Source organism: Micromonospora maris AB-18-032 (genome assembly GCF_000204155.1).
GTDB classification, from domain to species: Bacteria; Actinomycetota; Actinomycetes; order Mycobacteriales; family Micromonosporaceae; genus Micromonospora; species Micromonospora gifhornensis.
Genome location: NC_015434.1, coordinates 4,349,613 through 4,407,283, shown reverse-complemented (window position 1 = coordinate 4,407,283; position 57,671 = coordinate 4,349,613). Strand labels below are relative to the sequence as shown.

Here is a 57,671-nt window from a genome sequence, read left to right as displayed (position 1 = left end):
GGCGACCAGGTCGCCGGGGCGTGGGTCAGTGCCGCCGGATACACCCTGCAGCCGGTGCAGCGGTCCCAGCCGCCCGGCGTACGGGTGGACTACCAGTTCCGCATCGTCGACGGCAACCGGCAGCCGGCGACCGACTTCGCGGTCGTGCACGACAAGCCGCTGCACCTGATCGTGGTCGGTCGTGACCTCAGCGGCTACCAGCATCTGCACCCGAGCATGAGCCCGGACGGCGTCTGGACCGTACCGCTGGAGTTGCCCCGGGCCGGTGACTACCGCCTCTACGCCGACTTCTCCGTCACCACCGCCGACGGCCGGCAGCTGCCGCTGGTGCTCGGCGTCGACCACCACGTGCCCGGCGTCTACACCCCGGCGCAGCTGCCCGCACCGGAGCCGAAGGCCACCGCCGGGCCGTACGCGGTGTCGATGGAGGGCACGCCGACCATCGGACTGAGCGCCCCGATCGTGCTGCGGGTCGCCGGGGCCTCCGGGCCGGCGCAGTTGGAGCCCTACCTCGGCGCGTACGGGCACCTGGTCGTGGTGCGCGAGGGTGACCTGGGCTATGTGCACGTTCACCCCGAACCGGAGCTGGTCGACGGGGCGGTCACCTTCTGGCTGACCGTGCCGAGCGCCGGACGGTACCGTGCCTTCTTCGACTTCCAGGTCGGCGGGAAGGTGTATACCGCCGACTACACGCTTGACTTGAGCTGACCGCCTCGACGTCCACTGTGTCGGCCCTCGCGCGCCACCGCGGCGACCACACGGCTCCGCGCCCGCCTCATGGGAGGCGGGCCGTGGGAGCGCTCACATCGGACCTTCCGGGAGATGTTGCTTGAAGATTTCAAGCAAGTATCGAGCAGGGTCTTGACGATCGTTGTTAGCGCTAACACGATTAGGGTCCCCGTCACGCTCGCGTCTGGAGCTCGCTATGCAAGTGTCCGTCGCCGCTGCCTCCGACCCCCGCCCCGCGTCCGGGCCACCTCGCCCCACCACCTCGTTACGCACCGTCGCACGTGCCGCGACCCGCCTCGTGACCGCGCTGCGGCCGCGCCGCCGTGGCCTCGCGTTGGCCGCCGTCGGTGCGCTTGTCGGTGCCGGCGCGGCCGTCCCCGGCACCGCACACGCTGCCGAACCCTGGTCGCCCCGTCCGTCGTACACCTCGACGGACCGGGGTGACGGCACCTACACCGTGCCGCTGCTGCGCTCCGACGTGCCGGACATCAGCGTGGAGCGGGTGCCGGCCGCCGAGAACGACGAGGGCCGGGACATCTACTACATGATCAGCACCACCATGCACCTGAGCCCGGGTGCGCCGATCATGAAGTCCTACGACCTGGTCAACTGGGAGATCGTCAACTACGTCTTCGACCGGGCGAACATCGGCGACTCGTTCTCGCTGCGCAACGGCCAGAACTCGTACGGGCAGGGCCAGTGGGCCTCGTCGCTGCGCTACCACGACGGCATGTTCTACGTCGCCTTCAACACAAACAACCTGGGCGGCGCGTACATCTACCGCACCGACGACATCGAGAACGGCGCGTGGCAGCGTACGGCGCTCGGTCGAGGGCTGCACGACCCGTCGCTCTTCTTCGACCACGACGGCACGCCGTACATCTTCTACGGCAACGGCAACATCAGCGCCGTACGCCTCAACGCCGGGCTGACCGCCATCGTGGCCGAGTACCCGAACGTGTTCACCGCCAACGACTACGCCGGCCAGCCGTTCATCGGCGGCCTCTTCGAGGGCGCACAGTTCTACTACATCGACGGCCACTACTACGCGGTCATCATCACCTGGCCCTCCGGCCAGGGCCGCCAGGTGGTCATGCTCCGCTCACCGGAACTGCTCGGCCGGCACACCGCCCCCGGCGGGGTGAACACCTGGCAGGCGCGCGGCGTGCTCAACTCCAACGGCTTCGCCCAGGGCAGCCTGGTGCCGATCGCCCGCCCCGGCGGTGCCACCGACTGGTACGGCATGTTCTTCCGGGACACCTTCCCGATCGGGCGTATCCCGGCGCTGATCCCCGCCACCTGGTCCGACGGCTGGCCGACGTTCGGCACGGCAGGTGTGGTGCCGGTCGAGGGCGCGTTCGACAAGCCGATCCGGCTCAGCCCTGCGGAGGAACTGTTCGAGCGGCAGAAGAGCATCGTCGTCTCCGACGACTTCGCCAACGACGCGCCGCACAAGGCGTACATGGACGAGCAGTGGACGATCCCGACGCCGCCGGCCGTCGACGAGTCGCTGATCGGCGTCGAACTGCTGGACAACGCCGGCTTCGAGTCCGACGAGGTGTCGCCGTGGGCCGCGCAGTTCGGTGCGACGCTGACGCGGGACACCGCCGACCCGGCGACCGGCTCGGCGGCGCTGAAGGTCAGCAACCGTACGCTCAACGGCTCCGGCCCCCACCAGTACCTCGCCGGCAAGCTGCAGCACGGCGTCACCTACACCGTCTCCGCAAAGATCAAGTACACCTCGGGCCCGAGCAGCATCCGGTTCAACCTGGTCGCCGACTGGGGCACGGGCGTGCAGGTGATGACCTTCGGCACCGTCCCGGCGGGACAGTGGACCACCGTCACCGGCCAGTACACCCTGCCGGCCTCGGCGAACCTGAGCAACGTCAAGTTCGCCGTGGAGACGCCGTGGGCCAACCCGCAGCCGGCCACGTCCAGCGTGGAGTACCTGCTCGACGACGTGTCGATCGTCGGGCAGCGCTCCACCACCGAACACCCGACCGAGGCCGAGATCCGGCCCAACGGGTCGCGGCTGGACATGGCCTGGGAGTGGAACCACGCCCCGGACAACCGGTACTGGTCGCTCACCGACCGCGAGGGCTGGCTGCGGCTGACCACCGGCAAGGTGGTGACCGGCAACTACGTCTACACCAAGCTGTCCAACCGGGCCGAGCTGGCCTGGTTCGAGGAGGCCCGCAACACGCTGTCGCAGCGTACGTTCGGCCCCCGGCAGTCCGCCGAGACCAGGATGGACATCTCCCGGATGCGCGACGGTGACGTCGCCGGGCTGGCTGCCTACAACCGGGGCTTCTCGTACGTGGCGGTCAAGCGGGCCGGCGGGGTGAACACCCTCGGCGTGGTCAACCGGGGCCAACCCTTCGCCGTCGACCTCGACCAGTCGACGCTGGAGAACTTCCTGCCCGGCACGACCGTCGCGCTGGGCGATGCCACCGAGGTGCACGTCAAGGCCGACCTGGACTTCGCCGCGCCGACCGGGCAGCTGTGGACCACCTTCCACTACAGCCTGGACGGGTTGACCTGGACGCAGTTGGGCAACCGGGTCGGTCCGCAGGTGCTCGACGGCAGCCTCGCCCACTTCATGGGTCACCGGGTGGGCCTGTTCAACTACGCGACCCAGCAGACCGGCGGCCAGGTCGACTTCGACCACTTCCTGCTCAGTGACACCCTCACCGCGCAGAACCGGCCGTTGGACACCACCGCGCTCGACGCGGCCATCGCGTACGCCGGCACGCTCGACGAGGCGCAGTACCCGGCCGACGCCTGGGCCGCGATGCGGGCCGCGCTCGCCGCCGCGACCTCGGCACGGGCCGGCGAGTTCGGCACCCAGAACCAGATCGACGCGCCGGAACGGGCCCTGAGCTATCAGCTCGCCCGGCTCGGCGTGCTGCGCGCCGCCACCCCCGAGCTGCCGGTCACCGTCAGCGCGCAGACCCGGTGCGTCGCCGGCAAGGTCTATCTGGCGGTGCAGGCCCGCAACGACCACGACGGGCCGGTCGACGTGGTCGTGGAGACCACGTACGGCGAGCGCAGCTTCCCGGCCGTCGCGCCGGGCGCCAACGCGTACCAGCAGTTCACCACCAGGGCGACCGCCATCCCGGCCGGTACCGCGACCTTCCGGATCACCGGCACGGTCGACGGCCGGGACGTGACCACCGTCCGCACCGCGGATCACGCCGCCACCACCTGCGGCGGCTGACCCCAAGCTGCCCCGGGGCCGGACCCACGCCGGCCCCGGGGCCCCGTCCCACGCTGAAGGAGGACATTTCGTGACATCACATCTGCGAAGGGCGACCCGTCGCCGGGTCACCGCGATCGCGGCTGCCGGTCTGCTGCTGGCCGGCTTCGTGTCGGCGGCGCCGGTCCAGGCCGCCGACACGAACCTCATCGTCAACGGCGGCTTCGAGGAGGGTTTGACCGGCTGGTTCGTCAACAACGGCAACTCCACCGACGCCGCCACGCTCACCCCCACCAGCGACGCCTACTCCGGTGCGACCGCGGTGCACGTCACCAACCGGGCGACCACCGGCTCCGGACCGATGCAGGACCTCTCCGGCAAGGTCCAGGCCGGCCAGACGTACGCGCTCAGCGCCCGGATCAAGTACGACAACCCGCAGTCACCGGGGACGAAGCAGTTCTTCGCCACCATGCACTACGGCGGCGGCACCTACACCAACCTGGTCAGCGTGACCGCGACCCGGGGCCAGTGGGCGCACTTCAACGGCCAGTTCACCATCCCGGCCAGCCAGGGCGTGTCGACCGCCCGGCTGTTCTTCGAGACGCCGTGGACCAGCAACCCGGCAAGTGACCCCAACCTGCACCTGATGGACTTCACGCTCGACGACGTCTCGGTGGTCGGCGCCCCGCCGCCCCCGCCGGCGTCGAAGACCATCGAGGTGGTCGGCAAGCTGCCCGGCGAGCACAACCCGTTGATCGGCCACAAGTTCGGTGCCGACGGGTACGGCTTCGTCCACGACGGCCGGGTGTACATGTACATGACGAACGACACCCAGGGCTACGCCCCGAACCCGACCACCGGGGTCTCGCCGGGCATCAACTACGGCGACATCAACCAGATCACCGTGATCTCCACGACGGACATGGTCAACTGGACCGACCACGGTGAGGTCCAGGTCGCCGGGCCGAACGGCGTCGCGCCGTTCACCAGCAACTCCTGGGCGCCCGGCATGGCCAAGAAGGTCGTCAACGGCCAGGAGAAGTTCTTCCTCTACTACGCCAACAACGGCAGTTCGAGCAACGTGATCACGGGTGCGTCGCCGATCGGCCCGTGGACCAGCGAGCGCACCAGCACCCTGATCGACGGCCGTACCCCGGGCGCCGAGGCGGTCGCCTGGAAGTTCGACCCGGCGCCGTTCGTCGACGAGGACGGCGAGCCGTACCTCTACTTCGGTGGCGGTCCCGCGTCGACGAGCATGCCGGCGGCCGAGCGGTTCAACAACCCGAAGAACCTGCGCGCGATCAAGCTGGGCGACGACATGGTGTCGACCGAGGGCACCGCGGCCGTGGTGGACGCCCCGGTGGCCTTCGAGGCCGCGCAGGTGTTCAAGCGCGACGGCAAGTACTACCTGTCGTACTCGTCGCACTTCGGCGGCAGCGACTTCGGTGGCAACCAGACGCCGCTGCCCGGCTACCCCGGTGGCGGCCAGATCGGCTACATGATCTCCGACGACCCGATGTCGTGGCCCAAGGAGACCTACGCCGGTGTGCTGTTCCCGAACCAGTCGCAGTTCTTCGGCTCCGGCACCGGCGGCAACAACCACCAGTCGGTCTTCGAGTACGAGGGCAAGTACTACTTCACGTACCACGCGCCGACGCTGAACAAGCGGATCAACGGCAACACCACCCAGGGCTACCGCAGCCCGCACATCCAGGAACTGGCCTTCAACGCCGACGGCACCATCCAGCAGGTGGTCGGCACGTACGCGGGCGTCGAGCAGGTCCGTGACTTCGACCCGTACCGGGTGTTCGAGGCGGAGACCTTCGGCTGGAGCAAGGGCATCGCCACCGCCAAGGTCGACGGTGGCTCCGCCGAGTTCGGTGGCTCCGCGCCGAACCTGATCGTCCGCGACATCGACAACGGCGACTGGACGGCGCTGTCGTCGGTGAACTTCGGCGCCGGTGCCGGTACCGTGACCGCCAAGGTGCGCCCGCTGGCGGCCGGCGGCCAGATCCAGGTCCGGCTCGACGAGGTCGGCGGGCCGGTGGTCGCCACCATCGCGGTCGACGGGACGATCGGCGAGTGGACGGAGCTCTCCGCCCAGCTCGACGGTGTCGCCGGCGTGCACGACGTCTACTTCACCTACAGCGGCCCCGCCGGCGCCGACCTCTTCGAGCTCGACACCTGGCAGTTCACCGCCGCTGCCGCCGAGCTGCCGGTGACCGCCACCGCGCAGACCCGGTGCATCGGCGGCACCGTGTATCTGGCGGTGCAGGCCCGCAACGACCACGACGGGCCGGTCGCCATCGAGCTGGAGACCGCGTACGGTAAGCGCTCGCTGTCCGCCGTGGCGGCGGGGGCGAACGCGTTCCAGCAGTTCAACACCCGCACGGCGACGCTCGCGGCCGGAACGGCGACGGTCCGGGTCACCGGCTCGATCGACGGTCGGACCGTGACCACGACCCACACCGTGAACCACCCGGGCGCCACCTGCGGCGCCTGACACTACGGGCAGAAACGGAGCATTCAATGGACACAGGCAAACGCAAGCGGCTGCTGGCGGCCGGTGCCGCTGTCGGTCTGCTGGCCGGCGCGGTGGCGGTGGGTTCGCCTGCCTTCGCTGAGCCGGGTGACGAGGCCGGGGTGGAGGTGACCGTCGAGATCGAGGAGATTCGGGAGCCGGGTGTCCTGGCGATGACGGTGGCCGCTGATTCGGTGTTGTTGTCGGAGGACGGGTCGACGTTGCTGGTTCGCCAGTTCACGGGCACTCTGCCGACGGTGACGGTCACTGACACCCGTACGGCGGACGAGGTGCCGGCCGGTGCGGCGTGGGCGGTGTTGGGTAGTGCGACCGATTTCGTCGGTGACGCGGATCAGGCGTCGATCGGTGCCGGTCATCTGGGTTGGAAGCCGAAGCTGATCGATGGTGGGGACACCGGTCTGGTCAGTGAGGGTGAAGAGGTCGTCACGGTGTTGGACGAGCCGACGCAGCCGGGTAACAACGTGGGTCTGGTGGACCAGGAACTGCTGGTCTCGACCTTCGATTCGGGTGCGGTGACTCCTGGCGAGTACACGGTTGACGCGGATCTGTTCCTGCGGACTCCGGCGGATGTCGAGGCTGGTGCGTACACCTCGACGCTGACCCTGTCCCTGTTCGAGTGAGTCGGTGGGGGCCGCCGCCCGGCGGCCCCCATCCCGGCCGGATCCGGTCGCGGATCGGCGAAACCAACAGGGGCCCGATTACGTCAGATCGGGCATGACAACCTCACGCTACGGGCGACTGGCCGTTCTGCCCCTGCTGTTGCTGGCGTCGGCGGCCTGCGGCCAGCAGGCCGGCGCCGACGGCGCCGGGGACTCCGGCGCTCCCGAGAAGTCCTACTCCGCCGACACCGTGGTGTTCCGGATGGACCACGTCGGCGGGTTCACCACACCCGCCATGCTGGCGACCCGGCTACCCGCCGTCAGCGTCTACGGCGACGGGCGGGTGATCACCCAAGGGCCGGTCACCCTGGCCTATCCCGGCCCGGCCCTGCCCAACCTCCAGGTCGGCACCATCAGCACCGCCGAACTGGAGAACCTGATCAAGGCGGCCCGGGAGGCCGGCGTGGGCGGCGTGAGCGACCTGGGCAGCCCGCCGGTCAGCGACGTGCCCTCCACCCGGTTCACCGTCTTCGACGGCACCCGGACCGAGCAGCTGGAGGTGTACGCGCTCGAGGTGGGCGCGGACCCCGGCGCGGGTGCCGGCCAGGGTGTGACCGCCGATCAGCAGGCCGCCCGGGACAAGCTGCGCGCCTTCGCCGAATCCCTGACTGCGGAAACCGGCCCGCTGGGCAAGGCGACCACGGACACCCAGGCGTACGCGCCGACCGCTGTGGCCGCCGTCGCCGAGGACTACGTGACCAACTCCGAGGTCGGCGACCAGCCCGAGGTGGCCTGGCCGGGTCCGGCGCTGCCCGGCGCCCAGCTGAGCAAGGACCTGGGCCTGAGCTGCGTCACCGCCACCGGCGACCAGGCCAAGCAGGTGCTGGCCGCTGCCGCCACCGCCAACGCGGCCACCCCCTGGAGCTCCGAGGGCAGGCAGTGGACCGTCCACCTGCGGCCGCTGCTGCCCGACGAGACCGACTGCGGCGACCTCGCCAGCAAGCGCTGACGACCGATCGGGCGGTCGGGCGCTGACCCGACCGCCCGAGCAGACCTCGACTAGGCTGCACCGCGATGAACCCGCCCTCGCGCATCCTGGTCTACGGAGTTCACGGATCCGGCAAGTCCACCCTGGCCCACCTGCTCGCCCAGCGTCTCGGCCTGCCCTGGTACCCGGTCGACGACCTGCTCTGGGAACCGCGCTGGGTGGAGGTGCCGGTCGCCGTGCAACGCAGCCGGATCGAGGCGATCTGCCGCCGCGAGCGGTGGATCCTCGACGGCGCCTACCACGGCTGGCGGGACGTACCGCTGGCCCGCGCCGACCTGGTCATCGGCCTGGACTATCCGCGCGGGCTCTCCTTCCGGTGGCTGCTGCGGCGCACCATGAACCGGCTCTCCACCGGCGAGATCATCTGCAACGGCAACCGCGAGTCGCTGAGCAGCGTGCTGTCCTGGGACTCCGTGCTGCGCTGGCACCTCACCGAGTACGGCAAGGAACGCCGACGGATGCGGGCCTGGCATCAGGACTCCTCCGGGCCTCCCGTGCTGCTGTTCGACACCCCGCAGGCCCTGGAACGTTGGCTGGCCGGCCTGCCCCGCTGAGCCGCGCGCCGCTCACAGCCCCTGTTCCCGAGCCATGCTGATCGCCTGTGCCCGGTCGGCGACCTGGAGCTTGGCGAAGATGTTGGAGACGTGGTTGCGGACGGTCTTGGTGCTCAGCCCGAACCGCGCCGCGATCTGCGGATTGGTCAGATGCTGCGCGATAAGCGTGAGGATCTCCCGCTCCCGGGCGGTGAGTTCGGGAAAGGCCGGCTCGTTGCGGGCCAGTCCGGCGAAGTAGCCCATCAGCCGGGTGGCGATGGCCGGACCGAAGATCGCCTCACCGTCGGCCACCACCCGTACCGAGCGGACGATCTCCTGTCGACGGGCGCCCTTGAGCACGTAGCCGCGTGCCCCGGCCCGCAGCGCGGCGAAGACCGAATCGTCGTCGTCGGCCATGGACAGGATCAACACCCGCACATGCGGACTCATCCGGACCAGCCGCTCGGTCGCCGCGATGCCGCCCATGCCGGGCATGGTCAGGTCGAGCAGCACCACGTCGGGCTGGAGACGACCCGACACGGCCAGCGCCTCCTCGCCACTGGCCGCCTCACCGCACACCTCGATGTCGGCACTGGTGGCCAGCAACGCCCGCAGCCCCGCCCGGAACGGTGCGTGATCGTCAACCAGCAGTACCCGGATCTGATCCATCGGTCCCCTTCGTGCCGGTGAGCAGGGTGGCGGTCACCTCGGTACCGCCACCCGGTGTCGAGGTGACGACGCAGGAACCACCGAGTTCCTCGGCCCGTTCCCGCATCGAGTGCATGCCGACGCCGTCGGGTCGGCCCGGCCGGCGGCCGCATCCGTCGTCGCGTACCCGAAGGTGCAACATCCCGTGCTCGACCCACAGGCGCAGTTCGACCGTGTCGGCCCGGGCGTGCCGGCGGGCGTTGTTCAGCGCCTCCACCGCGATCAGGTACGCGGCGACCTCGGCGGCGGCCGACAGCGGAGGCAACGTCGCCGGCACGTCGACGAGCACCCGCGGCCCGTCGGCCGGCCCGGTCGCGACGTGTGACCGCAGCGCCGCCGCCAGATCCATGGTGTCCAGTGCGGGTGGCCGCAGGCCGTTGACCAGCCGTCGCACGTCGGCCACGGCGGTACGGGCGTCGACCACGATCTCCTCCAGCAGCCGCTGCGTCGCCGCACCGGGCCCGAGTTCCTGAGCCGCCTCGGCGCGCATGGTCAGCCCGGCCAGGGTAGGCCCGAGACCGTCGTGCAGATCCCGCCGCAACCGCCGACGTTCCTCCTCGCGGGCCAGCACCAACTGTTCGCGGGAACGTTGCAGGTCGGCGGCGAGGGACTGGGCCCGGTCGAGGGTGCGGACCGCCTGCACGGCGACGCCGATGTGTCGGGCCAGGTCACGCAGCAGCCGCAGCTCCCGAGCACCGAGCGCGCTCTCCCCGGCCCGAGGGCCGAGCAGTAGGTGACCGACCGGCTCACCGGCGGCCAGCGGCAGCCGCACCGGCTCGGCCGGTGGCACCCCCAACCGGTACGACCAGCCATCCACAGTGGCGATCTCCACGTAGGACAGTTGTAGTGCTTCGCGTACGGTTGCGGTGCTGGTGGCGAGGACGGCGGCGGCGTCCTGGGTCTGTTCCAGCCGCTGACCGAGCCGGGCCAGGACCGCGTACGGGTCGTCGCGTTCGCCGTACACCAGCAGGTTGACCCGCCGTTGCAGCCAGTGCCGCAGCGGTGCGACGAGCAGCGCGGCCGCCGCCGCCCCGACGAACGAGACCGGCAGGCTGGCCGAGGCGTCGAAACCGGCCCCGAGCAGGCCGACGACCAGCACGTACGTGCCTCCGACGGCCGTCGACAGGGCGACGAACACGGCGGTACGGCTGATCAGCAGATCGATGTCGAACAGCCGGTGCTGCCGGATGGCGATGCCGATCGCGATCGGGATCAGCGCGCCACTGATCCCGCCGGCCAGATCCCAGAACACGCTGCCGTACGGGAACAGCCCGGGACGCCCGTCGGTCGACCCGGCCACCAGTCGGGCGGCCACCACCGTGACCGCCAGCGCCACCGCGTACCCGAGCCACTTGACCTGCTGGCGGCGCACCCCGCGGGCGCGGCGGGCCTGCCAGGCGAGCGCCGCGCCCGCCGCCAGGAAGATCAGTGCGCTGGTCAGCGTGGCCGCGCCGGCGGTCAGGTCGGCGATCGGTTGCCAGCCCGCGACACCCAGCGGATTGACCGCGCCGACCGGTGCGACCTGTTCGTTGGCCCCGGGCCGCAGCGCGCCGGTGACCATCGCCGCCGCGCCGGTGACCAGTACCGCCCAGATCGCCGGCCGCCACTTCGGCGACGGCGGCCGACCGTCGGGGAAGAACACCGGGATCAGCGCCATCGCCGCGTTGCCGGGCACCCAGAGCCAGTTCTGCGGCCAGGCCAGCGCGGCGGCCAGCGGCAGCGAGCCGGGTGCCACGACGAGCCCGTGCGCCGCGTACTGGCCGCACGCCTCCTGCAAGGCGAAGCAGAACCCGCTGGTCAGGGCCAGCCAGCCGATCGGGTGCTCCGGGCGACGCGCGGCGACCGTCGCGCCGACGACCGCGTTCGTCACCACCAGGAACAGATGAGTGACGTCGTTGACCGTGGCGCGGTTGAGCACCGCCAGTCCGACGGCGGCGGCGGACAGCAGCAGCGTGGCGACGCACACCGGCCAGGCCGCCCGGCGCGCCCAGCCGAGGCGTACGTCGTGGCCCGGGTGCGTCGGCACGTCGGCCCGCTCGCTGGCCGTGCGGTGGCTGGTCATCGCGCCGCCGACATTAGCCGTCCCGTCCGGCCCGGTGGATCGGACGACCGGCCCGGCATCTCGAACGTCATGCCGAGCCGGCCGCCGTGATCCGGGCGGTTGCACGCTCAGCTCCGTCGGGGCGCCGTACGTTGACCGAACGCCAGCGCGAGCCCGGCCACGATCGTCCAGATTCCGGCGGGCACCAGCGCGATGTACTGCACCGGCGTCAGCTGGGTGGCGGCGATCAACACGGCGGTCACCGCGCTGAAGACCGCGAACCATCGGCCCACCGAGCCGTGCCGCAACCCGCCGACCGCGACCGCGCCGGCGGTCAGCCCGATGCCGCCCCAGAGCCAGGTCATGGTGGCGACGATTGTCAACTGCGGGGCGATCACGTCGGGGTCGTACTGCTCGGCCGCGCCGAGGGCGAAGAACAACTCCGTCGAGATGCCGCCGCCGACGACCAGACCGACCAGCACCAGCCCGACACCCGTCGCGGCCAGCGTCGGCACCAGGCTGTCGGCCGGCTCCTGTGCTGCCAGGTACCGCCGGAGCCCGGCGGCGAAGACCGCCAGGCAGACGATGGCGACCACGGTCACCACCTGGTGCGCCCAGACGTAGCCGGTGCGCTCGCTCAGTGCGGCGACGTAACCGGCGTTGTCGGCCTGGAACTCCTCGGCGGGCGCGGTGAGCGTGGCGGTGGCGAAGATGCCGACCAGACCGACCAGGCCGCCGACCGTGCCGAAGATCGCCCAGGCCCGTCTCGGGCGTACGGCCTGCGGTGGCACCTCGGTCGGGTCGGCTGTTGTCGTGGCGGGATGCATGGGTGGTTACCTCCTCGGTCTGCGGACACTCCGGCACCGACCCTGCCGACCACCCGTCCCGGACCACATGGGTCACCCGGTCCTGACCGCCCGGGATCTCACCCGGGACACCCGACGATCCGGCGCGCGGAGTGACCAAGTCGACGCCCGGTTCCGCCCGGAACCGGCCGTCGAGCGCCGTCCTGGCCGAGATTTCTTCTTGACTCATTCCAGAAAAGCGGCAAGACTGCACGGCATGCCGACCTCCGGGGATCTCGAACAGCTGCTGCGTGACGCGGCGCTGCGCGTGACCCGTCCCCGGGTGGCGGTGCTCAACGCGGTGTACGCGCAACCGCACGCCGACACCGAATCGATCATCACCGCGGTGCGTCGGGATCTGCCCAACGTGTCCCACCAGGCCGTCTACGACGTCCTCCGCGCGCTGACCGCGGCGGCCCTGGTACGGCGCATCGAGCCCTCCGGCTCGGTGGCCCGCTACGAGGCGCGGGTCGGTGACAACCATCACCACGCCGTCTGCCGCTCGTGTGGCCTGATCGCCGACGTGGACTGCGCCGTCGGAGCGGCACCCTGCCTCACCGCCTCCGACGACCACCGCTTCGCGATCGACGAGGCCGAGGTCATCTACTGGGGCCTGTGCCCCGACTGTTCGACCGCCCAGAGTTCCTGAACCACCCGTTTCCGCAATCCTGGAAGGATCCCCGTGGCTGAGAAGCACGACGCAGTCGTTGGAGACATGCAATCGGAGGAGAGCGAGGGTCGCTGCCCGGTCACGTCCGCGCGCGCCCCGCACCCCACCCAGGGCGGGGGAAACCGCGAATGGTGGCCCAACCGGCTCAACCTGAAGATCCTCGCGAAGAACCCCCCGGTGGCCAACCCCCTCGGTGCGGACTTCGACTACGCCGAGGCGTTCAAGAGCCTGGACCTGCCCGCCGTCAAGCGCGACATCGCCGAGGTGCTGACCACCTCGCAGGACTGGTGGCCGGCCGACTACGGCCACTACGGCCCGTTCATCATCCGGATGGCGTGGCACAGTGCGGGCACCTACCGCATCAGTGACGGCCGTGGTGGCGCCGGCGCCGGTCAGCAGCGCTTCGCCCCGCTGAACAGCTGGCCGGACAACGCCAACCTGGACAAGGCCCGCCGCCTGCTCTGGCCGGTCAAGAAGAAGTACGGCAAGAACCTCTCCTGGGCCGACCTGATGATCCTCGCCGGCAACGTGGCGCTGGAGTCGATGGGCTTCGAGACCTTCGGCTTCGCCGGTGGCCGCGCCGACGTCTGGGAGCCCGACGAGGACGTCTACTGGGGCCCCGAGTCCACCTGGCTCGGCGACGAGCGCTACACCGGTGACCGCGAGCTGGAGAACCCGCTCGCCGCGGTCCAGATGGGCCTCATCTACGTCAACCCGGAGGGCCCGCACGGAAGTGGTGACCCGCTCGCCGCGGCGCGCGACATCCGGGAGACGTTCCGCCGGATGGCGATGAACGACGAGGAGACCGTCGCGCTGATCGCCGGTGGGCACACCTTCGGCAAGACCCACGGCGCCGCCGACCCGAACAAGTACGTCGGCCCCGAGCCCGAGGGTGCGTCGCTGGAGGAGCAGGGCCTGGGCTGGCGCAACACCTTCGGCACCGGCAACGCCGGCGACACCATCACCAGCGGCCTCGAAGGCGCCTGGACGAACACCCCGATCGCCTGGGACAACAGCTTCTTCGAGATCCTCTTCGGCTACGAGTGGGAGCAGACCCGCAGCCCCGCCGGCGCCATCCAGTGGAAGCCGAAGGACGGCGCCGGCGCCGGTACCGTGCCCGACGCTCACGACCCGACGCGCAGCCACGCCCCGACGATGCTCACCACCGACCTCTCGCTGCGGGTGGACCCGGTCTACGAGCAGATCTCGCGGCGCTTCCTGGCCAACCCGCAGGAGTTCGCGGACGCCTTCGCCCGGGCCTGGTTCAAGCTGACCCACCGCGACATGGGCCCGATCCAGCGCTACCTGGGCCCGGAGGTCCCCAGCGAGACGCTGATCTGGCAGGACCCGCTGCCGCCGGTGACCCACGAACTGGTCGACGCCGAGGACATCGCCGCCCTCAAGCAGCAGATCCTCGACTCCGGGCTCTCCGTGGCCCAGCTGGTCTCCACCGCCTGGGCGTCGGCGTCGACGTTCCGGGGCAGCGACAAGCGGGGTGGCGCCAACGGTGCCCGGATCCGCTTGGAGCCGCAGAACGGCTGGGAGGTCAACAACCCCGACGAGCTGGCTCAGGTGCTGCGCACCCTGGAGGGCATCCAGGCGTCGTTCAACGCCGCCCAGACCGGTGGTAAGCAGGTCTCGCTGGCCGACCTGATCGTGCTCGCCGGCTCGGCCGCCGTCGAGCAGGCCGCCCGCAACGCCGGGGTCGACGTCGAGGTGCCGTTCACCGCCGGGCGTACGGACGCCTCGCAGGAGCAGACCGACGTGGAGTCCTTCGCCGCGATGGAGCCCACCGCCGACGGGTTCCGCAACTACCTCGGCAAGGGCAACCGGCTGCCGGCCGAGTTCCTGCTGATCGACAAGGCCAACCTGCTGACCCTCAGCGCGCCCGAGATGACGGTGCTGGTCGGTGGCCTGCGGGTGCTCGGTGCCAACCACCAGCAGTCGCAGCTGGGTGTGTTCACCGCGACCCCCGGCGTCCTGACCAACGACTTCTTCGTCAACCTGCTCGACCTGGGTACGGCGTGGAAGTCGACCTCCGAGGACGCGAACACCTTCGAGGGCCGGGACCTCGCCACCGGTGAGGTCCGCTGGACCGGCACCCGCGCCGACCTGGTCTTCGGCTCGAACTCCGAGCTGCGTGCGCTGGCCGAGGTGTACGCCAGCGACGACGCCCGGGAGAAGTTCGTGCACGACTTCGTCGCCGCCTGGGTCAAGGTGATGGAGCTGGACCGCTTCGACCTCGCCTGATCCACCCTCGACGCCCAGGTCGGCCCGTCCCCGGGCCGCCCTGGGCGTCACCCTTTCCGGACCGAGACCTACTTCGGTGCGCCGAGAACGATCGGCGTGCCCAGTTCGGGTAGCGGCTCCAACCAGGCCAGGTGACCGTCGGCGACGGCGATCCGCCGGCTCCCGGCGGCGTCGGTGGCGGTCAGCCCGATGCCGGCCCGACCGGAGGGCGCGATGCGGTGATCGTCCTCCAGCGCGAGATGCAGCATCGGCCCGTCCGCGGCGAAGGCGGCCACCGCCGCGGCGAAGGCCGGACGCCGGTCGACGGGCACATGGATCCGGGTCGCGGTGTGCACCACCAGGCGTGGCAGCCCGGCGGGAAGGGACGCCGCGACCTCGGCACCGATGTCCGCGACGTCACCGCGCAGCACCCGCGGCGGATCGTCGGCCACCACCCGCATCGCCTCGGCCAACAACGCCGCCTGATGCGCGTTCTCCGGCCACACGAGCGCGCGTAGCCAGGCCCGGTCCTCGGGGTCGGTGAGATCGGGTGGATCGAGGTCGACCCCCACGACATCGGCGACGACCGGCAGTCGGTCGAGATCGGGCAGCAGCCGGCCGTCCGGCACGTCGACCCGGATGTGCACCCGACTTCCGCCGCGAGGCGACCATCGGCCACCGGACGCATAGTCGCCCACAGTGCTGTCGCCCACGCTGAAGGCGTACCGGTCGGCGCGCAGGTTCAGACCCGCGCTGCATCCCACTTCGACGACGCAGACCGGTGCCGCCGTGGCACTGCGCAGCAGCGCCAACCCCAGCCGGGTCACCAGGGACCGCTGCACGTGGTTGGTCTGCACCAGCCGGGTGGCCAGGATCGCCGCGATCCGGTCGGCATGCGCGAGGCAGAACCGGGTGAACGCTCGCCCGGTGTCCGCGTCGACCGGCCGGGCCCGCGCACCGACGACCGACGGATAGTACGCGGCGAGCGGATCGGTCACGCCGCCCAGCAGCAACTGGTGCACGGCACCGAAGAGCGCGAACGTCGGCTGCTGACCCGGCCGGGTACGCTCCGCCAACTCGACCAACGCCGGCTCGTCCGCCACCACGGCGAGCAGATGCCGGTACAGCGGCGAACTGTCGAACCCCCGCGCCGCCCGAAACACCTCCGCCGTCCCCCCACCCCCCATTCCCCGACTCTATCCGTCCACCACCGCGGATCTTGGTACGAAACCGCCCTCAGAGGGGCGCTTTCGTACCAAGATCTATCTGCGGCGTTGGGGTGCGGGATGGGTGTCGGTGGCTAGAGGTTGCGCTTGTTGAGCAGGCGGTTGGGGGTGCCGGAGAGGCTGCCGCCGACCACGCCGGTGGTGGCGTTGTTGACGATCCAGTTGTGCACGGTGGCCTGGCTGGCGTCGCCGTACGTCGCCTTGTAGAGGGCGGCGACACCGGCGGCGTGCGGGGTGGCCATCGAGGTGCCGTTCAGGCTGGAGGTGGTGGAGGTGGGGTACGTCGAGACGATCGCCGAGCCGGGGGCGTAGATGTCGACGCACGAGCCGGTGGAGGAGTAGCTGGCGCGGGCGTCGGTGTTGGTGGTGGCGGCGACCACCAGCGTGGCGGTGAGGTTGCGGGGCAGCCGGTCGCACGAGTTGCCGCCGGTGTTGCCGGCCGAGGCGGCGAGGAAGACGCCGCTGTTCATCATGTTGGTCAGCGCGGTGGCCAGGGTGGCGCTGTAGGTGTAGTTCCAGGAGGCGTTGGCCACGGCCGGCTTGTTGGCGTTGCGGGTCACCCAGTCGACCGCGCCGACGGCGGCGGACAGGGTGCCGCCACCGCCACAGTTCAGCCACTTCACGCCGTACAGTCGGACGTTCTTGGCCACGCCGTGGTTGGTGCCGCCGATGGTGCCGGCCACGTGCGTGCCGTGGCCGTTGCAGTCGGTGTTGTTGTTGTCGATCGAGTTGTACGCGAACGTGGCCCGCCCGCCGAAGTCCGGGTGGTTGGCCTGGATGCCGCTGTCGATGACGTAGGCGTGCACCCCGCTGCCCGTGGAGTTGTAGGTGTAGCTGCGCGACAGCGGCAGGTTGGTCTGGTCGATCCGGTCCAGTCCCCAGGAGGGCGGGTTGCTCTGGGTGGCGTCGACCACGTCGTACTGGATGACGTCGCGTTCGATGCTCAGCACGTTGGCGTTGTGCGACAGTTCGGCGACCTGCGCGGCGGTGAGCTTGGCCGCGAAGCCGTTGACCGCCCGGCTGAAGTAGGCGGTGGGGGTGGTGCGCAACGCCCGGCCCGGTGCGGTCGCGTCGGTGCCCGGCTTCATGGTGACGACGTACGCCCCGGGGATGACCGCGACGTCGCCGGCCGCCTGCGGGGTGGTGATCGGCACGGCGGTGGCCCGGTAGGGGCCGCCTGCGGCCATCGCTGGCTGCGGCAGGCTGAGCAGGGCGGCGATGACGGTGCTCGCGGTGATGCCGGCGGCGGCCGCGACGCGGCGCAGGCGCAGTGGACGTGCTTGTGACACGAAGCCTCCTCGGGGCGGACCATCCGATGTGGAAGGTCGCTGACGCTGAGAGGAGGTTATATAGACGTACGCCGACATATAAGCCGACGGATGTTACGGATTGATGTCACCTCGCCGCAGGCAGGTGTCACAGCACCTTGCTCGGCACGCCCGGCTCGTCGGCGAGTCCGGACGCCTGCCGGCTGAGAACGTCGACCTGCTCGTGCAGCCGGCGTACGGCGCTCTCGTCGACCGCCCGCACCGCCGTGACCTCATCGAGCAGTCGGGTGTAGTCACTGGCCAGCCGCAGGTACGCCGGCTGTGCCTTCGTCCCCAGACGGCCCCCGAACCGCTGGTCCAGGTCGACGATCTGCTGGGCGAGTGCGGCCGTGGCCGCAGTGAGGGCCGCGCGCCCGCCAGCAGGTAGCGGGGCAGCGACGGACTGATCGTGCGCGCCCCGTCGGGTACGGTGCCGGCCCGCACCAGCAGGTCGTAGTTGAGCGTGACCACCTTCAACGCCTCCAGCGGCCGATCGACGAAGGCGTCGATGCCCCGGCTGATCGTCGTCTCCATCACGACCGCCCGACCGAAGTCCCGGTTGTCCCGCTGGGGAAAGCGGGAACAACCGTAGGTGTCCCACTCCTGCCCGGCCCGGCTGACGACCAGCACGAGGGTGCCCGACGCGGCCCGCTCGGTCTGCTTGCAGGCGGCCCGCAGATCGTCGCCGGGCGCCATCAACAGGACGACCAGCCGACGGTTGCCGATGATCCGTTCGGCGGCGGGCCGATCCAGGTCGACGCCCGGCGCGACGTAGACCGACGACGCGCGGACCGCACGGGCGATCGGACCGTCGAGGACCCCACCGGACCACAACGCCCACCCGGCCAGCACCAGGGTGACCAGCACGGCGCCGCCGAACGTACTACCGAACAGGCCACCGAGCAGGCGGCGGAGCGTGGCGGTCACGACAACCTTCCCTGGAGATAGCTGGCCGGTCGGTAACTGGCGATGCCCACCATCCGGGCGGTCTCGTCCAACTCGACCGTCGCCTCGTCGAGCAACTCCCACACGTGCCGGGCGGGCAGCCCGTCGTCCAGCGCCGCGCGGGCGGCCTGGAGCTTGCCGATGCCTCGGGTGAGAGCGGGATTGCTGCGTGCGTCGGTCAGCAGCGACACCTCGACGGCGAGCGCGGTGAGCCCGGCCAGCCGGGCCGCCCCGGCACCGTGCCGGGCCCGACCCGAAGCACCAAGCGCACCCGAGCGGCGCAGCGAGCGGGCCGACAACACCAGGAACCCGGCCACACAGCCGGTGAAGATCCAGGGCAGCGCCGGCAACGCCACCCGCAGCGGGTCCAGTGGCCGGTACGGCAGCGGCCGGTCGAACAGGCCCGAGTACCGCACGTCGGTGACCTTGCCCAGGTACGCGCCGAGCACGTTGCGTTGCGGGTAGTCGTACCGGCTGAGTCGGCTGCCGAGCTGGGCGTAGAAGCTCACCGCGGCCAGGTCGGCGAACTCGGCCGCCGCCGGACCGTGGTACTCGATCCACCCGCCGTACAGCACCACGATCGGCTGGTCCGGGGCGAGTCGGGTCAACGCCGGACCGTACGCCGGCAGCGGCTCGCCGTACGGCTGCGCGGGCAGGGCCACGTACCACGCCCCGTCCGGGAAGGCGGTCCGCGCGACCTGTTCGGGCACCCCGTCGAGGGTGGCACCCCGGCCGACGTGGTACCCGCCGGTGCGCAGGTCGGCCAGGACGGTTGCCACCTCCCGTTCGGACGGTTCGCGCCACCGCAGGTCGTCGCGCTCCGCCGGGGCCGGCGCCTTGCGCAGTCTGGCGATGAGCGCGGTCAACTGGTTTGTCACGTCGTGGGTGGCGAACTGGGCCCGCCATCCGGCCAGCGTGTCCGGGGTGGCCACCAGTCCACCGCCGCTGACCTGCGTGCCGATCACCCGTACGGTGGCGTTCTTGACCTCCCGTACCCGATCGTTCTCGGCCTCGTCGAGGCCGGGCGGCGCGACCAGGATCCGGATGTCGGCGTCGCCGATCGCCTCGCGTACCCGCTGCTCGTCCCAGTGGGCGACGGCTCCGGGAAGCCGCACCACCGAGTCGGTGGCCACCAGGGTGGTCATCTCCTGCGTCGACGGCACAGTGGCGTCGCTCAACTCACCGGCCGCGCCCTCTTCGAGGCGCACCGACGACGGCGACTGGCCGTAGCTGACCTCGATGCTCTGCCGCTGGGCCAGCACGAACACCACCAGGACGAGCACCGCGACGACGAGCAGCACCCACCGCAGCAGGTGCAGTTGTCGGGACCACCGCAGCTTCACGACTGCGACCGCCACAACCGGTCGGCCTGCCGGGCGTGCTCGGTGGCGGCCTGCGCCGCCGCCGTACCGCCGCGTTCGGCGGCGAGCAGTTCGGCGCGGGCCAGCAGCCGGTCGGCCTCGGGCAGCGGTACGGCCGCCGCGTCCCGGCTGACCGTGGCGCTGTCGATCGCCGCCCGCGCCCTCGACCAGGCGACCCGGGTTGTTCGGGTGCGGGTACGCAGGCGGGGCAGCAGGGTGGTGACGATCCCGGCGGCCAGCAGCAGCACGCCACCGACCAACCAGATCAGCAGGGATGGTGACATGTGCTCCCACCGTCCGAGGGGTTCCGGTACGGGTACCTGTCTAGCCCAACCGCGCCAGCCCGGCCACGCCAGCCCCCCGCCCGACGGAGCGGAACCCGGGGTGGCCCGACGTCGAGGCGTCGTAGAGTGCCCCCATGCCGGACATCGTCGAGTTGCTGGCCTCGCCTGCGCACCGGTTCGTGGGCCGACCCGCCGACGGTCCGGCACCCGCCCCGGCGGGGGAGTTGGTCGAGCAGGTCGCACTGCGGGCCGAACTGGGCATCGTGGGGGACCGGTACTTCGGCAAGCCCGCGCACCGCGAGGCGAGCGTGACCGTGATCGCGGCCGAGTCGCTGCCGCCGGGCACCGGCCTGGCCCAGGTCCGCCGCAACATCCTGACCAGCGGCATCGCCGTGGACGAACTGGTCGGCACGGTGCTGGTGCTGGACACGGGGCAGGGACCGGTGCGGCTGCGGGTGAACCGCCCCGCCCACCCGTGTGCCTGGATGGACGTCACCGTCGGCCCCGGCGCCTGGCGGGGACTGCGCGGCCGGGGCGGCGTACGCTGCACCCCGCTCACCGACGGCGTGCTGCGGGTGGGCCCGGTCGACGTCCAGATCGAACGCGTCTAGCTCGTCCGGGTCCCGTCGGCCGTGCGGCTCTGGCAGCATGGCCGGGTGCTGATCTACAAGATCCTGCTGCCCGGCGAGTGGGCGCAGTTCCAGGCCGCCGGCCGGTTCGACGGGTCACCGTTCGATCGGGACAGCGGTTTCATTCACTGCTCGTCGCGGGCACACCTGCCCGCCACGGCGAACCGGTTCTTCGGCGAGCAACCACAACTGGTGGTCGTGGCGCTCGACGCCGACTGGTTCGGCGACACGCTGCGCTGGGAGGAGGCGTCGGACGGCGGGGTGTTCCCGCACGTCTACGGGGTGTTGCCGGCTGACGCCGTGACCGGCGTCCACCACGTCGCGGGCGCGGCACGCATCGACGAGGACGTCCCTGCCGCATGAGCCGGACGACCACCTGCGTGAACGCCAGGTCGTTCGTCACGCCAGGGACTGTGCGACCTCGACCGCCTCGGCGAGGGTGAATTCGCCTTCGAGGCGGTAGGTGACGCCGTCCTGTTCCCAGATCAACGTGGCCGCCGCCAAGCGGGCGCTCTCTTCGCGCACCACGCCGGAGCGGTCCACGTACGACACCGGGTGCGGAGCGTCGATCCATACCGCCTGCCGCCCGTCGACGAACGTCCACTCCGCTCCCGCTCCACCGGCCTGCTTGAAGAAGACCGGATTGAGCTTCCCGTCGAAGGCGTCCAGCCGCACCGCACCGCTCCGCCAGAGCACTGTCACCACCCGGTGCGCACCGGTGTCGTCGGGGTCGGCGACCAGCACCCGCTCGGGTGGTTCCAGGGTCGCGGGCAGCCGGATCGGGAAGCGCACCGCCTGCTGGGCCTGCGTCAACTCGGCCGGGTGCTGCGCGGGCAGTGGGGACGGGGAAGCGGTCGGCAGCACCGGGTCCGGCGAGGTGCTGATGGTGATCCCGGCGAAGCGCAGCAGCCCGGTGACCGCGTCGGCGAGCGCCGCCCGCCCGGGAGGCAGCACCGCGACCAGCAGCGCCACCAACGCCGCCACCACCGCGTACCGCCAACGCCGCCGCCTCCCGACGGCCCACAGCCGCGGCACGGCGGCCCACAGCCGCGGCGTGCCGATGCGGAAACGCGGCGCGGAGGTCGCGGTGTGTTGGGCGGTCAGGCGGGCGCGGACCTGCGCGGTCACGTCCGGCGGATCGGGGGTGTCCAGCCAGGCGGACAGCTCCCGTAGCTCCCGTTCCAGGTCAGCCACGGCTGAGTTCCTCGACGTCGAGCAGGCCGCGCAGCTTCGCCAGGGCGCGCGAGGTGCGGGACTTCACGGTGCCCCGGGCCCAGCCGAGCATGGCGACCGTCTCGTCCTCGCTGAGGTCGAGGAAGTAGCGGCAGACGATCACCTCACGGTCCCGCTCGGGCAGCTGCCGCAGCGCCCGGACCAGGGTGCTGCGACGTTCCTCGGCGAGGACGGCACCGATCGCCCCGTCCTCGCCGGCCTCCGAGCCCGGTGCCACCTGGGCGGCCCGCAGCACCAGGCCGGTGCGACGCTCGCGGGAGCGGTGCAGGTTGCGGGTCTCGTTCGCGACGATGGCCAGCAGCCAGGACCGGAACGACGAGTCACCGCGATAGTGGGACAACTTTCGGTAGCCCTTCACGAACGCCTCCTGGATGACGTCTTCGGCCTCCGTGCCCGCGCCGAGCAGCACCGCCGTCCGGTACGCGGACGCGGTGTGTCGGGCGACCAGGAGTTCGTACGCCTCCAGGTCGCCGGCCTGCGCTCGGGTGACGAACTCCCTGTCGTCCAGTGCTACCTCCGATGGCATCACCCCTACTGACACCGGCCGACCCGGACAGGTTCCGCCTCTCGTCGAGGGAACCCGAACCCGCTCCGGCGGTGTCATCCGGTCATGACTGCCATGCCGATGATGTCGCGCCGCACCCTGCTGGCCGCCCTTGGTGCCGTAGGCGCCGCCACGCTGACCGGCTGCGAACCGGCCGGCGGCCGAACGGCGGCAACGCTGCCGGAACCGCTGCTTGTGGAACTCGACGGCGGGCTCGCCGTGCTGCGCGACACTGCGCCGCAGGTCCTCCCGCACGCGATCGCCACCGCCGACGCACGGTTCATCCACGCCACCGCCCCGGACGGCGAGAACACCGCGCTCTGGCGCATCGACGTCGCCACCGGCGCGACCTCCGAGCGGGTCCGGCTGCCGGGCCGGTGGGTGCCGCAGACCGTCTCCACCGACGGTACGCAGGTGGCGTTGACCACCGAGGAGGTGAGCGTCACCACGCAACGCCCCGCCGGCCGTACGGAGACGCCGGTGCTGATCGCCGACGCCGGTGGCGTACGGCGGCGGTTGCTGCTGCCGGGCAACGTCGTGCCGGAGGCGTTCACCCCCGACCACACCGGCCTGTACGTGCTGGAGTGGTTGCCACCGCACGCGCCCGACCGGTACCGGGTCCGGGTCGTGGACCTCGACAGTGGAGTGTCCGGCGCGCTGCAGACCCGGCTCAAGGAGGCGATCCCGGCCGGCGCGGAGGAGGAGATGCGCGGCGACGGGCGGCAGGCGGTGCTCGCCCCGAACCGTCAGGTGCTCTACACGCTCTACACCCACCAGCCCGACCATCAGCACACCCGGGACCGGATCAGCGGGCGACCGGGCAGCGACGTGCACGCCTTCGTGCACACCCTGCACCTTGAGCAACGGTGGGCGTACTGCGTGGACCTGCCGGGTCCGTTCGGGCACGGGCCGGCCGAGGGGCACGCCATGGCGATCACCCCGGACGGCACCCGACTGCTGGTGGTCGACGTCAACTCGGGCATCGTCGCGGACATCAGCACCGAGGAGTTGACCGTACGCCGCACGGTCGCGATCTCCAGCGGCGCCGGATCGGCGTACGCGGTGACCGACGGTGACCGGTTGTTCGTCGCCGCCGGAGCCTCCGTCGTCGTCTGCGCCCTCGCCGACCTCGGTGGCGGCGTCGAGTTGACGACGGGGGAGCGGATCACCGGGCTGCTGCTCAGCCGCGACGGCAGCCGGTTCTACGTGGCCGGGCCCACCGCGTTGAGCTGGCACGACTCGACCAGCGGCAGGGAACTGGGTCGGCTCGCGGTGCCCGGCCTGACCGGGGTACGCGGCCTGGCGTAGCGGAAGTGCCCTTCGAGCCGGTGGGCAGGGAAGACGGACCATCGGGACGAATCCGTCCGCCCCGGCTGATCCGCAGCGAGTCGGTCATCGTACGTTAGAAGAACCGAACGACGAGCGCACCGTCGGTAGTCGCTGCCGAAAGGAAGGACAGCCCTATGCCCTCTGCCCTGATCGCCGACAACCTGGGTCGTGCACTGGACGACCTGGTCGACCGGGTGCCGGGAGCCCAGTTCGCGGTGGTGCTCTCGCCGGACGGCATCATGCTGGGCACATCCCGGGGCATCGACGGTGAACTGGCCGAGCAGTTGTCCAGCATGGTCTGTGGGCTTCAGGCGTTGGGCACCGCCGCCGCCCGGGTGTGCGGCGAGGGCGAACTGCACCAGGTGGTCATCCACATGTCGCGAGCCTTCCTGTTCCACGCCACCACCGGCAACGGGGCCATCCTCACCGTCGGCATCGACGCCGAGGCCGAGGTCGGCGACATGGCGTACGAGGTCGCCATGTTCGTCGCCCAGGCCGGCGACCACCTGCCGGTCTACCTGGAGCCGGCCGTCGCCGGCGCCTGACCCGCTACCGGTCACCCGTCGTACGGCGGGACCGGGTCGGCCACCTGCCACAGTTCGGCCGGCAGGTGCGCGATCACGTCGTCGTACTCGTCGGCGGTGGTGGCGGCGCGGATGGTGTCGAGAACCGCCCGGATGCCCGCCTCGGCCAGTTCCGGGTCGACGTCGGCCCGCCCGCCGACGCGCTGCACGAACACGTCCAGCCCGAACCGCTCGGCGTCCTCGTGCGGGGCGAACGTGTACGCCCGCAGCCCTTCGGGAAGCTGGTCGGCGAGGTCCCGGGCCTGCCCGCCGTCGATCCGCTCGGCCAGGGTGGTCAGCGTGGCCCGCGCGATGGCGGTCGCCTGCTCGGCCGACGCCCCGGTACGGCTCGCCACGGAATCGATGAACTCGTTGTCGTCCACCTGGCCGGCCCCCTTCTCGCTGCGGATCCGGCGTGTACCCGCACAGCGGCCCAGCAAACGGCGGCCGAGGGCGGTCACCGGCATGCCGGATCTTCCGGAAGGACCTTGACGCATTCAGGAATATCGTTACGATCTGCGCAATGCGACGGCACCGCGACCAGGTGCGGATGAGCACCCCCGATCCGACCGACGTCCATCCCGCGTGGCTGCCGGACGAGGCGTGGCGCGCCATCGGCGTCCGCCGCATCCTGGTCCGCGGGGAGGGGACCCTCGTCGACACCGTCCAGGCCGAGGTCGAGCGGGCCACCCACCGGTACGGCGGCGCGGTGTGGCGGAACCCCACCGATGTCGACCTGCCATCGGCGGACCTGGTGCTCGCACTGACCGGCGCACCGCCCCCGGACAGCCCACCCGCCCCCGAGCCCGGCCCGCCCGAAACGTCCGGGACGCTCGCCAGCACCGCTGTCGCCACCGCGAAGGCGCAGCTCGACACCGCGACGGCGCAGGTCGGCGAATCGCTCGGTGCCGAGGGGTTCGTGGTGGCGCGGCACGCCGGGGTGACCGTGGTGCTGGCCGACGCGCCGGCCGGGCTGCTGTACGGGCTCTTCGAGCTGGTTCGGCTCGGGGCTGCCGGTTTCGGTCCGACACACCCCGTCCGGGTGCATCGTCCGGCCATGGCCCGGCGGATGCTGGATCACTGGGACAACGTCGACGTGCATCCGGTGATGGGGCAGGTCGAGCGCGGCTACGCCGGCGGCTCGATCTTCTGGCGGGACGGTCGGCCCCGTGGGGACGTCGCCCGGGTCACCGCGTACGCCCGGCTGCTGGCCGCCTGCGGAATCAACGCCGTGTCGGTGAACAACGTCAACGTGCACGCCACCGAGGCACAGCTGCTGACCGAGCGCCTCGACGACGTCGCCGAGCTGGCCGACCTGCTGCGCCCGTACGCCATCCGGGTGCACCTGGCGGTGACCTTCGCCGCCCCGGTGGTGCTCGGCGGCCTGCCCACCGCCGATCCGCTCGACCCGGCGGTGCGTGACTGGTGGGCCGAGACCACCGCCCGGGTGTACGCCCGCATCCCCGACTTCGGCGGCTACCTGGTCAAGGCCGACTCGGAGGGCCAACCGGGCCCGTTCAGCTACGGCCGCGACCACGCCGACGGGGCGAACCTGCTGGCCGAGGCGCTGGCACCGTACGGCGGTGTGGTGCACTGGCGGGCCTTCGTCTACAACCACCGGCAGGACTGGCGGGACCGCTCGACCGACCGGGCCCGTGCCGCGTACGACCACTTCGCGCCGCTGGACGGCCGGTTCCGGGACAACGTCATCGTGCAGGTCAAGCACGGGCCGATGGACTTCCAGACCCGCGAACCGGTCTCCCCGGTGATCGCCGCGATGCCCGGCACCCGGCTGGCGGTGGAGTTCCAGGTCACCCAGGAGTACACCGGTCAGCAGCGTCACGTCTGCTACCTGGCGCCCTGGTGGAGCGAGATCCTGCGGTTCGCCCCCTGGGGCGACGACGGGCGTACCGTCGCCGACGTGGCGGCCGACGGCGGTGGCCTGGTCGCCGTCTCCAATGTGGGTGACGACCGGTTCTGGACCGGGCACCCGCTGGCCCAGGCCAACCTGTACGCCTTCGGCCGGCTCTGCTGGAACCCCCGGCTGGGCCCGCAGGCGGTGCTCGACGAGTGGATCGACCTGACCTTCGCCCCGGACACCCGCGTCGATCCGGACCTGCTGCGCCGCACCCTGCACGAGATCATGGACGACTCGTGGCGCACCTACGAGCGCTACACCGCGCCGCTCGGCGTCGGCTTCATGGTCCGACCCGGTCACCACTACGGCCCCGACGTCGACGGGTACGAGTACACCCCGTGGGGCACGTACCACTTCGCCGACCGGGACGGCGTCGGTGTGGACCGTACCCGCGCCACCGGCACCGGCTTCACCGGCCAGTACCCGCCACCCTTCGCCGAGCGGTACGAGTCGGTCGAGACCTGCCCCGACGAGCTGCTGCTCTTCTTCCACCACGTGCCCTACGGCCACCTGCTGCACAGCGGCAGCACCGTCATCCAGCACATCTACGACACCCACTTCGAGGGCGTACGCGAGGTCGAGGCGATGTGCCGGCGCTGGGAATGGCTCGCCCGGCTGGTCGACCCGGCGGTGCACGCCCGGGTCACCGAGCGGCTGGCCGAGCAGTTGCGCTGCGCGCGGGAGTGGCGTGACCAGGTCAACGCCTACTTCCACCGCAAATCCGGCATCCCCGACGCCCACAGCCGGATGCTGCACTGAGCGCCCGCCCGGCCGGCGCAGCCGTTCCCTTGACCGCCTGGCATAGCGTGTTCCTTCGATCGCCCAGCCAGACGAATCCGGGAAAGAGGCTGTTGCATGTCAGTGTGGAAGAGGCCCGCGGTGTTGGCGGTCTCCGTCGTCGCGGCCGCAGTGTTGACCGCTTGCGGCGACACGAAGTCCGACGCGGGCGCCGACGCGCCGGCCAGGTCCAGCGCGCTGGAACTGCTCGCCACCGATCTCAAGGGCTCGTTGCAGAAGACGGTCGAGGCCACCGAGAAGAGCGACTCGGTGACCCTGACCGTGCAGGGCAGTGTGGGCGGCGAGAAGATCTCGATGACGGGCGCGGTGGAGCTGCGCGACCCGATCAAGGCCGAGCTGACCACCACCGGTTCGGAGAACCAGACCGTCACGGTCCGGATCATCGACGGGGTGATCTTCGTCGAGGTCCCGGCGGACCAGCGGGACAGCATGGACGGCAAGAGCTGGATGAAGATGGACCCTGCCGCGGGCGGCGGGCAGCAGGGCCTGGAGTTCAGCAAGCAGTTGGACGACGTCGACCCGACCAAGCAGGTCAAGACGCTGCTCGCCAGTGAGGGCGTCACGGTCGTCGGCGAGGAGACGGTGGACGGCACCCGTACCGTCCACTACACCGTCACCACACAGTTGGCGGACTACCTCGAACAGGTCGATGCCAAGCTGCGTTCGGCCGTCGAAGGGCAGTTGACCGAGCAGGGCGTCAAGGAGATCAAGATCGACCTCTGGGTCGACGAGCAGTACCGGCCGCGGCGGGTGAGCGTGGTGATGGGTGAGATGAGCGACCTGACGATCGACTACACCGACTACGGCAAGCCGGTGACCGTCGAGACGCCGCCGGACGCGGAGACCCTCGACCTGGCCAAGATGATCGCGGACATGCAGAACCCGAACAACAACTGACCTCCCCGGGGGCGGTGGGTGAGACCCGCCGCCCCCGGCCCGTCAGCGGCGGGTGGCGAGGACCACGCCGGCCAGGCAGAGCACGCCGCCCAGCAGAGCGAGCGGTGCCGGCACCTCGCTCAGCAGCATCCAGGACAGTGCGACGGTCACCGGCGGCACCAGGTAGGTGGCCGCGGTGGTGCGCCCGGCAGTCCAGCGCGACAGCACGTAACCCCAGGTGAGGAAGCCGATCGCGGTCGGGAACACGCCCAGGTAGAGCATGCCCAGGGTGGCTGACGTCGGCGCGGCGGCGAGTTCGCCGAGCAGCGCGGGCGCGAACGGCAGCAGGGCGATCGTGCCGGCCAGCGCGCCGAGCCAGGTCATCGTCACCGCGTCCACCCGGGCCAGCAGGCGCTTCTGCAGGAGCACGCCGAAGGCGTACAGCACGGCGGCGAGCACCGCCAGCGCCACGCCGAGCTGATCGACGTGCCCGGTGAAGCCGGTGGCCGCGATCAGGGCCACGCCGACGAAGGCCACCGCCACCCCGACGCCGAGCCGACCGGTCAGCCGCTCACCCAGCACCAGGGTCGCGGCCACCGCGACCAGGATGGGGGCGACCGCCACCAGCAGCGCCGCGGTGCCGGCGTCGACCAGCCGCTCCGCGCCGTTGAGCGCCACGTTGTAACCGCCGAACCAGGCAACGCCCCAGACCGCGACGAGTCCCAGGGTCGCGCCCCGCGGCCGGCGGGTGCGGGCCGGTACGGTGGATCGCCGACGTCGGGCGGTCAGCGCCACGAACCCGCTCAGCGCGACGGACGCCGCCAGCATCCGGCCCAGTGCCATGGCGCCGGGGGAGTAGTCGTGTCCGGCGAATCTGATGCCGACGAAGGCCGACGCCCAGAGCAGCACCGTGGTCCCGGCGGCGGCGATGACCGGCCAGGAGCGACCTGCCCCGGCCGGCGGGGCGGGCGGCGTCGCGCGCTCGACGTGGGCCCCGGTGGGGGCGGTCATCTCCAGACTGGTCATAGGGCCGATTCTGGTCCCGTCGACAGTTCAGTACCAGCGACGATTTCTTCACGACGATTAAGTCCTGCTTTATAGTTGTCCGGTGCTCGACGTTCATCGCCTCCGGATCTTCCGCTCCGTCGTCGCCTCCGGGTCGGTGCAGGCCGCCGCCGCCAACCTGGGCTACACCCCCTCCGCCGTCAGCCAGCACCTCACCGCGCTGCAACGCGAGACCGGCCTCGCCCTGTTCGCCCGAGCCGGTCGCGGCATGCGACCGACCGCCGCCGGGCATGCCCTCGCCGCCGAGGCGGATCGGCTGCTCGCCCGCGTCGGCGAGGCCGAGTCACTGATCGCGGACCTGCGCGCCGGCCGCACCGGCGTGCTCACCATCGCCTACTTCGCCTCCGTCGGTGCCGCGTGGATGCCGTACGTGGTGCGCCGGATCGGCACCGAACTGCCCGGGGTACGGCTCAACCTGGAGTTGCGTGAGGAGATCCCCAGCACCCGGGAGGAACGCGCCGACCTCCAGGTGGTGGTCGCGCCCCGCGGCTTCGAGCCCGGCTCCGGCTTCACCGCCCACCACCTCGTCGACGACCCGTACGTGGCGGTGTTGCCGGCCGGTCACCGCTTCGCCGACCAGCAGGAGGTGGAGTTGGCCGCCCTCGCCGAGGAGCGCTGGGTGGACAACGACTTCGCCCGCGGCTGGTGCCGGGCCAACCTCATCGAGGCCTGCACCGCGGCCGGGTTCACCCCGACCTTCGGTGTGGAGGCGCACGACTACCCGACCGCACTGGCGTTCGTCGAGGCCGGCATCGGTCCCACGGTGCTTCCCGCGCTCGGCGCGGTGCGGCTGCCCGACGGCGTGACCCGGGTCGGGCTGCTCCGTCCGACCCCGGTCCGGTCGATCCACCTGGTGATCCACGACGCCGTCGAGCACACTCCGGCGGTGCGCATCGCGATCGCCGCGCTCCGGCAGGTCGCTGCCGGGCCCGTCCAGTGATCAGTCGCCGTCCGCCCGGGTGAACTCCTGGCGGATGACGCTGGTCATCGGCTCACCGCCGCGGACCAGGGCCAGGGCCAGCACCGAACCCAGCGCGGCGAGCGCGGCCTCCGAGGTGACCAGGGTCAACACCACCGCCGCGACCAGCAGCAACGCGGTGCCCACCGCCACCGCAGGGGTACGCAGCACGAAGTACCCGGCCAGCCGGAGCACGTCGCGCAGCCGGAAGGCGAACAGCGAGGTGATCACCAGCGCGTTGACCCCGACCACGGCCACCCCGGCGGCAACCAGCAGCAGCGGCACCACCCACCAGCGGGGCAGCCCGACCGCCGTCAGGTTGACCAGGTTGATCGCGAGCAGGGCCAGCCACATCAGCATCGGCACCCAGACCAGCAGCGATCCCACCAGGTTCACCCGGTAGCCGCGCCAGAACAGCCGGGCCGGGTGCAGCTCGGTCAGGTCGAGACGCTGATGGTGCAGGGCGTACAGGGCGGCGGACAGGGCCGGGCCGAGCGGCACCGCGCAGACGGCGACCAGCGGCAGGTTGCTCATGTGCCGTTCCAGGGCGAACAACGCGACGAGTCCGGGGGCGGCGCAGACCAGCAGCAACACCTCGACCACCAACAGCGTGTAGACCAGCGCGGCCACCCGCGACAGCGGTCCCGCACCGAACTCGCGTCGGGTCGCCGTACTCACGACGACCCCGCCGTGACGATCCGGCCGCGGGGGTGCGCGGCGAGGGTGATGCGCATCGGTGTCCTCATCGTCCGGTGATGCGGGGCCGGTCCGCTGCCCACCGGAACCGGACCGGCCCCCGACATCAGTTGTGCTCGTCGCGGTAGCGCTCGTACGCCTTGTTGACCGTGTCCAGGTAGGCGTCCATGTTCTTGCTCTTCAGCTCGGTGACGTAGGCGTCCCACTGGGCGAGGTCACGCTGGCCGAGGGCGAACTGCAACGTCGCCTGGTAGACGTGGTCCTTGAGCGGGGTCTCCCAGAGCGACACCTGCTCGCGCTCCTCGTCGGTCAGCGGGTACGGCGGCGGCGGCGACTTCGGCGTACGGGCGTTCATCACCTTCTGGAACTCCTGCTCCTCGGCGGAGAAGAACGCCTGCACCAGTTCCGGCTTGCCGCCGTAGGCGAACACCCCGTTGGCGAAGCCGAAGTCCTTCTGCAGGTGCTTGGGTGCGCCCGGGTTGAGGCCGATCATGTCGACGTCCTCGGCGAGGCCGGCCTTGCCGGCGGCGTCCTTGACGTAGGTGGTGCCCTCCACGCCCCAGCGGGCGAACATCTGCCCCTCGTCGGAGTACCAGAGCCAGTCGACGAACTGCATCATCGCCACGAAGTTCTTGCTGTCACGGGCCTTCGAGGAGATCATCATGCCGTTCTCCAGCCGGCTGGCCGGGTTGATCTCTCCGGCCGGACCGACCGGCAGCGGAATCTTGGTGATCTTCGCCTTCGGGTTGGTCGCCGCCAGGTCCGGCCGGTAGTCGTTCACCAGGGCCTGGGCGTTGCCGCTGATCACGAAGGACTTGCTGTTGGCCAGCTTCTGCCGGGCGAGGTCGTCGGTCTGGGTGAAGCTCTCCGGGTCGAGCAGCTTCTCGGCGACCAGCTTGTTCAGGTACTCCAGGATGTGCCGGTAGTGCTCGGTGGCGGCGGTGTACTCGAACTTCTGCGCGCCGGCGTTCCAGCTGACGTGCTGGAAGTTCCAGCCCGCGCCCTCCAGACCGTGCGACACGGCCAGCAGGTTGAGCAGGTTGCCGGCCGGGTTGGGCTGGCTGTACCGGTCGGAGAACGGGTAGACGTCCGGGTACTTCGCCTTCATCGCCTTGAGCACGGTGTACAGCTCGTCCCAGGTCTTCGGGATCTCCAGGCCCAGCTCGTCGAGGATGTCGGTACGGACCACCAGGGAGTATTCGTGCCACGGCTTCTCGTGCACGCCGGGCAACAGATAGAACTTGCCGTCGGCCTGGCGCAGCGTGTCCAGCTCAGGCTTCAGGTTCCACTTCTCGATCTTGTCCTTGAGGTTCGGCATCAGATCGAGATAGTCACTGACCGGCAGGATCGCCCCCGAGGAGACGTACGCGTGTACGTCCGGCGGGTACGTCTTCGGGATGAGCAGCGGCGCGTCACCGGCCCCGATGAGCAGACTGCGCTTCTGGTTGTAGTCGCTCAACGGCACGGCGACCGGGTCGAGCGTGACGTTTGTGCGCGCCGTCAGCTCCTTCCAGAACAGCCAGTCGTTCTTGAGCGGGTAGTTCGGGTGGTTGTTGTAGAGGACGGAGAAGGAGAGCGGCTCGGTGGCCTTGAACTGCGTACCGGCGGCGTAGTTCTCCATCGCGCCGGCCCGGTTCTCCGACAGGTCCTGCGCGTCGGACGAGTCGTCGCCACAGGCGGTGACGCTGGAAAGGGCGAGCAGCGCGACGGTGGCCACCGCCGCTGTGTGACGCCACGATCTGCGGAACATGGCGGGTCCTTTCGGATCTGGTGGTGGGAGGGTGGGTGGTGTTGCGTGCTCAGCCCTTCACCGCGCCGAGCATGATGCCGCGGACGAAGTACCGCTGGACGAAGGGATAGACCAGCAGGATGGGCAGGGTGGTGAGCACGATCGTCACGGCCTTGAGGGTCGCCTCGGCCTGCACCTCGTTGGCCTCGGAGATGGCGCCGATGTTCTCCGCGCCGGTGGCCCCCGCGATCAGGTTGCGCAGGTAGATGGTGACCGGCCACAGCTCCTGCCGGTCCAGGTAGAGGAAGGCGGCGAACCAGGAGTTCCAGAAGGCCACCGCGTAGAACAGCACCATCGTGGCGACGATGGCCTTCGACAACGGCAGCACGATCCGCCACAGGATGCCGTACGTGTTGAGCCCGTCGACCGCGGCGGCTTCCTCCAGGTCGTTCGGCAGGCTCTCGAAGAACGCCTTCATCACCAGCAGGTTGAACACGTTTATCGCGTTCGGCAGCGCGATGGCCCAGACGCTGTTCTTCAACCCGAGGCTGGTGACCAGCACGTAGTTGGGGATCAGCCCGCCGGTGAAGAACATCGTGAACACCGCGATGCCGACCAGCGCGCTGCGTCCCTTGAGGTCCTTCTTGGACAACACGTACGCGTAGCAGGTGGTCATCACGATCGAGATGAGCGTGGCGGTGACCGTGTAGAACACCGTGTTGCGGTAGTTGGTCCAGAACATCGAGTCGGAGAGCACCAACTGGTACGTGTCCAGGGTGAACCCGCGCGGCACCAGGTTCACCTGGCCGGCGATGATGTACGCCTCGTGGCTCATGGACCGGGCCACGATGTTGACGAACGGGTACAGCGTCACCACCACCACGGCGGTCAGGATGATCGCGTTGACCACCTGGAACGCCCGGTAACCGCGGGTCTGCCGGATGCCGCGCCGTCGTCGCCGAGGCGTGGGCGCGGGTGCGGTGGCCGGCTCGGCTGCCTCGGCGGTCACCACAGGCTCGTCCCCACCGTACGGCGGGCGATCAGGTTCGCCGACAGCACCAGGATCAGCCCGATCACCGCCTCGAACAGCCCGATCGCGGCCGCGTAGCTGAAGTTGCTGGACGTGAAGCCGACCCGGAACAGGTACGTGGATATGACGTCGGCGGTCGGATAGGTCAGCGGGTTGTACAGCAGCAGGATTTTCTCGAACCCGACCGCCATGAACGTGCCGATGTTGAGGATCAGCAGGGTGACCATGGTCGGCCGGATCCCCGGCAGCGTCACGTGCCAGGTCTGCCGCCAGCGGTTGGCCCCGTCGATGCGGGCCGCCTCGTACAGGTCGTCGTCGATGGTGGTGAGCGCGGCCAGGTAGAGGATGGTGCCCCAGCCGACGGTCTGCCAGACCTCGGAGGAGACGTAGATGGTGCGGAACCACTCGGGCCGTTGCAGGAACGGGATCGCCTCACCGCCGCCCGCGTGGACCAGCTGGTTGATCGTGCCGTCCATGGACAGCAGCTGCATGACCATGGCCGCCACGATCACGATGGACAGGAAGTGCGGCAGGTACGACACCGACTGCACGAACCGCTTGAGTCGGCCGGCGCGTACCTCGTTGAGCAGCAGCGCCAGCACGATCGGCAGCGGGAAGCAGAACAGCAACGTCAACGCGCCCAGCGCCAGCGTGTTGGTGAAGACGTTCCAGAACGTCGGATCGTTCAGGAACATCTTGAAGTACCGCAGGCCCACCCAGTACTCGCCGAAGATGTTGCCGCCGGGCTGGAACCGGCGGAAGGCGATGACGTTGCCGAGCATCGGCAGGTACCGGAAGATCAGGAAGAACAGCAGCGGCAGGATCGCCAGGGAGTACAGCTGCCAGTCCCGCCGCAGCGCCCGCCGCCAGGTCCGCCGCGCCGCACGGGGCACGCCCGGAGGCGGTGCGCCCGGAAGCGGTGGCGCTGGTGGATCGTCGACGGACAGCTGGCTTGTCATGCGCCCCTCCGGTCGCGTCCGGGAGGTCGTCCCGACGGCTCCACCTGTTGCTGCGGAGCAACAGCGATCATCGAAATTTTCGGAAATCAGCTCGAAGCTTGTGTCGGGAACCTAAGTGTGTCGATAAATCGATGTCAAGGCCTGGAAATCCGCCTACGCCACTGGCACTGTAGTGCGGGTAAGCGATTGCCTGCCCTCGGTGGCCATCGCCCGAGTCATCGACTGATGTCATCGGCGCTCGGTCCGGGCATGCTAAGTTCTCCGATATTTTCGGGGCCGGGTGGTAGAGGGGCCGATGACTGAGAACCGCTCGGTGGCCGCGCTCGGCACCACGACACTCGCGACCATCGCCCGGGAGGTCGGCGTCTCCTCGGCGACGGTGTCCAAGGTCCTCAACGGCCGCTCGGACGTGGCGGCCGCGACCAGAGCCCGCGTCGAGGCGAGCCTGGAACGGCACCGCTACCGACGCCGCGCTCGGCGTACGACCGGGGACGGCCAGATCGACCTGGTGTTCCACGAGTTCGGCTCGGACTGGGCGCTGGAGATCATTCGTGGGGTCGAGGCGGTCACCGCCCCCGAGGGGGTGAACGTGGTGCTCTCGCAGCTGGGCGGGGCCCATCGACCCCCACAGCCCTGGTTCGACGCGATGCTCGCCCGACGCCCGCTCGGTGTGCTGCTGGTCATGTGCAACCTCACCGATCAGCAGCGCAAACAGCTGCGGCGGCAGGCCATCCCGGTGGTGGTGGTCGACAGCGACAGCGCGAGCGTGGCCTCCGGGCCGACCGTCGGGTCCAACAACTGGAACGGCGGCCTGCTCGCCACCCGACACCTGCTGGACCTCGGCCACCGCCGGATCGCGGTCATCTCCGGCCCGCAGGACGTGCTCTGCGCCCGGGCCCGCACCGCGGGCTACCGCTGCGCGCACGAGGAACTCGGCGTACCTGTCGATCCCAGCCTGGTCCGCTCGGGCAACTTCCATCTCGACGCCGGCTACACCCACGGCGTCGAGCTGCTGAGCCGTCCCGACCGGCCGACCGCGGTCTTCGCCGGCTCCGACCTGCAGGCGATGGGGGTGCTGCGGGCGGCCCGGCAACTCGGTCTGGACGTGCCCGGCGACGTGTCGGTGGTCGGCTACGACAACCTGCCGGTCTCCGCCTGGCTCGGCCCCGCGTTGACCACCGTGCACCAGCCGCTGCACGACATGGCCGGCACGGCGACCCAGATGCTGCTCGACCTCGCCCGCGGCGTCGCGCTGCCCACCAGCCGCATCGACCTGGTCGCCGAGTTGGTGGTGCGCGAGAGCACCGCACCGCCACCGCGATCCTGACGACAGCTGCGAGGACTCATGTCCCTGTTCGACCTGCCCCTGGACCAACTGCGGCAGTACGCGCCCACGGTGGCCGAGCCGGAGGGCTTCGACGACTACTGGCGCAGCACCCTGGGCGCGGCGGAGGCGGTGCCGGTGCTGCTCGACGTCCGTCCCGAACCGACCGATCTGCGCCTGCTCGACACCTGGGACGTGACCTTCGCCGGGTTCGCCGGCGACCCGGTCCGCGCCTGGTACACCCGGCCGGCCGGGGTGGACGAGCCGCTACCGGTGGTGATCGAGTACGTCGGCTACGGGCGCGGTCGGGGCACCCCGCACGAGCGGCTGACCTGGCCCGTCGCCGGGTACGCCCACCTGCTCATGGATGCCCGGGGGCAGTCCGGCCAGTACGGCGTCGGCGACACGGCCGACCCGCACGGCAGCGCGCCCGGTGGCCCGTCGCCGGTGACCCGGGGCATCCTGTCGCCGCAGGGCTACTACTACCGCCGGCTCATCACCGACGCGGTCCGGGCCGTGCAGGCGGCCCGGCTCCTGCCGGCGGTCGATCCGCAGCGGGTGGTCGTGACCGGCAACAGCCAGGGCGGTGGACTGGCGCTCGCGGTCGCCGGGTTGGCGCCGGGGATCGCCGCCGTGCTCGCCACCGCGCCGTTCCTCTGCCACCTGCAACGGGCCATCGAGATCACCGACGTCGGCCCGTACGGCGAGATCGCCGGCTACCTCGCCGTCCATCGCGAGGCCGAGGCGGCGGTACGCCACACGCTCTCCCACGTGGACGTGGCATGCCTGGTGCGCCGGGCCACCGCCCCGCTGCACCTCGGGGTGGGGTTGCGCGACCGGGTGTGCCCGCCGAGCACGGTGTTCGCCGCCTACCACCAGTACGGTGCCGCCAACGGCGGGCCGGTGCCGGAACGCAGCCTGAACGTCTACCCGTTCAACGGGCACGAGCACGGCGAAGCGGTGCACGTACGCCGGCAACTGCGCTGGCTCGCCGACCTGCTGGCTGATCCGGCCGGCGCGCCGCCACCGGATGACGCGGCCCGGCCGGTGGAGACGGCGGTCGCCGGCTGATCGGCGGCCGGCTCACGCGGACCGAAACTTTCGGTCCGCGCGATCGATGCCGGCCGGCTGCCAACTGTGGTCAACCGCCGTCGGAGTCGCGACGCGGTGGTCCGTGTAGTTGCCGAGAAGACCGTCAGGCACGTTGAGCTTACGGACGGGTTTCGATACTGTTTTCGATAGAACAGCTCCGATCTACTCACGATGGCCGGCTGAGTGCACCGGCCTGCGCGGCAAACCGGGCGACTGCGCAGGCGACGGAAAGGTCATCGTGTTGGGCGGTAGTCGGAGCCGGCTTTCCATCAGCACGGCTTCGTCGAAAGGCTCATGCCATGAACAACGCGTTCGCCCGCGCCAGCGGGCGTCCCGCGACCCGACTGCGATCGCGCTCTGCGCTGATCTCGGCCGTGGTCGGTCTCTCCCTCGCCGCCACCACCGTGGTGGTGACGGCCTCCAGTGCCAGCGCGGCGACCACCCTGGGCGCCGCCGCCGCGGAGAGCGGCCGGTACTTCGGGGCCGCCGTCGCGGCGCACAAGCTCAACGACAGCGTCTACACCGGAATCCTCAACCGCGAGTTCAACTCGATCACGGCTGAGAACGAGATGAAGATCAACGCCCTGGAGCCGCAGCAGGGTGTCTTCAGCTACGGCACCGCGGACCGGATCGTCAACCACGCCCTCTCCCGGGGCTGGAAGGTCCGGGGTCACACCCTGGCCTGGCACTCGCAGCAGCCCGCCTGGATGGAGCGGATGGAAGGCCAGGCGCTGCGCTCGGCCATGCTCAACCACGTCACCCAGGTCGCCACCTACTACCGCGGCAAGATCGACTCGTGGGACGTGGTGAACGAGGCGTTCGACGACGGCAACAACGGCGCCCGCCGTAACTCCAACCTCCAGCGCACCGGCGGGGACTGGATCGAGGCCGCGTTCCGCGCCGCCCGCGCCGCCGATCCGGGCGCGAAGCTCTGCTACAACGACTACAACACCGACAACTGGACCTGGGCCAAGACCCAGGCCGTCTACAACATGGTGCGCGACTTCAAGCAGCGCGGCGTACCGATCGACTGCGTCGGCTTCCAGTCGCACTTCAACGCCCAGTCGGCGTACAACAGCAACTACCGCACCACGCTGTCCAGCTTCGCCGCCCTCGGGGTGGACGTGCAGATCACCGAGCTGGACATCGAGGGCTCCGGCAGCCAGCAGGCCGACACGTACCGCCGGGTGGTCCAGGACTGCCTCGCGGTGCCGCGCTGCAACGGCATCACCGTCTGGGGCATCCGGGACAGCGATTCCTGGCGTTCCTACGGCACGCCGCTGCTGTTCGACAACAACGGCAACAAGAAGCAGGCGTACAACGCGACGCTGGAGGCGCTGAACGCCGGTGGCACCACCCCGCCGCCCACGACGCCTCCGCCGACCACCCCGCCGCCGACCACCCCTCCGCCGACCACCCCGCCGCCCACGACGCCCCCGCCGACCACCCCGCCGCCGTCCGGTGCCTGCACCGCGTCGTACACGCTGGACACCTGGAACGGTGGATTCGTCGCCCATGTGCGGGTGACCGCCGGCTCCAGCGGCCTCAACGGCTGGGCGGTTAACATGACGCTCCCGGGTGGCACCTCGGTGACCAACTCGTGGAACACCCAGGCGAGTGGCAACAGTGGTGCCGTGACCTTCCGCAACGTCGGCTACAACGCCAACGTGGCACCGGGCACCACCACCGAGTTCGGGTTCCAGGGCACGGGCTCCGCCCCCTCCGGCACCCCCACCTGCAACGCAGGCTGATCTGAAGGAGGGGCCCCTTCCTAACGCCTCGTGCATAGGAAGGGGCCCCTTTTAACGCCTCAATTACTCCCGGTCAGTGCGAACGCGCGTGGCGGGTGACAGCCGACCGATGGCCCGGGTAAGCGCGTGGCCTCGGGCGTGCACGTCTCCGGCCGCTGGTGGGGCAGGGCTATCCGCGTCCGAGAGACGCCAGGGCCTGACTTGCGTACGCCCAGAGGCGATCGGCGGCGGCCGGGTCAACCGCGTGCGCGGCGACCCCTCCAGTGGCCTCCGGGCCGCCGGCCACGACGTCGGCCTCCTGGTTGTCGTCAAAGTACCGGCCGGTGACGCCCTCGACCAGCGGCGACGCTGCCAGCAGCACGCTGGTGGCCGCGCCCTGGGCGGGTGTCTTGAAGTAGGGCTGTTCGATGCGGTTGCCCGCCTCGTCCATCGCCCCGAACGCGCGCAGCGTCTCGTCGTCCATGTGGCGTTGAAGGTTGGTCGTGATGAAGCCGGGGTTGAGCGCGTTGGCGGTGATCCCATCTGTGGCCCAGCGTCGGGCGATGCCGACGGCGAGCAGTACCTCGGCGGTCTTGGACCGGCCGTACGCGGCCCAGCGGTCGTAGGGCTGCCGCTCGAACTGCGGGTCGTCGAAGTCGAAGGCCTCCCGCAGGTGCGCCCCGGAACTCACCACCACCACCCGCGCCGAGCCGGCGACTCGCAAGTTGTCGTGCAGGCCGCGAGCGAGGGCGAAATGGCCGAGATAGTTCGTACCGAGCTGAAGTTCCCAGCCCTGCGGAGTCAGCTGCCGGGTCGGGATCGCCATGACCCCGGCGTTGGCCACCAGCGCGTGCAACGGCCCCTCCCAGGCCGCGACAAAGGCGTCGACCGAGGCCAGGTCGGCCAGGTCGAGACCGGCAGCCCGTACGGTGCCGGGGCCGGATCCAGCGAACTCAGCCACCAGCTCGTCGGCGGTCGCCGGATTGCGGGTGGCGACGGTGACCTCCGCTCCGGCCCCGGCCAGGGCGCGGACCGTCTCGGTGCCGATGCCGGAGGCGCCGCCGGTGACGATCATCCGACGACCGGTGAGGTCGACGCCGTCGAGGACCTCGGTGGCGGTGGCGCGGGCGGTGAACGGGATGCTGACTCGGGTGTGGGCTGTCATGACCTCCACACTATGAGCGGAGGCCTTGGACTGTCCGTAGTCTAGGATCCATCACTCTTTAGTAAGCGTCCAGGAGCAGTAGGGGAGACCGTGGATCCGTTGGAGGAGGTGCTCGCGCTCGTCCGCGCGACCAGCCACCTGTCCACGGCCGTGGCGGCCGGCGGTCGCTGGGCCATCCGCTTCGACCCGCCGGCCGGCGTCAAGTTCAACGCCGTCCGACACGGCAGCTGCCTGCTACGGGTCGACGGCGTGCCCGAGCCGGTCGGTCTGGCCGAGGGCGACTGCTTCCTCCTGACCAGGCCGCTGGGTTTCACCCTGGCCAGCGACCCGGACACGCCGCCCGAACCGGCCGGGCCCATCTTCATGGCGGCCGTTGACGGCGTGGCCCGGGCCGGCGCGGGCAACGACGTCTTCGTCATCGGTGGCGCCTTCTCCTTCAGCGAGCGGGCCCGTGCCCTGCTGCTGGACCTCCTGCCGCCCGTCATCCACGTGCCCGCCGCGACGCCGGAGGCCGCGACCGTACGCTGGGCGATCGGGGAGATCGAAACCGAGCTGCGGTCGGCGCCGCTGGGCGGCACGCTGGTCGCCGAGCACCTCGCCCTGGTCATGCTGATTCGGACCCTGCGCCTGCACCTCGCCCAGGGCCGCGGTGCCGGCTGGCTGGCCGGCCTGGCCGAGCCGGTGCTCGCCCCCGCGCTGCGGGCGATGCACGCCCACCCCGCCCATCCGTGGACCGTGGCCGAACTGGCCCGGGTCGCTGCGGTCTCCCGGTCCACGCTTGCCGCACGGTTCAAGGAGGTCGTCGGCCAAGGCCCGCTGGAGTACCTCACCCGCTGGCGGATCGAACTCGCCGCCGACCGAATCCGCCGCAGCGACGACACCCTCTCCAGCATCGCCCGCGCAGTCGGATACGGCTCGGAAAGCGCGCTCAGCGTCGCATTCAAACGCATCACCGGCCTATCCCCCCGCACCTACCGCAGCCTCCCCGCCCCGGCGTGACCACCCCCGCGATCTTGCACTTTTGGTCGGGGAATAACGGGCGTATAGCCCATATCGGCGACCAGAAGTGCAAGATCGCGGGGGCGGTGTGAGGAGAGCGGTCAGCAGCGGTTGATTGACGCGTTGTTGAGGGCCACGTTGCTGATCACCAGGTTGGCTGTGCAGGGGCTCTCCAGGATCCGGCTGTTGACAAGCGTGAAGTTGCGTAGGGTGATGTCCCGGTTGCCGGGGAACTCGCTGCGCGCGGCCAGCCGCACCTCACCGCCACCGCTGATGGTGCCGCCACCGGCGGCGATGTCCACCCCGTAGCAGTTCTCGATGAGGATGGCGTTGTTGCCGGTGTTGGCGACGTCGACCCGGTTGACCGCCAGGCCGCCGGACTCCGAGACGCAGAAGATGCCCCGGCCGCCGCCGCGCGCCCGTACGGTGCCCACCCGGATGTTGATCGGGTACCCGGAGTTGATCCGGCCGGCCCGGTTGGCGATCCGGAACGCCGCGTACCCGGTGCCGGTGCCGGCGTTCTCCGCGTCGACAGTGGTCACGGTGGCGTTGATGGTCTCGTTGAGCAGCAGCCCCGACTCGCCGACGTTGCGGGCGGTCACCGTGCCGATGGTCAACCCGTCGACACCGTACGTCTCCACGGCGTGCGCGCGGGCACCGGAGACGTACACGTTGTCGATGCGGATGTTGCGGCTCCACTGGCTGGTGTCGCCCCGGTTGTCGATGCGGATCCCGAGCCCGCTGGACAGCCGCATGTCGATCTGACCGAGGATCACGTTGCTGACGTTGCGCATGAAGATGCCGTACAGCGGGGCGCCTGTGACGTTGAGGTTCTGCACCTCGACCTGGGTGGTGCCGCGCGAGTAGATCGGGGCCTGGTCACCGCTGCCGGAGCCGGTCACGTTGATCGTGCCGCACACGTCGATCGTGGTGTAGCTGGGCAGCGAGATCCGGGAGCCCGCGCTGATCGAGCCGGAGCCGCGTACGACGACCCGCTGCTTGCTGGTCCGGCCCGCGCTGAGGCTGTTGATCGCGGCCTGTACGGCCTCCCGCATGTCGCCGCCGGTGTAGACGGTCGTGCCGCCGTTACGGGCGGTCCAGGTGCCACCGTTGAGCACTGCCTCGGCCTGGAACGTGCCACTGCCGCAGCCACTGCCGCTGCCACCGCCGACGGTGATCATCCGCCACTGCTGGTTGGCGCCGTTGACATCCTGGTACTGCGAGATCATCGCACCGTCGGCGGTGGACCAGCCCCACAAATCGAGAGCCTTGTTGGAGTGCCGGTTGACGAACCGGACATGACCGCCGTCGGAGTCGGCCAGCCGGAAATGCTGCCGGGTGTTGCCGCCGGCCGCCGTGTTCTGCACCAGTTGTACGCCGTCGTTGGCGTTGGGCAGCTCAAGGACCTTGCCGCTGTGCACCGACCGGATCTGGTAGTAGCCGCTGCCGACGTCGACGAAGCGCCACTGCTGCACGGCGGCGTCGTTGCGGGTGAACTGGTTGATCGGGGCCTGGTCGGCGGTGGACCAGTTCCACACGTCCATCGCCTTGCCGCTGTGCCGGTTGACGAAGACGTACGTGGCGTTCGGATCGACGGTGGCGGCCTGCGCGGGGCTCGGCGCGGCGATGGCCGTACCGGCGGCGGCCAGCACCAACGTGCTGGCCGCGACCAGCCATCGGGGCGTACGCCGGGGTGTTGTTGTCCTGGACGGCATGTGAGCTTCCTTTCCGGACGGACGGGTGGTGGTGAGGGGTGCGACGCCCCTGCCAGGGTAAGCGCTTTCCTGGACGTTGCGAGTCGGGTCCCGACCCGCAACGTGTCGAGGTGGCGGTGCTCGCGAACAGCGGTCCCGTGCCGGCGCCCCACGTCGTGCCCCCGTGGGGTGCCGGCCCTACCGGGATCAGCCGGAGAAGTAGCAGGAACCGCCGTTGAGAGTGAAGACGCCAGGCTTGCCGGCGTCGCCGGTGTGGTTGGCCTGGAACCCGATCGTCGTCGAGGTCTTCGGCGCGATGGTGCCGTTGTAGGAGACGTTACGGGCGGTCACCGCCCCGGAGGTCGGCGCGTACGTGGCGTTCCAGCCGTTGGTGATGGTCTGCCCGGCGGGCAGGGTGAACGCCAGGCTCCAGCCGTTGATGGCCGTACTGCCGGTGTTGGTGATGGTCACCGAGGTGGTCAGCCCGGTGTTCCAGGCGTTGACCTCGTAGTGGACCTGGCAGCCCGGGCCCGGCGGCAGCGTCGGCGACGGCGGCGGGGTCGGGGTTGGGGTGGGCGTCGGAGTGGGGGTGGGCGTCGGAGTCGGGGTCGGCGTGGGCGTGCTGGACGGGTTGTTCAGGCCGAAGAAGCGGATCGCCTGCGCCGCGTCGACCGGCAGGTTGTGCGACACGCCCTGCATGCTGATCGCCTCGACCGGCGCGTGGTCGCCGGAGCCGCCGTAGCGGGTGCGGGTGTAGCCGGCCTGCGGGCTGTCGGTGTAGGTCGGGGTCTGGCTCAACCCGTGCACGTTGGTCCACTGCTTGACCTGCTCGCCGAAGTTCGGGTACCGCAGGATGTCGTCGTTGGTGCCGTGCCAGGTCTGCATCCGCGGGCGCGGGCCGTTGTAACCGGGGTACGCGTTGCGCACCAGGTCACCCCACTGCTGAGGGGTACGGCTGATCTGCCCGTTGGCGCACTCGCTGTTCCACTCCGAGCCGTTGGTGGTGGCGAAACAGGCGAACGGCACCCCCGCGAAGGCGGCACCGGCGGCGAAGACGTCGGGGTAGAGCCCGAGCATCACGTTTGTCATCATCGCCCCGGACGACACGCCGGTGGCGAAGATCCGGGCCGGGTCGACCGAGTAGCGCGACCGGACGTGGTCGACCATCGACATGATGCCCACCGGGTCGCTGCCGCCGCCGCGACGCAGCGCCTGCGGCGAGGAGACGTCGAAACACTGGCTGCTGCGGGTCACCGACGGGTAGATGACGATGTAGCCGTACTGGTCGGCCAGGGCGGCGAACCGGGTGCCCGAGTGCAGGGCCGGACCGGTGCCGGTGCAGTAGTGGATCGCGACCAGCAGGCCCGGTCGCGGTGCGACCCGATCCGGCACGTAGAGGTACATGCGCAGGTTGCTGGGGTTGGCGCCGAAGTTGGTCACCTCGGTCAGGGTGGCCGCCGAGGCCGGGCTGGGGATCGACAGCGCGGCAAGCGCCGTCAGGGCGACTGCGGTCAGCGCAGCCCAGCCTAGTTTGATCGCTTTCTTCATGGGCAGGATGTCCTCCGGACGGATGCGTGCAGGGGGATGCTCCGATCGAGGCTGCCCGGTGCCCGATCTCGTCCGGCTCATGAACATTGATGATTATCAGTCTTCAGGGTGTGCGGTGACAAGCCGCGCCGCACCGGTCACTGATCGTCGTCGACCACCTCGGTCTCGTCGTCGTGGGTGAACCGCACCGACAGGTGCTCGTCGGGCTGCGGCGCCTCCGCCAGGGTGTGGTGCGGATCGCCGTCGGGGGAGAAGAGCACCTGATCGGTCTTGCGGGTCTTCTCCTGGTCTTCCTCCGGCTCGGTCACCGGCCCACTCCTCACCTCGGGGTCACGTCCCACCGACGCTATGCGGGCGCCGGTGGGCGCTCCCCCGGCCGCAGCAACCACCACCCGTTCGAGGGGGCCAGGTCAGGGTCGCAACAGGACCGGGCCGGCGTCGATGCGGGTCCGGAACAGGGCGTACGGCTTGCGCCGCAGGTCCCGGCCACGGTTGAAGGGGGGCTGCCGGTGCACCTGGTTGGCGATGACGTACAGGTGCCGGTCCTTGGCCACGCTCAACGTGTCGGGCCACAGCAGGCGCGGATCGTGGACGACCGTCTCGTACTCGCCGTCGGGGCGTCGCCGCAGAATCGCGTTGTGCTCGTAGTTGGTGAGGTAGAGCCGCCCTGCGTCGTCGGATTCAAGGCCGTCGGCGCCGCCACCCTTGTCGCCCTCGTCGCGTACGGTCGCGGCCACCTCGTCCTCGTCGGCGCTCCGGTCGACCAGTGCGTCGGTGGCCACGCTGAACCAGCGGCGCGAGGCGAGCGCGCAGTAGTAGAGCCGGGCACCGTCGGCGGAGATCGCTATGCCATCCGCGCCCACGCCCACCGGCTGCGGCGGACCCTCCGGCGGCCGGACCAGGAACGGCCGACCCTCCACCACCGGGCGGAAGTTCACAAGCGACTCCGCCTTGGTGGACGGATGGTCGTTCAGCCGCCGCCACGAGGTCCCGCTGGCCAGGTCCACCACGATTATCGCGTTCGGTGCCCCGTCCGCCGAATCGGTGATGTACGCGATCCCCGCCGTGCCCCGCCGCAGGTCGAAGCGCACGTCGTTGAGGTACGACGTGGGCAGCGCCACGTCGGGCGGGAAAGTGATCACCTGGGCGACCGTGTTGGTGCCGAGGTCGATGCGTACCAGTTTCGGTCCGCCGGGAACGGTGGGCTGGAACATCGGGCTGCCGGTGTCGAGCACCCAGAGCCGGTCGACCGGGTCGACCACCACGCTCTGCACCGACACGAACGCCGACGCGTCGTCGTTGCCGGCGGGGGAGTTCCACCGCAGGTCGGGATAGGGCACCTCACGGTTGTGGCGCAGCTCCACCACGGTCGCCGGCACCTCGTCGCCCCAGCGGGGAAAATTGACGAAGATCCGCCCGCGGTGCGAGACGGTCACCCCGGTCGGCATCGGCCCCCGGAATCGGTGTACGACCTCCAGCGTGCCGACTGGTTCATCGGTGGGCAGTCCGGTCCGCATCCTTCGACCTCCTGTCGCACGCAGTGATATTTCCGTGCCTCACTGTCATAGTCGCAGATCAACGGTGCTGCGGCAGCCGGCGGTCAGCCATCCGACCCGACGCCCGCCGGAAGCGGATTCGTCACCCAACCGTCATGTGTCTGCGCGGTGCCCGCCACCTGGCCCGTGCAGGGTGGGTGGCCGATCATCACGACGTGGGAAGGAGCCCGGTATGGCTGTCGTCCTGGCTGCCCAACTGGCCACCCTGACCTGTGACAACTGCGGGGACAGCGTCACCGGTACGCGTCCGCTCGCCGACGGCGAGGTCGTCTGGACCCTGCTGTCCGAGCACGGCTGGGGCGGATCCCCGCTGGCCGACGGTCCCCACCGGTGCGCCCACTGCATCCGTTTCGGCCCGACGCCCGGCACCCCGCCCGGCGGCATCCTCGGTATCGAGCACCTCGGCGGCGTCACAGTGGTGACCACCGCCGGTGACGTGGACCTCGACACCGGCGACACCCTGCGGATGGCGCTACGACACGCGGCCGACATGGGCGGTCACGTGCTGGTCGACCTGGTACGCACCGACCTGATCGACTCCACCGCCCTCGGCCTGCTCGTCCGCGCCCACCACGACGCCGTCGAACGCGGCGCACGGCTCTGCGTCGCCGTGACGTCGCCGCTGATCCGCCAGGTCCTGCAGGTCACCGGCCTGCACGACGTACTCGCCGTGGCGGACAACCGCACCGCGGCCCTCGCGTACCTGGCCGCCGACCAGAGCACCGCCCCCACCAGCGCCGCCTCCTGACCCCCGGCGAGCCCTGCCCCCTGAGGCGCGTCCGCCCGTCCTGCCGCCCCACGCCTTGCCCCGCACGGGCGAGCCCCCGCTGCGGCGATCTTGCACCTTCGGTCGCCTTTTTGTGGCTTGCCGTCGGATTTGTCGCGACGAGAAGTGCAAGATCGCGTGGGTGCGTGGGTGCGTGGGTGCGTGGGTGCGTGGGTGCGTGGGTGCGTGGGTGGTGTTGTCCGACCCGCTCGCGCTCGCCGGTGCCGGGCGGCGCGAGCGGGTCGAAGTTCAGCGACGGCCGCGTCGATGCCCGGCGAGCCGGAGGGCGTTGCAGACATCCGCAACGCCCTCGACATCCCAGGCCAACTCGCCGGCGGCCCGCCGGGTCTCTGCGCCGGCGACCAGACCGGTGAGAATCACGACGCGGTTCTGCACCATCACCGTGATCTGCTGCCGACGGGTGCTCCAGTCGGCGCTGAGCCGCTGGGCGACAAGTGCGGCGAGGCGGACGTCCTCGTCATGGTCCTGCGGCGCGTCCCACAGTGCCCGGAACGAATGATCGTCGGGCATCGGCCAGGGCCACGGCATCACCACAGCGGTCTCCTTCGTCGTCGAGGTCGGCAACCCGACGCGCCGTCCCGATCGGTGACCACCTTGCGCAAGGACCTTGGAGTCGACCGCACGGTTGGATGACAGTTACGTGACAGATCCCGCCGCCAGTCGGTCCCGGTGCCCGCCTGTTCGGGCCCGTCCCAGGTCAGCGGCGACACGGTAAGAGGCCAAGTAGAACAACGAGGAGACCACGACTCGGCCTGGCCGCGGTCGCAAGTCCTCGAAACCGACCCGAGTGCGCACCCTTCCTCTGCAAGATCACGCTCGATCAGGGATCGAGTGGCATCCGAGCGACAAGGTAACCACTCGATCCTGGATCGAGCGTGACCTTCACAAGAGCACCGAAGCCGAGCGCCGGAGGTGCGGATCCGGAGGTACGCATTTGGTACGCACGCATGCCGCACTCAGCGTGCGCCCTGACCGTTCGGAGCCCAGCCAGCTGCACCGACGGCGGTAGTCGCGGTAGCCGCTGGTGCCGGTGCCGACGTAACGCGACTACCCACCCCGCCCGTCTGGCCCACCAATCCGTCCTGGCAGTTGATCAAGAGACTTCGGTCCCGGGTGCCGGCGCGCCCTGACCAACACGTCTTGATCAACGCTGCCTAGGAGGAGTCCCGGTGCAGGGATGAAGTTGACCAAGGTGTGTGTGCGTCGGCGTGGCGTGACCGAAACCTCTTGATCAACCCCGCGATCCGGCGAAACACGGAGAAGTGGTTAGCGGCGGTGGCGTTGGGTGCGGTAGCGGTGGATGAGGCTGGCGGTGGAGGAGTCGAGGCCGTCCAGGTCGGGCTCTGCGCCGGTGAGCAGCGGGGCTAGCTGGTTGGCCATGACCTTGCCCAGTTCTACGCCCCACTGGTCGAAGGGGTTGATGTCCCAGATCGCGCCCTCGGTGAGGACGATGTGTTCGTAGAGGGCCACCAGTTGGCCGAGGGTGGCGGGGGTGAGGCGGGCGGCCACGATCGAGGTGGTGGGGTGGTTGCCGGGCATCACCCGGTGCGGCACCAGCTCGGGCGGGGTGCCTTCGGCGGCGACCTGCTCGGCGGTACGGCCGAAGGCCAGCGCGGCGGTCTGGGCGAAGAAGTTCGACATGAACAGGTCGTGCATGTCGCCGATGTCGTGGTGGGGTTCGCTGAACGCGATGAAGTCCGCGGGAATCAGCCGGGTGCCCTGGTGGATGAGCTGGTAGAAGGCGTGTTGGCCGTTGGTGCCGGGCTCGCCCCAGAAGATCTCCCCGGTGTCGTACGACACCTGCTGGCCGTCGACGCGTACGGACTTGCCGTTGCTCTCCATGGTCAACTGTTGCAGGTACGCGGGGAACCGGTGCAGGTACTGCGAGTAGGGCAGCACCGCGTGGGTCTGCGCGCCGAGGAAGTTGGTGTACCAGACGTTGAGCAGCCCGAGCAGCACCGGCGCGTTGCCGGCCAGCGGTGCGGTGCGGAAGTGCTCGTCGACGGCGTGGTAGCCGGCGAGCATCTCGTCGAAGCGGGCCGGCCCGATGGAGAGCATCACCGACAGGCCGACCGCCGAGGGCAGTGAGTACCGGCCACCCACCCAGTCCCAGAAGCCGAACATGTTCGCCGGGTCGATGCCGAAGTCGGGGACCCGCTGGGCGTTGGTGCTGACCGCGACGAAGTGCTTGGCCACCGCCTGCTCGTCGCCGCCGAGCCCGGCCAGCAGCCAGCGTCGGGCCTGGTGGGCGTTGGCCAGGGTCTCCTGGGTGGAGAAGGTCTTCGACACCACCACGAACAGGGTGGTCGCCGGGTCCAGGTCGGCGGTGGCCTCGGCGATGTCGGTCGGGTCGATGTTCGACACGAAGCGGCAGGAGATGCCGGCGTCGCGGTACGCCTTCAGGGCCTCGTACGCCATCACCGGCCCCAGGTCGGAGCCGCCGATGCCGATGTTGACCACGGTGCGGATCCGTTCGCCGGTGTGCCCGCGCCACTGCCCGCCGCGTACCTGATCGGCGAACTGCGCCATCCGCTGCCGTACGGCGTGCACGTCGCCGACCACGTCCTGACCGTCGACGGTCAGCGCGGCGTCGGCGGGCAGGCGCAGCGCGGTGTGCAGCACCGCCCGGTCCTCGGTGCCGTTGATGTGCTCACCGGCGAACATCGCGGCGATCCGGTCGGCGAGCCCGACCCGCTCGGCCAGCGCGGTCAGCAGCCGGAGGGTCTCGTCGGTGACCAGGTTCTTGCTGTAGTCGACATAGAGGTCGGCCACCTCGACGGTCAACCGTTCGCCCCGCTCGGGGTCGGCGGCGAACAGGTCCCGCAGGTGCGTCGCGCGGATCTCGTCGGCGTGCTTGCGCAGGGCCTGCCACTCGTCGGTGGTGGTGACGTCCGCAGCCATCGGATCGATCGTCTCCTCGCTGTGTCGGCACACCGCCGGGGTCCGGCCGACGGCTGAGACCAGCCTGCCACACAAAGATCGCCGTGCCAGCCCGACGTCCGCGAGTGGTCACGATCCGCAGGTGAGCGACGACCGGGCGGGTCCGCAGATGTCGAGGTCAGAGGCCGCGGTACGACCTGGGTCGGGGACAGGGCATCGTAAGGACATGACGACGTCGGCCCCGATCGCCTCCCCAGCCGCTCCCGCGATGCCCGCCACCACCCGCATACCGCAGACCCTGCTGGTGCTCGGCGCCAGCGGTGACCTGACCGGTCGGCTGCTCCTGCCCGGCCTGGGTCGGCTGGTGGCCAGCGGTGCGCTGCCCGGGCTCCGGCTGATCGGCAGCGGTATGGACGACTGGGACGACGAGCGGTGGCGTCGCCGGGTCACCGAGTCCTTCGCCACCGTCGGCGCGGACGGCCCCCGGGAGACCGAACTGATCCGCCAGAGCTGGTACGTGCCGGCCGACGTGACCCGCGAGGAGGATCTGCGGCGGTTGCTGGGCGACTGCAGTGGCCCGTTGGTGATCTTCTTCGCGTTGCCGCCGATGGTGGCCGCCCGCTCGGCCGCCGCACTGGCCCGCATCGGCGTACCGCCCGGCACCCGGCTGATGCTGGAGAAGCCGTTCGGTGTCGACCGGATCTCGGCCCGGTCGCTGAACAACCTGCTGGCCACCCTGGTGCCCGAGGAGCAGGTGCACCGCATCGACCACTTCCTCGGCAAATCGACGGTGCTGAACCTGCTCGGCCTGCGGTTCGCCAACCGGATCTTCGAGCCGGTGCTCAACTCCACGCACGTGGCCTGCGTGGACATCGTCTTCGACGAGACCCTCGGACTGGAGGGTCGGGCCGGCTACTACGACGGCGCGGGCGCGCTTGTGGACATGGTGCAGAGCCACCTGCTCCAGGTGCTCGCCCTGCTCACCATGGAACCGCCGCCCAGCCTGGAGGCCCGGGAGTTGCGGGGCCGCCTGGCCCAGGTGTTGCGGGCCACCCGGCTGTGGGGTGACGACCCGGTGGCGTCCAGCCGCCGAGGCCGGTACACCGCGGGCGAGATCGCCGGTCGGCGGCTGCCGAGCTACGTCGACGAGCCGGGCGTCGACCCGGCCCGGGGCACGGAGACGCTTGCCGAGCTGGTGTTGACCGTGGACACCTGGCGCTGGGCAGGGGTGCCCTTCCGGTTGCGGTCGGGAAAGGCCATGGCCGGCGTACGCAAGGAAGCGGTCATCACCTTCAAGCAGCCGGACCGGGTGCCCGACGGGTTGACCGGGTACGAGCGTCCGGACCGGCTGCGGATCGGGTTCGGACCGGACCGGCTCGGCCTGGACCTCAACATCAACGGTCCGGGCAACCCGTTCGACCTGGACCAGGTGGACCTGATGGCGGAGTTCGGCCCCGGTGACCTGCCGGCGTACGGCGAGGTGCTGCGCGGCGCGTTCGACGGGGACCCGACCCTGTCGGTGCGCGGTGACGTGGCCGAGGAGTGCTGGCGCATCGTCGAGCCGGTGCTGGCCGCCTGGAAGGCGGGCGCGGTGCCGCTACGGGACTATCCGGCCGGCTCCACCGGACCGGCCGACTCGTTGCTGGGCCCGGCGACCGGCTGGCGTCCGCCGCGACCGGCGGCGCGAAACTCTCACTGATTGTGACAGCCTGGCACCTCTCAGCTATCTCTCAGTTGGCGATGTTAGCTTGCCGACCCGACGGGATCCATCGTGGATGGCGCTGATCCCGTTGCGGCACAACGGATCTGCGTAAGAGTCTCGCGTCCGCGCCGCGCCTGCCGCTGTCGAGGGAGATGCTCGTGGTGTTCAAGAAGATGCTGGGTGCCTTCGGGATCGGCGCACCCAGCGTCGACACGGTCCTGTCCAATCCGAGCACCCGCCCCGGGCTGATGCTCGGCGGGCAGGTGAACCTGACCGGTGGCAGCCACGACGTGGACATCGACCAGATCGTCGTGGGGCTGGTGACCCGGATCGAGATCGACGGCGAGGAGGGGGACCACGACGCCACCGTCGAGTTCCACCGTACGCCGGTCGCGGGTGGGCTGCGCCTGGCGCAGGGGCAGCAGTTGTCCCTGCCGTTCCAGGTCCAGATGCCGATCCAGACCCCGGTGACCGACGTGTACGGCCAGCGCCTGCCCGGCATGACCATGGGGCTGCGCACGGAGGTGGTCATCCGCGGCGCGGTCGACAAGGGCGACCTCGACCCGGTGCACGTGCACCCACTGCCCGTGCAGGAACGCATCCTCGAGGCCTTCGGTCGGCTCGGCTTCCAGTTCAAGGGCGCCGACCTGGAGCGGGGCCAGATCGCCGGGGTGCACCAGACGCTGCCGTTCTACCAGGAGATCGAGTACTTCGCCGCACCGCAGTACGCCCACGGCGTCACCGAGGTCGAGGTGACCTTCCTGGCCGACGAGCAGGGCATGGACATCGTCCTGGAGTTCGACCGGCGAGGCGGTCTCTTCACCGGCGGCCACGACTCCTACGGCCGTTACCGGGTAGCCCACGCCGACGCCGAGCGACTCGACTGGGCCGCGGTGGTGGACGGCTGGCTCCGCGAGGCCCTGGAGCAGTACCGCGCCACCCAGCCTGGCTACGGCACCCCCGGCTACGGCCAGCCGGGGTACGGATATCCGCCGCATCAGCCCGCCTACGGCCACGACCACGACCATCACGGGCGGAGTGGACCCGGAATGGGCGCGGTGGCCGCCGGTGTGGTCGGCGGTGCGGCGCTCGGCTTCGCCGGAGGCATGGTCGCCGAGGAGGTCTTCGACGCCTTCGGCGACGACGGCGGGGACGATGGCGGAGACGACGGCGGCGACGAGTGATCGGGAGTCACACCGACGCGTGAGCTGGGCCCCACGACTGCGTGAGCTGGCACCAGGGCGCGTGGGCTGGGCTTTCATCGGGTGGTGGGGTGCGGTTAACCCGGGCGTGAGCTGCGGTTTGCCGGGGCTTGGATGATGCGAAACGGCCGGGTCTGACCCTGATCGGCGCGGGGTGAAGCGAACGTGGCATTGGCCACAGCGCGGCTTCTTGCCATAAGTTTGCAACTGCGCAAGTATGGCGCTGTGGCGATCCAAGATCGCACCCGTTGGGCGGCTTTCCGGCCGGCCACCTCGGATCGGACGCCGCACCCATCGTCGCCACCCGCGAGGAGCGGTAACAGTCATGCCCCGAACGACCGGTGTCCGGCTGGCCGCCAGCGCCGCACTGCTACTCGCCATGGTCGCCTGCTCGTCACCGACCACCCCGTCGGGCACTGCGGCCGACGCCCCGCTGATCGTGGCGACCGCCGGAGAGCCGGACACCCTCAACCCCGTACTCAACTACGGGGTCGACGGCGCAGCGCTGATCTTCGACGGTCTGGTCGGCCGGGACGAGCGTAACCACCTCGTCCCGGCCCTGGCCCGGGAGCTGCCCACGGTCTCCGCGGACGGCAGGACCGTCACCGCCCGGCTCCGCGACGGGGTGCTCTTCCACGACGGCGCCCCGCTGACCGCGCGGGACGTCGTCTTCACCTACCAGGCGGTGCTCGACGAGAAGGTCGACTCGACGCTGCGCAGCGACCTGGACATGCTCGCCTCGGTCACCGCGCCGGACGACACCACAGTGGTATTCACCCTCCGGTACGCCTACGCGCCGTTCCTGCAACGGCTGACCCTCGGCATCGTGCCGGCCGCCGCATTCGACGGGCAGGACGTCAACAAGGCCGCCTTCAACCGGCAACCGATCGGCACCGGGCCGTACCGGGTCACCTCGTGGACCCCGGGTGACCGGCTGGTGCTGGCCGCCAACGACCGCTACTGGGGTGGCCGACCCACCAACAGCGGCGTCGTGGTCGCCTTCGTACCCGACGACAACGTCCGCGCCCAGCGCACCCGCGCGGGCGAGTTCGACGCCGTCGAACTGCCACCCAAGCTGGCCAGCGGCTTCGACACTCAGCCCGGCTACCGGGTGCACAAGACGCCCACCGCCGACTACCGGGGCGTCATGCTGCCGATGGGCAACCCGGTCACCGGCGACGTGGCGGTGCGCCGCGCGCTAAACGTCGCCGTCGACCGCGCCGCGATGGTCAACGGCGTCCTCGGCGGGGCCGGCGAGCCGGCGTACGGTCCGGTGCCGCCGTCGTCGGAGTTCGCCGAGCCGTCCGTGGCCGGCGCACCGACCGCCGACCCGGCCGCCGCCACCGCGCTGCTGGACGCCGCCGGCTGGCGGCCCGGCCAGGACGGCATCCGGGTCAAGAACGGCACCCGGGCCGCCTTCAGCCTGATGTACCCGGCCGCCGACAGCCTGCGCAAGGAGCTCGCCCTGGCCGTCACCGCGGACGCGAAGAAGATCGGCATCGCGGTCACGCCCGAGGGTCTCACCTGGGACGCCATCACTCCCCGAATGGGCTCCGACGCCCTGATCATGGGTTACGGCACCCCGTACGACCCGGACTTCGTCTCCTACAAGCTGTTCCACTCCGACTTCGCCGGGCAGGGCTTCTTCAACCCCGGCTCGTACGCCTCGGAGGTGACCGACCGGGCGTTGCGCGACGGGCGGGCCGAGGCCGACCCCGCGCGACGCAAGGCCGCCTACGCCACCTTCCAGCGGCAGCTGGCCACCGACGTGCCGTGGGTGTTCCTCACCTACCTGGAGCACACCTACGTGGTGCGGGACTCGGTGAACGGTGTGGTGCCCCGGGTCGAGCCGCACGAGCACGACGTCGCCAACAGCATCTGGTGGAACATCCACACCTGGACCCGGCGATCGTGACAGCACCGACCCGAGCCCGGCCTCGGCGGCGCACCGGCGCCGGCCGCATGATCCGCAACCGGCTGCTGGTGGCCGTACCGGTGCTCTTCGCCACCAGCGCGGGCATGTTCGCCCTCGGTGCGGCCTCACCGATCGACCCGGCCCAGCAGTACGCCGGTGCGGCGGCCTTCACCACGAGCGAGGAGAACCTCGCCCAGATCCGGGCCAACTGGGGCATCGACGACCCGCTGCCGGTGCAGTACCTGCGCTGGCTGGGCAACCTGCTCCAGGGTGACCTGGGCTGGTCGACCAGCCGACACGAACCGGTGGTCGACGTGCTGGCCGCCCGCGCCGGCTGGACCCTGCTGCTTGTCGGTGCCGCCCTGGTCGTGGTGCTGGTGGCCAGCCTGCTGCTGGGCACCCTGGCCGCGTACCGCCGGGGTGGCTGGTTCGACCGGGCGCTGCGCACGACCGCGTACGCGATCCAGTCGGTGCCGTCGTTCTGGCTCGGCCTGGCCGCGATCGCGCTGTTCGCGCTCAGCCTCGGCTGGCTGCCGGCCGGCGGCCTGACCGACATCACCGCCACCAGCACCGACGTGGCCGACGTCGCCCGGCACCTGATCCTGCCGGTCGGGGTGCTGGCAGTGTCCCAGTTGCCATGGTTCGTGCTGTTCATCCGTGACTCGGTCGCCGACAGCCTGCGCGACGACCACGTGCTTGCCGCCCGCGCCCGTGGCCTGCCGGGGCGTACCGTCCTGTTCGGTCACGCCCTGCGCACCGGACTGCTGCCCTTCCTCACCCTGATCGGCACCCACCTGCCCGAACTCGTCGGCGGAGCGGTGCTGGTGGAGACCGTGTTCTCGCTGCCCGGCCTGGGTGCGGTGACCGTGCAGGCCGCGCTGGGCAGCGACTTCCCGCTGCTGGCGGCGATCACCCTGGCGACCACGGTCGTGGTGCTGGCCGCGAACCTCGCCACCGACCTCGCGTACGCCGCCGCCGACCCACGGGTACGGCTCGAATGACCACCGCCGTCCTCACCCGGGTACGCCGACTGCCTCGACTTCGGCCGGGCCGTCTCGGCGCGACCGTCGCCGGCACGGTGCTCGCCGTCGCCGTGCTCGCCTGCCTGCTCGCCCCGGTGCTCTGGCCGCTGGACCAGAGCGCGATCGACCTGTCGCAGACCCGGCTGGCGCCGTCGCCGGCGCACCCGGCCGGCACCGACGATCTCGGCCGCGACGTGCTGCTGCGCAGCATCTACGGGCTGCGCGTCTCGCTGCTGGTCGGCGTTTTCGCCGCCGTGGTCGCCGCCGTCATCGGCGGTGCCGTCGGTGCGCTCGCCGGCACCCTCGGCGGCTGGGTCGACCGGATCCTGATGCGGCTGGTGGACACCATCGCGGCGATGCCGCACCTGCTGCTGGGCATCTTCATCGTGGCGATGCTGCGACCCAGCCTGGGCGCGGTGGTGCTCTCCGTCGGGCTCACCCACTGGCTGTCCACCGCCCGGATCGTCCGGTCCGAGCTGCTGAGCCTGCGGCACCGGCCGTTCATCGACGCGGCCGTCTCCGGTGGGGCCGGACGGATGCGGGTGCTCACCCGGCACCTGCTGCCGCACGTGCTGCCCCGGCTCGCGCTGGCCACCACCCTGATGATCCCGCACGCGGTGTGGCACGAGACCGCCCTGTCCTTCCTCGGTCTCGGCCTGCCCCCGCACCTGGCCTCCCTCGGCAACATGATCAACGACGGTCGGGGTTCCCTGCTCGCCGGCGCCTGGTGGGCCAGTCTCACCCCGGGCCTGGTGCTGATCGTGGTCACGCTCGCGTTGGCCACCCTCACCGCCCACTGGCGGGACCACCTCGACCCCCGGGTACGCGCGGAGTTGCAACTGTGACCACCACCGACCCGCTGCTGGCCGTCGCCGGACTCACGGTCCGCTTCCGGCTGCCGGACGCCGTCGTCCACGCCGTCACCGACCTGCACCTGGACATCCGACCCGGTGAACTGGTCGCCGTCGTCGGCGAGTCCGGCTGCGGCAAGTCGGTCCTCGCCCACGCCCTGCTCGGCCTGCTGCCCCGCAACGCCACGGTCACCGGCCGCGCCCTGCTGCGCACCGACAGCGCCGGATCGCGCACCGACAGCGCCCGGTTGCGCGGCGGCGACGGGGCAGCGCAGTCAGCGCCGGTCGACCTGCTCGACTGCCCACCACGGCAACTGGCCCGGCAGGTACGCGGACGGGTCGTCGGGCTGGTGCCGCAGAGCCCGGCGACCTCGCTGACGCCGGTGCGTACCGGTCGTCGGCTGCTGGAGGAGACGCTGCGGGCGCACGGACACACCCGCGCCGACGCCCCTGCCGCCGCCGACCGCCTCGCCGTCGACGTCGGCCTGGACCCGGCCGACCTCGACCGCTACCCGCACGAGTTGTCCGGCGGCATGGCCCAGCGGCTGGCCACGGCCCTGGCGCTCGCGCCCGACCCGCCGCTGCTGCTGGCCGACGAGCCGACCACCGGCCTGGACCGCCCACTTGTCGACCACACACTGGACCTGCTGCGCCGACGATGTGACGCCGGCGCCGCCGTCCTGCTGATCACCCACGACCTGGCCGCGGCGCAGCGGGTGGCCGACACCGTGGCGGTCATGTACGCCAGCCGCATCGTCGAGCACGCCCCCACCGAGGCGCTGTTCGAGGCACCCGGGCACCCGTACAGCGCGGCGCTGCTCGACGCGCTGCCGCAGCGGGCGTTCCGGCCTGTGCCGGGGCACCCGCCGATGCTGACCGACCTGCCGGCCGGCTGCGCGTTCGCCGCCCGCTGCGACCGGGCCACCCCGACCTGCCGGGTGCAGCCCGCGTTCACCGGCACCCGCTCCGGTCAGGTCGCCTGCCACCACCCGCTGGAGCGCGCCGAACTCTGCGCCGAGGTGCCGGCGTGACCGGCCGCGCCCTGGCCGCCAGCCAGGTCAGCGCGAGCTACGGATCGCAGCGGGTGCTCGATCGCGTCGACCTGCACATCGCCGCCGGTGAGACGGTGGGGCTCAGCGGTCCCTCCGGCAGCGGCAAGTCCACCCTGGCCCGGCTGCTGGCGCTGCTGCACCGGCCGGACTCCGGTCACGTCAGCCTCGACGGCACCGCGGTGACCGGCACCCGGCATCAGGTGCCGGTCGCGATGCGTACCCGGGTGGCGATCCTGTTCCAGAGTCCGCGTGCCGCCACCGACCCTCGGCTCACGCTGGCGGACATCATCGCCGAGCCGTTGCGCGCCACCGGCACCCCGCCGGAGCAGGCCCGCGAGCGTACGGCCGAACTCGCCGACACCGTCGGGCTCACCACCGACCTGTTGACCCGCCGCCCGCACGCGGTAAGCGACGGCCAACTGCAACGGGCCTGCCTGGCCCGGTCGCTGGTGCACCGGCCAGCGTACCTGCTCTGCGACGAGGCGACCGCCATGCTGGACGCCTCCACCCAGGCCCACGTGGCGGCGGTGATCGGGGAGTACCAGCGCCGGCACTCCGCCGG

The 57,671-nt window shown here is 70.7% G+C and carries 50 protein-coding genes (2 of these 50 cut by a window edge); 27 read left to right on the top strand and 23 right to left on the bottom strand.

Annotated elements, in window-relative coordinates; all coding sequences use genetic code 11:
• The 6 genes from VAB18032_RS19505 to VAB18032_RS19480 form a co-directional block, all read left to right on the top strand.
• Positions 1-708: the final stretch of a copper resistance CopC family protein gene (locus VAB18032_RS19505; RefSeq protein WP_013734618.1), read on the top strand. It extends 1,218 nt beyond the left edge of the window; the window shows 708 of its 1,926 coding nt (coding positions 1,219-1,926); its start codon lies off the left edge, out of view; its stop codon occupies positions 706-708.
• Positions 709-925: 217 nt separating this feature from the next.
• Entirely contained in the window at positions 926-3,946 is a 3,021-nt protein-coding gene (locus VAB18032_RS19500) for a beta-xylosidase family glycoside hydrolase (RefSeq protein WP_148272314.1), read from the top strand.
• A gap of 70 nt (positions 3,947-4,016) precedes the next feature.
• Positions 4,017-6,428: a family 43 glycosylhydrolase gene (locus tag VAB18032_RS19495; RefSeq protein WP_013734616.1), complete on the top strand. Its 2,412-nt coding sequence runs from the start codon at positions 4,017-4,019 to the stop codon at positions 6,426-6,428.
• A gap of 26 nt (positions 6,429-6,454) precedes the next feature.
• Positions 6,455-7,087 (top strand): hypothetical protein, encoded by a 633-nt coding sequence (locus tag VAB18032_RS19490; RefSeq protein ID WP_013734615.1) that lies wholly within the window; start codon positions 6,455-6,457, stop codon positions 7,085-7,087.
• Positions 7,088-7,181: 94 nt separating this feature from the next.
• A complete protein-coding gene (locus VAB18032_RS19485) occupies positions 7,182-8,075 on the top strand; it encodes a hypothetical protein (RefSeq protein ID WP_013734614.1) in 894 nt (297 codons plus the stop codon).
• A gap of 65 nt (positions 8,076-8,140) precedes the next feature.
• The gene (locus VAB18032_RS19480; protein ID WP_013734613.1) at positions 8,141-8,668 is read left to right on the top strand and encodes a P-loop NTPase family protein; all 528 of its coding nucleotides are present in this window, start codon (positions 8,141-8,143) and stop codon (positions 8,666-8,668) included.
• 12 nt (positions 8,669-8,680) lie between these two features.
• Here the strand turns inward: VAB18032_RS19480 and VAB18032_RS19475 are convergent, their stop codons facing one another.
• The 3 genes from VAB18032_RS19475 to VAB18032_RS31855 all read right to left on the bottom strand — a co-directional run bounded on the left by VAB18032_RS19475 (position 8,681) and on the right by VAB18032_RS31855 (position 12,223).
• Complete coding sequence (locus tag VAB18032_RS19475) at positions 8,681-9,316, bottom strand: response regulator (protein WP_013734612.1); 636 nt, start codon at positions 9,314-9,316, stop codon at positions 8,681-8,683.
• The gene (locus VAB18032_RS19470) at positions 9,288-11,417 is read right to left on the bottom strand and encodes a sensor histidine kinase (RefSeq protein ID WP_013734611.1); all 2,130 of its coding nucleotides are present in this window, start codon (positions 11,415-11,417) and stop codon (positions 9,288-9,290) included. The genes VAB18032_RS19475 and VAB18032_RS19470 overlap by 29 nt, the downstream gene beginning before the upstream one ends.
• A 107-nt stretch (positions 11,418-11,524) precedes the next feature.
• Positions 11,525-12,223, bottom strand: coding sequence for a hypothetical protein (locus VAB18032_RS31855; protein WP_013734610.1), 699 nt, complete (start codon positions 12,221-12,223; stop codon positions 11,525-11,527).
• A gap of 235 nt (positions 12,224-12,458) precedes the next feature.
• On the opposite strand from VAB18032_RS31855, the gene VAB18032_RS19460 reads away from it, so the two are divergent.
• The gene (locus VAB18032_RS19460) at positions 12,459-12,890 is read left to right on the top strand and encodes a Fur family transcriptional regulator (RefSeq protein WP_013734609.1); all 432 of its coding nucleotides are present in this window, start codon (positions 12,459-12,461) and stop codon (positions 12,888-12,890) included.
• A gap of 66 nt (positions 12,891-12,956) precedes the next feature.
• Positions 12,957-15,161 carry a catalase/peroxidase HPI gene (katG, locus tag VAB18032_RS19455; protein WP_013734608.1) on the top strand — a complete coding sequence of 735 codons (2,205 nt, stop codon included), beginning with the start codon at positions 12,957-12,959 and terminating at the stop codon, positions 15,159-15,161.
• A 68-nt stretch (positions 15,162-15,229) separates the two neighbouring features.
• Here katG and VAB18032_RS19450 read toward each other — a convergent pair whose 3' ends face one another.
• From VAB18032_RS19450 to VAB18032_RS19430, 5 genes are all read right to left on the bottom strand, one after another.
• Positions 15,230-16,327, bottom strand: a complete 1,098-nt coding sequence (locus tag VAB18032_RS19450) for a DUF2332 domain-containing protein (protein WP_081476159.1) — start codon at positions 16,325-16,327, stop codon at positions 15,230-15,232.
• Positions 16,328-16,440: 113 nt separating this feature from the next.
• Positions 16,441-17,655 carry a S8 family peptidase gene (locus VAB18032_RS19445; protein ID WP_013734606.1) on the bottom strand — a complete coding sequence of 405 codons (1,215 nt, stop codon included), beginning with the start codon at positions 17,653-17,655 and terminating at the stop codon, positions 16,441-16,443.
• A gap of 93 nt (positions 17,656-17,748) precedes the next feature.
• Positions 17,749-18,600 carry a hypothetical protein gene (locus VAB18032_RS19440; RefSeq protein ID WP_232510826.1) on the bottom strand — a complete coding sequence of 284 codons (852 nt, stop codon included), beginning with the start codon at positions 18,598-18,600 and terminating at the stop codon, positions 17,749-17,751.
• Positions 18,597-19,961, bottom strand: a complete 1,365-nt coding sequence (locus VAB18032_RS19435) for a hypothetical protein (protein WP_232510825.1) — start codon at positions 19,959-19,961, stop codon at positions 18,597-18,599. The genes VAB18032_RS19440 and VAB18032_RS19435 overlap by 4 nt, the downstream gene beginning before the upstream one ends.
• Complete coding sequence (locus tag VAB18032_RS19430) at positions 19,958-20,263, bottom strand: DUF6403 family protein (RefSeq protein WP_013734603.1); 306 nt, start codon at positions 20,261-20,263, stop codon at positions 19,958-19,960. Before VAB18032_RS19430 ends, VAB18032_RS19435 begins: the two co-directional genes overlap by 4 nt.
• Before the next feature lie 134 nt (positions 20,264-20,397).
• On the opposite strand from VAB18032_RS19430, the gene VAB18032_RS19425 reads away from it, so the two are divergent.
• Together VAB18032_RS19425 and VAB18032_RS19420 are read left to right on the top strand one after the other, a co-directional pair.
• Positions 20,398-20,874, top strand: coding sequence for a molybdenum cofactor biosysynthesis protein (locus tag VAB18032_RS19425; protein WP_013734601.1), 477 nt, complete (start codon positions 20,398-20,400; stop codon positions 20,872-20,874).
• Between the two features lie 45 nt (positions 20,875-20,919).
• Entirely contained in the window at positions 20,920-21,255 is a 336-nt protein-coding gene (locus VAB18032_RS19420) for a DUF952 domain-containing protein (protein ID WP_013734600.1), read from the top strand.
• A gap of 36 nt (positions 21,256-21,291) precedes the next feature.
• On the opposite strand, the gene VAB18032_RS19415 is transcribed toward VAB18032_RS19420, so the two are convergent.
• Together VAB18032_RS19415 and VAB18032_RS19410 are read right to left on the bottom strand one after the other, a co-directional pair.
• Entirely contained in the window at positions 21,292-22,086 is a 795-nt protein-coding gene (locus VAB18032_RS19415) for a hypothetical protein (protein ID WP_013734599.1), read from the bottom strand.
• Positions 22,079-22,651: an RNA polymerase sigma factor gene (locus VAB18032_RS19410; protein WP_013734598.1), complete on the bottom strand. Its 573-nt coding sequence runs from the start codon at positions 22,649-22,651 to the stop codon at positions 22,079-22,081. Before VAB18032_RS19410 ends, VAB18032_RS19415 begins: the two co-directional genes overlap by 8 nt.
• A gap of 84 nt (positions 22,652-22,735) precedes the next feature.
• On the opposite strand from VAB18032_RS19410, the gene VAB18032_RS19405 reads away from it, so the two are divergent.
• On the top strand, positions 22,736-23,977 hold the full coding sequence (locus tag VAB18032_RS19405) for a YncE family protein (protein ID WP_148272313.1): 1,242 nt from the start codon (positions 22,736-22,738) through the stop codon (positions 23,975-23,977).
• Between the two features lie 155 nt (positions 23,978-24,132).
• A complete protein-coding gene (locus VAB18032_RS19400) occupies positions 24,133-24,543 on the top strand; it encodes a roadblock/LC7 domain-containing protein (protein WP_013734596.1) in 411 nt (136 codons plus the stop codon).
• An 11-nt stretch (positions 24,544-24,554) separates the two neighbouring features.
• Here the strand turns inward: VAB18032_RS19400 and VAB18032_RS19395 are convergent, their stop codons facing one another.
• On the bottom strand, positions 24,555-25,028 hold the full coding sequence (locus tag VAB18032_RS19395; RefSeq protein WP_013734595.1) for a DUF2267 domain-containing protein: 474 nt from the start codon (positions 25,026-25,028) through the stop codon (positions 24,555-24,557).
• A 56-nt stretch (positions 25,029-25,084) separates the two neighbouring features.
• Here VAB18032_RS19395 and VAB18032_RS19390 point away from each other — a divergent pair, with 56 nt between their 5' ends.
• Positions 25,085-27,238, top strand: coding sequence for an alpha-glucuronidase (locus VAB18032_RS19390; protein WP_013734594.1), 2,154 nt, complete (start codon positions 25,085-25,087; stop codon positions 27,236-27,238).
• Positions 27,239-27,334: 96 nt separating this feature from the next.
• Positions 27,335-28,174 (top strand): SCO4651 family lipoprotein, encoded by an 840-nt coding sequence (locus VAB18032_RS19385; protein WP_043721315.1) that lies wholly within the window; start codon positions 27,335-27,337, stop codon positions 28,172-28,174.
• A gap of 42 nt (positions 28,175-28,216) precedes the next feature.
• On the opposite strand, the gene VAB18032_RS19380 is transcribed toward VAB18032_RS19385, so the two are convergent.
• Entirely contained in the window at positions 28,217-29,179 is a 963-nt protein-coding gene (locus tag VAB18032_RS19380; RefSeq protein ID WP_013734592.1) for a DMT family transporter, read from the bottom strand.
• Between the two features lie 82 nt (positions 29,180-29,261).
• Between VAB18032_RS19380 and VAB18032_RS19375 the strand changes: the two genes are divergently transcribed.
• Positions 29,262-30,158 carry a LysR family transcriptional regulator gene (locus tag VAB18032_RS19375; protein ID WP_013734591.1) on the top strand — a complete coding sequence of 299 codons (897 nt, stop codon included), beginning with the start codon at positions 29,262-29,264 and terminating at the stop codon, positions 30,156-30,158.
• Here VAB18032_RS19375 and VAB18032_RS19370 read toward each other — a convergent pair whose 3' ends face one another.
• The 4 genes from VAB18032_RS19370 to VAB18032_RS19355 form a co-directional block, all read right to left on the bottom strand.
• On the bottom strand, positions 30,159-30,854 hold the full coding sequence (locus VAB18032_RS19370) for a YesL family protein (protein ID WP_013734590.1): 696 nt from the start codon (positions 30,852-30,854) through the stop codon (positions 30,159-30,161).
• A gap of 124 nt (positions 30,855-30,978) precedes the next feature.
• The gene (locus VAB18032_RS19365) at positions 30,979-32,622 is read right to left on the bottom strand and encodes an ABC transporter substrate-binding protein (protein ID WP_013734589.1); all 1,644 of its coding nucleotides are present in this window, start codon (positions 32,620-32,622) and stop codon (positions 30,979-30,981) included.
• A 49-nt stretch (positions 32,623-32,671) separates the two neighbouring features.
• Positions 32,672-33,610 (bottom strand): carbohydrate ABC transporter permease, encoded by a 939-nt coding sequence (locus VAB18032_RS19360; RefSeq protein WP_232510824.1) that lies wholly within the window; start codon positions 33,608-33,610, stop codon positions 32,672-32,674.
• Entirely contained in the window at positions 33,607-34,590 is a 984-nt protein-coding gene (locus VAB18032_RS19355; protein ID WP_043721313.1) for an ABC transporter permease, read from the bottom strand. Before VAB18032_RS19355 ends, VAB18032_RS19360 begins: the two co-directional genes overlap by 4 nt.
• A gap of 295 nt (positions 34,591-34,885) precedes the next feature.
• Between VAB18032_RS19355 and VAB18032_RS19350 the strand changes: the two genes are divergently transcribed.
• The 3 genes from VAB18032_RS19350 to VAB18032_RS19340 all read left to right on the top strand — a co-directional run bounded on the left by VAB18032_RS19350 (position 34,886) and on the right by VAB18032_RS19340 (position 38,757).
• On the top strand, positions 34,886-35,917 hold the full coding sequence (locus VAB18032_RS19350) for a LacI family DNA-binding transcriptional regulator (RefSeq protein ID WP_013734586.1): 1,032 nt from the start codon (positions 34,886-34,888) through the stop codon (positions 35,915-35,917).
• Between the two features lie 18 nt (positions 35,918-35,935).
• Positions 35,936-36,985 (top strand): acetylxylan esterase, encoded by a 1,050-nt coding sequence (locus VAB18032_RS19345; RefSeq protein WP_013734585.1) that lies wholly within the window; start codon positions 35,936-35,938, stop codon positions 36,983-36,985.
• Between the two features lie 320 nt (positions 36,986-37,305).
• The gene (locus VAB18032_RS19340; RefSeq protein WP_013734584.1) at positions 37,306-38,757 is read left to right on the top strand and encodes an endo-1,4-beta-xylanase; all 1,452 of its coding nucleotides are present in this window, start codon (positions 37,306-37,308) and stop codon (positions 38,755-38,757) included.
• Positions 38,758-38,926: 169 nt separating this feature from the next.
• Here the strand turns inward: VAB18032_RS19340 and VAB18032_RS19335 are convergent, their stop codons facing one another.
• Positions 38,927-39,901 (bottom strand): SDR family NAD(P)-dependent oxidoreductase, encoded by a 975-nt coding sequence (locus VAB18032_RS19335; RefSeq protein WP_013734583.1) that lies wholly within the window; start codon positions 39,899-39,901, stop codon positions 38,927-38,929.
• 90 nt (positions 39,902-39,991) lie between these two features.
• On the opposite strand from VAB18032_RS19335, the gene VAB18032_RS19330 reads away from it, so the two are divergent.
• Positions 39,992-40,900 (top strand): AraC family transcriptional regulator, encoded by a 909-nt coding sequence (locus tag VAB18032_RS19330; RefSeq protein ID WP_013734582.1) that lies wholly within the window; start codon positions 39,992-39,994, stop codon positions 40,898-40,900.
• A 101-nt stretch (positions 40,901-41,001) separates the two neighbouring features.
• On the opposite strand, the gene VAB18032_RS19325 is transcribed toward VAB18032_RS19330, so the two are convergent.
• The 4 genes from VAB18032_RS19325 to VAB18032_RS19315 form a co-directional block, all read right to left on the bottom strand.
• A complete protein-coding gene (locus VAB18032_RS19325; protein ID WP_043721310.1) occupies positions 41,002-42,615 on the bottom strand; it encodes an RICIN domain-containing protein in 1,614 nt (537 codons plus the stop codon).
• Between the two features lie 186 nt (positions 42,616-42,801).
• Complete coding sequence (locus tag VAB18032_RS19320) at positions 42,802-44,142, bottom strand: extracellular catalytic domain type 1 short-chain-length polyhydroxyalkanoate depolymerase (RefSeq protein ID WP_013734580.1); 1,341 nt, start codon at positions 44,140-44,142, stop codon at positions 42,802-42,804.
• A 137-nt stretch (positions 44,143-44,279) separates the two neighbouring features.
• Entirely contained in the window at positions 44,280-44,450 is a 171-nt protein-coding gene (locus tag VAB18032_RS32365) for a hypothetical protein (RefSeq protein WP_013734579.1), read from the bottom strand.
• A 102-nt stretch (positions 44,451-44,552) separates the two neighbouring features.
• Complete coding sequence (locus VAB18032_RS19315; RefSeq protein ID WP_013734578.1) at positions 44,553-45,659, bottom strand: L-dopachrome tautomerase-related protein; 1,107 nt, start codon at positions 45,657-45,659, stop codon at positions 44,553-44,555.
• Between the two features lie 211 nt (positions 45,660-45,870).
• Between VAB18032_RS19315 and VAB18032_RS19310 the strand changes: the two genes are divergently transcribed.
• On the top strand, positions 45,871-46,446 hold the full coding sequence (locus tag VAB18032_RS19310) for an STAS domain-containing protein (RefSeq protein ID WP_013734577.1): 576 nt from the start codon (positions 45,871-45,873) through the stop codon (positions 46,444-46,446).
• Between the two features lie 267 nt (positions 46,447-46,713).
• Here VAB18032_RS19310 and VAB18032_RS19305 read toward each other — a convergent pair whose 3' ends face one another.
• Positions 46,714-47,013, bottom strand: a complete 300-nt coding sequence (locus VAB18032_RS19305; RefSeq protein WP_043724991.1) for a BON domain-containing protein — start codon at positions 47,011-47,013, stop codon at positions 46,714-46,716.
• 738 nt (positions 47,014-47,751) lie between these two features.
• Positions 47,752-49,386 (bottom strand): glucose-6-phosphate isomerase, encoded by a 1,635-nt coding sequence (gene pgi, locus VAB18032_RS19300; RefSeq protein ID WP_013734575.1) that lies wholly within the window; start codon positions 49,384-49,386, stop codon positions 47,752-47,754.
• Positions 49,387-49,591: 205 nt separating this feature from the next.
• Here pgi and VAB18032_RS19295 point away from each other — a divergent pair, with 205 nt between their 5' ends.
• The 7 genes from VAB18032_RS19295 to VAB18032_RS19265 form a co-directional block, all read left to right on the top strand.
• The gene (locus VAB18032_RS19295) at positions 49,592-51,064 is read left to right on the top strand and encodes a glucose-6-phosphate dehydrogenase (RefSeq protein ID WP_013734574.1); all 1,473 of its coding nucleotides are present in this window, start codon (positions 49,592-49,594) and stop codon (positions 51,062-51,064) included.
• 161 nt (positions 51,065-51,225) lie between these two features.
• Positions 51,226-52,251: a sporulation protein gene (locus tag VAB18032_RS19290; protein ID WP_043724986.1), complete on the top strand. Its 1,026-nt coding sequence runs from the start codon at positions 51,226-51,228 to the stop codon at positions 52,249-52,251.
• A 343-nt stretch (positions 52,252-52,594) separates the two neighbouring features.
• Positions 52,595-54,184: an ABC transporter substrate-binding protein gene (locus VAB18032_RS19285; RefSeq protein WP_013734572.1), complete on the top strand. Its 1,590-nt coding sequence runs from the start codon at positions 52,595-52,597 to the stop codon at positions 54,182-54,184.
• Positions 54,151-55,185 (top strand): ABC transporter permease, encoded by a 1,035-nt coding sequence (locus tag VAB18032_RS19280; RefSeq protein ID WP_013734571.1) that lies wholly within the window; start codon positions 54,151-54,153, stop codon positions 55,183-55,185. The genes VAB18032_RS19285 and VAB18032_RS19280 overlap by 34 nt, the downstream gene beginning before the upstream one ends.
• Positions 55,182-56,051, top strand: coding sequence for an ABC transporter permease (locus tag VAB18032_RS19275; protein ID WP_013734570.1), 870 nt, complete (start codon positions 55,182-55,184; stop codon positions 56,049-56,051). The genes VAB18032_RS19280 and VAB18032_RS19275 overlap by 4 nt, the downstream gene beginning before the upstream one ends.
• On the top strand, positions 56,048-57,088 hold the full coding sequence (locus tag VAB18032_RS19270; protein WP_013734569.1) for an ABC transporter ATP-binding protein: 1,041 nt from the start codon (positions 56,048-56,050) through the stop codon (positions 57,086-57,088). Before VAB18032_RS19275 ends, VAB18032_RS19270 begins: the two co-directional genes overlap by 4 nt.
• Positions 57,085-57,671: the 5' portion of an ABC transporter ATP-binding protein gene (locus VAB18032_RS19265; RefSeq protein WP_013734568.1), read on the top strand. Its footprint extends 70 nt past the window's final position; only the first 587 of its 657 coding nucleotides appear in the window; its start codon is at positions 57,085-57,087; its stop codon lies off the right edge, out of view. Before VAB18032_RS19270 ends, VAB18032_RS19265 begins: the two co-directional genes overlap by 4 nt.

Coding starts and splice junctions, on each gene's coding strand:
- VAB18032_RS19320 (WP_013734580.1), bottom strand. CDS start 44,142: ATGAAGAAAGCGATCAAACTAGGCTGGGCTGCGCTGACCGCAGTCGCC.
- VAB18032_RS19475 (WP_013734612.1), bottom strand. CDS start 9,316: ATGGATCAGATCCGGGTACTGCTGGTTGACGATCACGCACCGTTCCGG.
- VAB18032_RS19460 (WP_013734609.1), top strand. CDS start 12,459: ATGCCGACCTCCGGGGATCTCGAACAGCTGCTGCGTGACGCGGCGCTG.
- VAB18032_RS19480 (WP_013734613.1), top strand. CDS start 8,141: ATGAACCCGCCCTCGCGCATCCTGGTCTACGGAGTTCACGGATCCGGC.
- VAB18032_RS19345 (WP_013734585.1), top strand. CDS start 35,936: ATGTCCCTGTTCGACCTGCCCCTGGACCAACTGCGGCAGTACGCGCCC.
- VAB18032_RS19305 (WP_043724991.1), bottom strand. CDS start 47,013: ATGCCGTGGCCCTGGCCGATGCCCGACGATCATTCGTTCCGGGCACTG.
- VAB18032_RS19335 (WP_013734583.1), bottom strand. CDS start 39,901: ATGACAGCCCACACCCGAGTCAGCATCCCGTTCACCGCCCGCGCCACC.
- VAB18032_RS19350 (WP_013734586.1), top strand. CDS start 34,886: ATGACTGAGAACCGCTCGGTGGCCGCGCTCGGCACCACGACACTCGCG.
- VAB18032_RS19410 (WP_013734598.1), bottom strand. CDS start 22,651: ATGCCATCGGAGGTAGCACTGGACGACAGGGAGTTCGTCACCCGAGCG.
- VAB18032_RS19365 (WP_013734589.1), bottom strand. CDS start 32,622: ATGTTCCGCAGATCGTGGCGTCACACAGCGGCGGTGGCCACCGTCGCG.
- VAB18032_RS19325 (WP_043721310.1), bottom strand. CDS start 42,615: ATGCCGTCCAGGACAACAACACCCCGGCGTACGCCCCGATGGCTGGTC.
- VAB18032_RS19425 (WP_013734601.1), top strand. CDS start 20,398: ATGCCGGACATCGTCGAGTTGCTGGCCTCGCCTGCGCACCGGTTCGTG.
- VAB18032_RS31855 (WP_013734610.1), bottom strand. CDS start 12,223: ATGCATCCCGCCACGACAACAGCCGACCCGACCGAGGTGCCACCGCAG.
- VAB18032_RS19450 (WP_081476159.1), bottom strand. CDS start 16,327: ATGGGGGGTGGGGGGACGGCGGAGGTGTTTCGGGCGGCGCGGGGGTTC.
- VAB18032_RS19285 (WP_013734572.1), top strand. CDS start 52,595: ATGCCCCGAACGACCGGTGTCCGGCTGGCCGCCAGCGCCGCACTGCTA.
- VAB18032_RS19485 (WP_013734614.1), top strand. CDS start 7,182: ATGACAACCTCACGCTACGGGCGACTGGCCGTTCTGCCCCTGCTGTTG.
- pgi (WP_013734575.1), bottom strand. CDS start 49,386: ATGGCTGCGGACGTCACCACCACCGACGAGTGGCAGGCCCTGCGCAAG.
- VAB18032_RS19430 (WP_013734603.1), bottom strand. CDS start 20,263: ATGTCACCATCCCTGCTGATCTGGTTGGTCGGTGGCGTGCTGCTGCTG.
- katG (WP_013734608.1), top strand. CDS start 12,957: ATGCAATCGGAGGAGAGCGAGGGTCGCTGCCCGGTCACGTCCGCGCGC.
- VAB18032_RS19275 (WP_013734570.1), top strand. CDS start 55,182: ATGACCACCGCCGTCCTCACCCGGGTACGCCGACTGCCTCGACTTCGG.
- VAB18032_RS19400 (WP_013734596.1), top strand. CDS start 24,133: ATGCCCTCTGCCCTGATCGCCGACAACCTGGGTCGTGCACTGGACGAC.
- VAB18032_RS19380 (WP_013734592.1), bottom strand. CDS start 29,179: ATGACCAGTCTGGAGATGACCGCCCCCACCGGGGCCCACGTCGAGCGC.
- VAB18032_RS19390 (WP_013734594.1), top strand. CDS start 25,085: ATGCGACGGCACCGCGACCAGGTGCGGATGAGCACCCCCGATCCGACC.
- VAB18032_RS19385 (WP_043721315.1), top strand. CDS start 27,335: ATGTCAGTGTGGAAGAGGCCCGCGGTGTTGGCGGTCTCCGTCGTCGCG.
- VAB18032_RS19340 (WP_013734584.1), top strand. CDS start 37,306: ATGAACAACGCGTTCGCCCGCGCCAGCGGGCGTCCCGCGACCCGACTG.
- VAB18032_RS19470 (WP_013734611.1), bottom strand. CDS start 11,417: ATGACCAGCCACCGCACGGCCAGCGAGCGGGCCGACGTGCCGACGCAC.
- VAB18032_RS19500 (WP_148272314.1), top strand. CDS start 926: ATGCAAGTGTCCGTCGCCGCTGCCTCCGACCCCCGCCCCGCGTCCGGG.
- VAB18032_RS19315 (WP_013734578.1), bottom strand. CDS start 45,659: ATGCGGACCGGACTGCCCACCGATGAACCAGTCGGCACGCTGGAGGTC.
- VAB18032_RS19395 (WP_013734595.1), bottom strand. CDS start 25,028: ATGCCGGTGACCGCCCTCGGCCGCCGTTTGCTGGGCCGCTGTGCGGGT.
- VAB18032_RS19490 (WP_013734615.1), top strand. CDS start 6,455: ATGGACACAGGCAAACGCAAGCGGCTGCTGGCGGCCGGTGCCGCTGTC.
- VAB18032_RS19310 (WP_013734577.1), top strand. CDS start 45,871: ATGGCTGTCGTCCTGGCTGCCCAACTGGCCACCCTGACCTGTGACAAC.
- VAB18032_RS19355 (WP_043721313.1), bottom strand. CDS start 34,590: ATGACAAGCCAGCTGTCCGTCGACGATCCACCAGCGCCACCGCTTCCG.
- VAB18032_RS19295 (WP_013734574.1), top strand. CDS start 49,592: ATGACGACGTCGGCCCCGATCGCCTCCCCAGCCGCTCCCGCGATGCCC.
- VAB18032_RS19405 (WP_148272313.1), top strand. CDS start 22,736: ATGACTGCCATGCCGATGATGTCGCGCCGCACCCTGCTGGCCGCCCTT.